The sequence below is a fragment of the Maribacter algarum (ex Zhang et al. 2020) genome (genome assembly GCF_005885635.1).
Lineage (GTDB): Bacteria > Bacteroidota > Bacteroidia > Flavobacteriales > Flavobacteriaceae > Maribacter_C > Maribacter_C algarum.
Genome location: NZ_VATY01000004.1, coordinates 1 through 57,671 on the forward strand (window position 1 = coordinate 1; position 57,671 = coordinate 57,671).

A 57,671-nucleotide genomic window follows, 5' to 3' on the forward strand; every position below is an offset into this window, starting at 1 on the left:
CCCCAGACCCCCCTCTTGAATCATTATCAACATATGTCTTTAACTTTTGCGACCAAGGGCCTTTAATCTAAAGGACCTTCGGGAGAAAAAGCAAGATTGTCATGACAATGACACATCTTGAATTGCCAACCGACTTGAAATTAATTGTTAGGCAATACAGGAACTGGAAGTACTTTGATTTTAACTATGGAAGAGATGTTTTTTTGAATAAAATCCAATGATCTGCTTGAATCCTTAGGATTATCTGAAGTAGATTATAACCAATACAAGAAAGGTAAGTAGATGCGCCCTATTTCGATTTTAATTTACGCTTACCTACCTGGACGCTATAAAATCGAAATAGGATCCCGCGCGGTCAAGTTATGGTAAGATTTGGGGATGGGCTTTTAAATTTAAAAGTTGACCACTTTATCTAAAGCTTCGTCCTGTTCATCATTCATAAAATTAGCCTGATAAGAAATCGTAGTGGTTATCGAGGAATGACGATACAACTTATGTAGCATTTGAATCGGGATTTTATCTCCCGAGATATTACCAAAGGTGTGCCTCGCAATATGCATACTTAAATTTTTATCTATTCCAACATTTTTGGCAATGCGTTTAAGATGTCGGTTAAAATTTCTAGTTGTAGTCTTAATTCTAGTACGCACCTGTTTCGCATTATTAAAATCAGTGTTTCGAAGCTCCTTAAAAACAAACTCTTCCGAATCATTTGATGACTCTCTATAGATATTCAAAATCAACTTAGCTTTAATCGGTATTCTTAAAGAAACACGTTTATCATTCTTGCTCATACGGTAATGCAACCGGTAATCACTGAAATCACTCCATCTTAACTGAATTATATCTGTTATTCGAATTCCAGCAAAATAAAAGCTTAAGAGCCAGACGTTCAATGCGTGCTGCTGGGCTTCGGTCAGGCCAACTGCATTTTCCAAAAGTTGAACCTCCTCAACGTTTAATCCAACCTTTTCTGAGTCTGGAAATTTAATCTGATACTTTCCACGACCGAATGGATAATTATTCCTATCGGCAATAGATTCAGCAATGGCCAAATTATAAATGGTTCTAATAGGAATTATATAGTTCATTACAGTCCGAAATGCCAATCCTTTTTTGTGAAGAAGATGTGTTTCAAACCTACGAAGTAAATTAACCGTTATACTATTGAAAGGTAATTCTTGATGTTTGGTGAATTCCAAAAATCGTTCAATTCTACTTTTCTCATTGTCATACCGGTGGAATTGTTTTCTATTTCGAAGGTTTGCGAGATATAATTCTGCCACGGAATAAAAATCATGCCTGTTCTTATTCTGAATATTATCCTTTATAGTTTGAACGGATTTATACTCCTTAGAAATTTCTGATTCTAGAAGTTTACTATTTACTTCAGATACCCGTGTTAATATCAATTGATTTAAATGGGCAGAATTGGGATGTGAACGTTTTACTTTGCACTTGACTTTATCCCACAATTTTTTCTCGATATACTGACCTGTATAAATGAAAGATGACCTACGATTTTTAGTTATCCGAATGGCAATTGGATATTTATCGTGTGAATTTTTCTTATTTCTGAGGACAGCTTGTACCGTTGCCATAACTTATCTTTATTTTAAAGGTACAAAATCCTGGGTACAACATAGGTACAACATTTATTGCTTTTAGGCCCTATTATTTGATATCAAACAAAATTAAAATATTCATAACTAATTGTATATCAGTATATTTACATTATTTTGATAACATGTGTCGTCTTTTTCATAACCCGGAGGCCGTGAGTTCAAGTCTCACTCTCGCTACTAGTAATAAAGGGACTTCAATTTTTGGAGTCCCTTTTTCTTTTAGTAATAATGGAAACAACGTTTTTGGGATTTTTGGTTAAAAGAAAATTTTGTCATCAATTATACTAACAAGGAATTCTATTTACATCATAAAAATGCCGGATAGAAGAATCAAGAGTTGAAAAAAAGAAGGAGGGAAAAATAATAGTAACAAATCCATAAGAGAATTTTGGATTTGCTTCTAAGTCGCTTGCATCTAGGGAAATACCATTGACTCACCTAGAATAAAAAAAGTAATGAATAACAATGAATTAAATGCCAAGACAGGAAAGACTATACTTGAACCGTCTTAGTGTTTAATTTAGTATTTTGTATCGAAAGTCGTGAGTTAATTTTATTCGCTTATGCTATTGTGCAAACCCCTGGCATAAGTTCAAAACAAGTAAAAGAATGATTACACCGAAAGAAACTTGGATACAAAAAGGTTATGAAATATATGCTTTAAACGGATTGGAATCTCTTAAAGTCGAACAACTAGCCAAAGCCGTCGAAGTTAGTAAATCTTCTTTTTACCACTATTTTGCCGACCTTGAATGCTTTTTAGAAAATTTGTTTGACCATCATTTCAAAAGGTTTTCGGTTCTTTCTAAAAAAGAGGCAAACTGTAAATCAATACACCCAGAATTATTAGACGTTCTAATCGAGCATAAAATAGACTTGCTATTTCATCGTCAATTAAGAATAAACAGAAACGATAAAGGGACCGAGGCCGCATTATTAAGGTCAAGTCAAATATTAGGCAACTATGGAGTAATGTTATGGGCAAAGGATATAAACTTAAAGTTGACAACGAATCAACTAAAAGGTTTGTTTGAAATAGCTACGGAAGATTTTTATATGCAGATACACAAAGATAATTTTCATCGCAAATTTCTTTCAGAATACTTTGAAAATTTAACTCGAATTTCAAACAGATTTGTTTGAATTGTACGCTACCGGCTAAAATAACAACACAATCATTGACATCTTTGTCTGACCAATTTAAAATGAATTATCATGTCGGGCAAAACTCACAAAATCTGGTTAAAGATTTCTTCCATTTTATCGATGTTGTATGCCGCTTTGTTTTTCTTAGGGTCAATACCTAAGACGAAAGGAGCAATAGAGTTTGTTCTTGATATTTCAAGTTGGCCTTTTGATAATGTCCAGAACTACGATGCTAACACTACTGAATTTTTATCTGCTATTTCAGGAGGAATTTTATTTGGATGGGCAATTTTAATATGGCTCTTGTCATCAAAAATTTATGATCTAGCGCCTGAACAAGTGCGAAAAATCGTATTGATTAGCTTACTATCTTGGTTTGTCGTTGATAGTTCTGGTTCAATATTCTCAGGTAATTCCAATAATGCAGTAACAAATATATTCTTGCTAATTATACTAGTTGGACCACTATGGGTTCCTGCAAAAAACATAAAATATGCCACTTAAAAAAACTATAGAACGTTTTATAGAAGCAGTTGAAAATGACCCTCATGACCAGGTAATTGAAAGGTTTTATACCATTGATGCCTCAATTCAAGAAAATCAGAATCCTCCAAGAATTGGGTTAGAAAATTTGGTTGCCTATGAAAGAAACATACTAAATAAAGCTTCTTTTGTTAGTTCGAAATACCAAAAGCCTTTCTTTCAAATAGAAGATAAAGTTGTCATACTATGGAATTTCAAATTTGAATGGAAAGATGGCACAATCTCTGAAATCAATGAAATAGCTTATCAAAAATGGAAGGGAGAAAAAATTTACCAGGAGCAGTTTTATTATGACCCAAAGCAGTTTATGCCAAGCAAGAAAAACTAGCTAAAACTTAAAGAAACGTAAAAAGCATCATCCCATTTATGATAATTTGATTGAATGGTCTTTACCGAATATTATACCAAAAAAAAGCAACGTAAATACTTACCAATAAAAATTAAGGAAATGGACATTCAGTACGCATACACAATTCTCTACGTAAAAGATGTACCAAGAACAATGGAATTCTACAACAAAGCATTTGGATTTAAACAGAAATTGTTAACACCTGAAAATGATTATGGTGAAATCGAATCAGGGTCGACAACAATCGCATTTGCAAACTTTGAACTGGGTAATTCAAACTTTAGAAAAGGTTTTATAAAGAGCAACTTGAATGAAAAGCCGTTTGGAATTGAATTGGCCTTAACAACTTCAGATGTGGAAAAAGTAATGCGAGATGCAATTAAAAATGGTGCCGAGCTTTTGGAAGAAAGCGTAACAAAACCATGGGGTCAACAAGTTGGTTATTTAAGAGATTTAAACGGATTCATTATTGAAGTTTGTACGCCAATACAAAATCAGGGATAGAAAAATCAACATCTTAGAGATATATGATATTAATGTGCTGTTGATTTAGTTAGTAGCTTGACCTGTTTTGTGTTTGAACGAAGTGTATAAGGCTCCAAAAGTAATTGTCATATAGTTGTAACGGCTCATTCATAAACCGTTATGAAGCATTTGTGCTAAACTCTAGATTAATCAATGAAAATAGCTGAGATAGACGGAAATCAAATTGAGTACGAAGATTTTGGAAAAGGGAATCATATGTTATTTATTCATGGGGCTTTCGCAAGCGGAAAAACCTGGAGGAAAGTAATACCTGAACTATCTAAACATTTTCATTGTATAGTTCCCGAATGGCCTTTTGGTGGACATAAAATACCCATATCTAGCAGGCTAGACTTCTCACCTGTTGGAATTGCAGACCTAATTTCCAAATTTTTGAGAACACTTGATTTGCGCAATGTTATTATTGTTGCCAACGATACGGGAGGAGCATATGCGCAAGTCTTTACCGCAAAATATGGTGAGAGAGTTACTCATTTGATTTTGAGCAATTGTGAGGGATTTGAAGTTTTTCCCCCTAAAAAATTCAAGTCGTTAAAAAGCTTGGTAAAAATACCGGGTTACTTGTGGGTTCTTTCCAAGGTTTTCAGCTACAAGCCATCTTTAAAATGGGACATGACATTCGGTTTGTTAAGTCATACTTTGAAAAAGGAAGAAATTTTCGATTTATATGTAAAATACTTTGTTGCCAGTAAACGGATAAGAAGAGATTTCAAAAAATTGGCAATAGAATGGCATCCAAAATATACTGCAAAAGCCAGTAAAGAACTGACCGAATTCGATAAACCAACGCTAATTTTATGGGGTATGGACGACTTAGAACTTTTTCCAATTGAATTAGGCAAAAGATTACATTCCATTTTTTCAAATTCCACTTTTGTGGAAATTAGTAACTCCAAAACGTATGTCCAAGAGGATAATCCACAGATATTTATAGCAAGTATCAAAGAATTCGTGAAAGACTTACCTAATGGCAAAATACCCTATGAAAAGCCTTAGTCGAGTAAATTAATGTCATTCTACATTTATTTTTGCCTTAAACTACCTTTTTTGTTTCTTCAATGTCCAATCAAATAAAAAGAGATTCGGATACCCTTAAGATTTGCTATCTTTCCTTACTCTTTAAACCAACATTGAAAATGAAAAAGATACTACTACTTTCCATATATCTATTTTTTTCCACCCTATCTGCAAAAGCTCAGAATGAGTCTAATAACAAGTATTTAAATTTGGTAAGACTTTTTAAGGAATGGCGTTCTTTCGAAACACCTCCGTTAAGAGATGGAGCCCCAGATTATACCGTTAAAACTTTTGAAAATCGCTGGCCAAAATTTAAAGCATTACAGAAACAGTTAATAGCGATTGATACGACGAATTGGTCAATTGAGAATCAGGTCGATTGGATGCTAGTTTGGGCTGAGATGAATGGCTACGATTTTAACCATCGTGTTCTAAAGCCCTGGGTACGCGACCCTGCTTATTACAAAAGTGTTTGGATTAGTAAAAGTGATGTTCCAGCTCATGAAGGACCTACACATCACGCAACAACTGAACTATGGACGTATTCGTTTCCATTGTCAAAAGATGAAAAGAAAAGACTATTGGCTGACTTGGCCGTCATTCCTTCTTTAAATGCGCAGGCAAAGATAAACTTGACCGGAAATGCCAAGGAATTATGGATAGCAGGAATCCGGGATATCGAAAGACAAAGCGCTGTGCTCAGGAATTTCAAGGAAAAAGAAGAAATCAAAAATGAAAAAAAAATTGTCACGGCGGTCAATACAGCAATAGAAGCGACCGATGATTTGGTTTCATGGTTAAAGACAGAAGGGAAAAATAAGACAGGTCCTTCCGGAATCGGCAAAGAAAACTATACCTGGTATTTGCAAAATGTACATTTGGTGCCTTTAACTTGGGATGATGAAGTATTGCTTCTAAAAAGAGAGCTATCCCGTGCTTGGACTGCTCTAAAGTTAGAGGAACATCGAAATCGTAAACTCCCTGAACTGGTAGACGCCAATTCACCTGAAGCCTACGATAAGATGGCTGATAATGCTGCAAAAAGTCTCTTGGATTTCTTAGACCAGCAGGAAATCGTGACTGTAAAACCTTATTTTGAACCTGCGCTACGAGAACATCTTGGAGAGTACATTCCCAGAGAAAAGCGTAACTTTTTTTATATAGGAGAACATTATGACCCTAGACCTCTATACTCACATTTTTATCATTGGTTTGAATTAGCGCGTATGGATCTTGAACCTCATAAAAGTGAGGTAAGACGAGGTCCTCTACTCTACAATATTTTTGATTCACGAAATGAAGGTACGGCAACGGCTGTTGAAGAAATGTTTTTGCAAGCCGGTTTATATGATGACAGTCCTAGGAGCAAAGAAATCGTTTATATTATGATAGCGCAGCGGGCGGCAAGAGGTTTAGGTTCATTATATGCCCATGCTAATGAAATGACCATGGAGGAAGCAGGAAGTATCCACTCAGAGTACACCCCCCGCGGCTGGATGAAAACCGAAAAAGAACTCTTAATTTTTGAGCAACATTTATACTTGCGCCAACCTGGTTACGGCACCAGCTATATTACTGGTAAGTACCTTTTGGAAAATGCCATGGCGGAATACGCCAAAATGAAAGAGTCTCAAGATAAAGATTTTGTTACGCGCGAGTTCTTTGACACCTTAAATAGCATAGGGAATATCCCAATTTCGTTAGGGCACTGGCAAATGACAGGCAGTAATGTTAATCTTGAGTATCTGAAAAACTAAGTGTTTGAAATAATGGAAGATACAAACTTAAAATAATGCTAACAATTACTCTGGATTTAAAAATAGATGTAGATATTATGTACTTTTAAACTAAGATTAATGTGATGAAAAAAGCCTTTACCATAGTTTTACTTATTTCTAGTGCAATAGCATTCGCACAGCAATCACCAAAAACATTCAGCGGTGGTGTATTTAACTACAATTCGAATACACCAGGTATTACGAAACCTAGTTTAAATATGACCCCCTTTAAATTGGAGGATTTTATGGGAAAAACCAATTCCCTGACTGAGCGCCTTAGAAAATCAAATAGGCAGCGAGAAAAACCGGTTGACAATATGCCTATTTTTGCACCAGAAGGAAAGTTCTTTTTAAAAATATATAAGGTAGATGAGGATATCGATCATAAACTCAAAATTTTTGAGTTTGAGCAATCAAAGTATAACTCGAGAAATCTTGGTTAGACCCTAAACCATCTCTAAAAAATCATCTTCAGAAATAATCTGCACTCCTAAAGTCTCTGCCTTAGTCCGTTTGCTTGGCCCCATTTTATCGCCAGCAACCAAATAAGATGTCTTAGAAGATACCGACGAACCTACCTTACCTCCATTATCTTCAATAAGTTTTTTAAGTTCATTACGGCTCACTTTTTCAAACACCCCTGAAACCACAAAAATCAGCCCTTTCAATTTTTCAGTCTGATTCTCCAGTTTCTCTGCGGATAACTCAAACTGTACTCCGTAGCTTTTTAATCGAGCTACTATCTCTCTATTAGCATCATTCTGGAAGAACTCAACCACACTTTTAGCTATACGCTCGCCAATTTCATCAACTGCAACAAGTTCTTCCTCAGATGCATCCATAAGAGCATCAATATTCTTGTAGGCTTTTGCCAATTTTTTAGCCACTGTTTCCCCGACAAAGCGAATTCCCAAAGCAAACATCACACGTTCAAAGGGAATCTTTACAGATTCCACAACACCATTCACCAAGTTTTCTGCGGACTTCTCAGCCATCCTTTCCAAAGGCGTAACCTGTTCTTTTGTAAGAGTGTAGAGGTCAGCATAGTTTGTTATCAATCCTTCTTGGAAAAGTAAGGTCACTGTTTCGCTACCCATTCCTTCGATATCCATTGCTTTACGCGAAATATAATGCTGAATTCGTCCCGTGATTTGAACTGGGCAACCGTAAAAGTTCGTGCAATAGTGTTTGGCATCTCCCTCCGTTCGAACTAATTCGGTATGGCATTCGGGACAATGATTTATATACTTTGTTGGTTTGGAATTCTGCGGACGTTTACTAAAATCTACTCCGATAATCTTGGGAATAATCTCTCCTCCTTTTTCCACAAAAACGGTATCTCCTTCCCGAATATCGAATTTGGCGATTTGGTCGGCATTATGCAATGAAGCTCTCTTCACTGTTGTACCGGCTAACAAAACAGGTTCCAAATTGGCAACTGGAGTAATAGCACCTGTCCGACCTACTTGATATGTAATCTCATTCAAAACTGTGCAAACTTGCTCGGCTTTAAATTTATAGGCCATTGCCCAGCGAGGTGATTTTGAAGTATGCCCTAATTCATCTTGTTGTTGTAAACTATTCACTTTGATAACCACACCATCTGTTTCATACGGTAGGTCATGTCGGTGCACATCCCAGTATTCAACAAATTCCATTACTTCATCTGTTGTTTTACATAGTTTGGCAACCGTCGGTACTTTGAAGCCCCAATCCCGGGCTTTGTCTAGCATTTGCCATTGTGTTGTGATTCCTGTATTCTCGCCGACGATTCCGTATAACAAGCAATCCAAGGGTCGTTTGGCGACAGCAGCACTATCTTGTAATTTCAGACTTCCCGAAGCCGTATTTCTAGGATTCATATAGGGTTCTTCTCCGTTTGCAACTCGCTCTGCATTCATTTTCGCAAAACCTTCGAAAGGCAAAACAATCTCTCCCCGGATATCAAATTTTGGAGGGTAATCCCCTTTTAATTGCAATGGAACCGAGTTAATCGTTTTGATATTAGTTGTTACATTATCTCCCTGAAACCCATCTCCTCTTGTGACCGCTCTGATTAACTGGCCTTCTTCATAGCTAAGGCTAATAGAAGCACCATCGTATTTTAACTCGCAAGTAAATTCAACTTCAACATCTCCCAAAACTCTTTGAATTCGTTTTTCCCAATCTTCTAAATCCTCTTTGGAATACGAATTGTCTAAGGAATACATTCGTTGGTCATGTGAAACCGTCTCGAAATTTTTGGTCACCATGCCCCCTACCCGCAAAGTCGGAGAATTCGGATCATGAAACTCAGGATGTTTGGATTCCAAATCTTGTAACTCCTTTAATTTCATATCAAAATCATAATCTGATATGGTAGGTTTGTCCAAAACATAATAGTTGTGATTATGCTCGCGGAGTTCTTTTCTTAGGGATTCTATTTGTTGTTTTATTTCCATTTAATACCGTTATTCTTTATAAAATAAGGGGTTTTTACAATGACCATTGTGCAAAACCCACCCCGCCTTCGGCACCCCTCCCCGGAGAGGATACTATACCTGTTCTTTATTAATCCATTTTGGTACTGGTGGTGGGTCGTAATTTTTCATTTGGTTCAACAAACCCTCAATAGTTTCGTCTACCAATATCATCTTGTAATTCTCTTTTTTGACGAAGCCCTGTTCAACCATTTTGGCTAACATGTTCAAGAGTTCAGTGTAAAAACCATTGGTGTTTAGAATACCAATGGGATATTGATGCAAACCCAATTGTGCCCAAGTCAACATTTCAAAAAACTCTTCTAGAGTACCGTAGCCGCCGGGAAGCATGATGATACCTTCGGAAAGTTCATGCATTTTGAGTTTTCGTTCGTGCATATCTTGGGTTACGATTAGCTCGGTTAATCCCGTATGAAAGACTTCACGGATTTTTAAAAAATCCGGAATCACTCCAATTACTTTTCCATCCGATTCCAAAGCCCCTTTTGCAACGGCGCCCATCACACCGATTTTTGCTCCTCCATACACTAGGGTAATTTCTTCTTGGGCCAAGGATTTCCCTAAATCTAACCCATGCTGAACATAGTCTGCGCTTCTACCCTCACTGCTTCCACAGAATACCACGATGCTTTTCATTTTATATTTTTAATCAAGGTTCCTTTCAACATGCGTTCATTGCCAAACATATCTTTTCGAAGTTCAATTTCAGAAAAATTATGGTCTCTTAAAAGCTGTTTAGTTTCTTTTCCTAAATATTGGTTGATTTCAAAAAAAAGCTGTCCATTTTCTTTTAAATTCTTTGAAGCAAACTCGGTGATTACTTTATAAAAAACCAAAGGGTTGTCATCTGAAACGAATAAGGCCAAGTCAGGTTCATGCTCCAAAACATTTTTCAGTATTTTCTTTTTCTCCAGCTCCCTTACATAAGGAGGATTTGAAACAATGATATCGAATTTCACCTCCAACTGACCTAAATCCAAAATATCTTCTTTTAGAAATGTGATATCAACTTCATTTAACTTTGCGTTTTCTTCAGCTACTTTTAGTGCTTCCTCTGAAATATCTATTGCATATACTTCTGTATTCAAATGCTTCGTCAAAGAAATAGCAATACAGCCACTTCCTGTGCCGATATCAAGTATTCTTAGCGTATTTCCACTCCGTACTTCGAACTTTGTACTTTGCACTACTTCAATAATCCACCGAACCAACTCTTCCGTTTCTGGCCTAGGGATTAGAACATCTTTGTTGACCTTGAATTCCATATTCATAAAATGGGTTTTCCCAATAATATGTTGAATGGGCTCTTGCAACTTTAATCCGCTAAGCGCATCAAACAAAGGTGTTTCTTCTTCCTTAGAAATTATCAAATTTGGCTCCATTGCCAATATAAAACGTTCCAGCTTTAGTTGGTCTTCAATCAACATATAGAAGAAACTATCTACTTCTTCTTTAGGATAAAGTGAATCAAGTTCAGTGTGGAATATGTTTTTTATTTCCCGTAGAAGCATTCTAAAATAGTTTTCAGTTGGCAGCAGCAATTCGCAGAAAAAAGTCGATTTTTGCGTGGTGAAGATACACCAAAAATACATGTTGCGCTGTATTGAAATCGCCCAAAACGGACTCGGTATTGCAGCCCCAAATCCCATGGTTGGTGCAGTTATTGTTTACAATGATGAAATCATAGGAGAGGGTTTTACAAGTGCATATGGCAAATCTCATGCTGAAGTGAATGCTATTCAATCGGTTAGAGACAAAACTCTTTTAAAAAAGGCTACTCTTTATGTCACTTTGGAGCCTTGCTGTCATTATGGAAAAACACCTCCTTGTGCTGATTTAATTATTGACCATCAAATTCCTCATGTTGTTGTTGGTGTTTTAGACCCAAATGAAAAGGTGGCTGGAAAAGGAATTGAAAAATTAAAGAAATTCGGTTGCGATGTCACCTGCGGAATACTGGAAAAGGAATGTCGAGAGCATCACAAACGCTTCTTGACCTTTTATGAAAAAAAGCGTCCGTATATTATTTTAAAATGGGCAGAGACCTTAGATGGGTTTATAGCCCCGGAAAAAGGGAAGCGTGGTTCAAACCCCGAACCCTATTGGATTACAAATGCCCGCTCACGCCAAATGGTTCATCAATGGCGTACTGAGGAGCTAGGTATTTTAGTCGGAACAAATACTGTTTTGGAAGACAACCCAAAATTGGATGCGCGACACTGGAAAGGTAAAAATCCGTTTCGCATAATATTGGATAAAGATTTAAAAATACCCGAAGATTACCATGTGCTTGATGAAAGTATACCCACAATGCTATTAACAGAAGTTGAAGAGGTAAAGAAGGATACTAAAGGAGAGATACACTATCAATATTTGGACTTTTCTATGGACCTTGCAAAACAGATTTGTGAAATTCTCCCTGGATACAATCTAACAAGTATCTTAATCGAAGGCGGTTCAAAAACACTACAAACCTTTATTGATGCAGGTTTATGGGACGAAGCAAGAGTTTTTACGGGAAATACATCTTTAACAAAAGGAATTAAAGCCCCAGAGTTCTCTGGAAAACTTATCAACTCCCAGAATATAGAAAGTGACCATTTAAAAATCTATCGCAATGATTAAGAACATCATTTTTGACTTTGGAGATATTTTCATAAATCTTGATAAAGAGATTATATTTCGCGAGATTGAGCGCTATGGAGGTAACCCAGTTTTGAGTCCGGAAGTCCTGGCTATTAATATGGATTATGAAGTGGGCAAAATTTCTTCTGAAGATTTTGTGTCGCAATTAACGACTGTCTATCCGTCCGCTTCCTCCGAAGAAATTAAAGGGATATGGAATGGGATGTTGCTAGATTTTCCGGATGAGCGTTTGGAGTTTATTGAAGGAATCGCACAGGAAAACAACTATTGTTTGTTTCTTTTGAGTAATACGAATGCCCTGCATATCGAAGAAGTAGAAGAGAAAATGGGAAACCAAAAGTTTAATCGGTTTCGAAGTTCCTTTGAAAAATTCTATTTATCCCATGAAATACATCTAAGAAAGCCCAATGCCGACATCTACAATTTCGTACTACAAGAAAATGGATTAAAGGCAGAAGAAACTTTCTTCATTGATGACACCAAAGAAAATACGGATGCGGCTGAAAAGCTCGGGATCAAATGCTGGAATCTTCAAGTTGGTAAAGAAGATATCACACAGTTAAAATCCAAATTGTAGTATGCTCGACCTTGCTTTAAGTGTTCTTTTTTCGAGTTTAATCTTTGTGATTTTTAAGCTTTTCTCGATTTACAAAATAGATACACTTTACGCAATTATCACAAATTACGTGGTGGCTTGTACCGTTGGCCTGCTCTTTTATGAAGGAGCAACTGCAATAGTCGAAATTCCAGAAAAACCATGGTTCTGGGGAACCTTTGCGCTTGGTTTCCTTTTCATTATTGTTTTTAACTTAATGGCAGCGACTTCACAGCGCTTAGGAGTTTCTGTGGCTTCGGTAGCAACAAAAATGTCTTTAGTGATTCCTGTTTTGGTTGGTGTGTTTCTTTATAAAGAAGAACTAGGCCCTATAAAAATACTAGGGATTCTTCTGGCTTTAGCAGCCGTTTACTATGCATCGGTAAAAGAGAAGTCCGTCGCTTTTAAAACTGCTTCCCTCCTATTGCCATTTTTAACTTTTATGGGCTCAGGACTGATTGATGCATCGCTTGGTTATTTTCAAAAGGAATTTATAGCTCCCGCAGAATTATCACTATTTTCAGCTACTGTTTTTGCCTGTGCTGCTTTTATCGGAATCCTATTCATCATATTCAAATCCTTTAAAAAACCTTTGAAAATCAATCTTAGAAATGTTCTTGGAGGAATTTGTCTGGGTATTCCTAATTACTTTTCCATTTTCTTCCTGCTGCGTGCACTTCAGAATGATGCTTTGAACAGTGCATCCATATTTACCATAAACAATGTCGCCATAGTGATGTTTTCTACTCTGCTCGGTATTTTATTATTCAAAGAAAAAATTAGTGTAAAGAATTGGGGTGGGATTGCTTTGGCCATTCTAAGTATCATTTTAGTCGCTTTATTTTAATGGACAAGCTTTCCGATACATATCGCACACTTTCAAAACCTTCGGGAGAAATCTTGTTTAAGGAGAAGAAAAGTAAATTCTTCGGATATGCCTTTCCGATTCAAAACGAGGATGAGGTAAAACCGATTATTGAATCCTTAAGGAAAAAACATCATACCGCAGGGCATGTATGTTATGCTTGGCAGCTAGGAACAGAGCAGATACGCTATCGTGCAAATGACGATGGGGAACCGAACAATTCAGCCGGACAACCGATATATGGACAACTACAAGCATTTGATGTAACCAATGTTTTAGTCGCTGTTGCCAGAATATTTGGTGGAACAAAATTAGGTGTGGGTGGACTAATAGCTGCTTACCGAACCGGAGCGCAACTAGCTTTGGAAAATGCTGACATTGTAGAAAAAAAACTTGAAAGGCAATTTGAACTCTCCTTTGGGTATGATGACATGGACAAAGTTATGCGCATCATCAAACAAAAAAGATTTACAATCTCATCTCAACAATTAGAAATGGATTGTACACTAATCGTTTTAGCACGAAAAAGTGAAGCCGAAAATTTTTCAAGTTTCTTTGAAGGACTGCACAAAGTGAAAATTAAAAAAATCGATTAAGACTGATTTTTAGCAATTGTGTCTAGCAAGTATTGCGGACATCTTACCGGCCGATTTCTCTGCATATCCATAAAAGCCAGAACTACCGTTGCTTCTGCCAAAATTTCACGCGCTTCATTGTAAATTTCAAAGTCAAATTCAATTTTGACAGAGGGTATTTTTTTAAGAATGGTTTTGACGGTAATCAGGTCATCGTAGACCGCAGGTTTCTTATAATTTACATGCAATGAAATAACTGGCAACATTATGCCGTTTTCTTCCATATTTTTGTAGGAAATTCCCATTTCGCGTAGCCACTCCACTCTACCCATCTCCATATATTGCGCATAATTACCGTGATAGACCACACCCATCTGGTCGGTTTCACCATATCTGACGCGAAAAGAAATTTCGTTAAAATTCATGCTTTATCTGATAAAAAATGATACATTTAAAGAGGTCGTGAAATGGGCTCGTGAACATGAGAAAAAAAAAGCGAAAATTCAATACCATTTCATTTTTTTTTTAGCTTTTTTGTTCACATATTTGCTCAACCAGAAAATGAGGTTCGCTCCAACCAACTTTTCAACCTACTAGACGAATCACTAACCATCAAATAAGAGAAGTTTTAGAATGAGTGTAACTGCTAATTCCGTTTGGAACAATTGTTTGGCGTTTATCAAAGATAACATCCAACCGCAGGCATTCAAAACATGGTTTGAACCTATCAAGCCGATTAAACTCTCAGAGAATGCATTGAGCATTCAAGTACCTAGCAAATTTTTTTACGAGTGGCTTGAAGAGCATTATGTCAAATTGCTCAAAGTTGCCCTTACGAAAGAACTAGGTGAAACGGCTAAGTTGGTATACATCATTCGTATGGAGAACACCTATGGCAATAAAGAACCTTTTACTGAAAAGATTCCAAGTTCCAATAGAGGCAATTTGTTTCCACAAGAGATGGATGTTCCGATAAAATCTAAGAATCCTGAATTGCGAAATCCTTTTGTGATTCCCGGTATTCGAAATATTAAAATAGAATCTCAATTAAATCCGAATTATAATTTTGATAATTTCCTTGAAGGAGATTCCAATCGTTTGGCACGTTCAGCTGGAATGGCTGTTGCGAACAAACCTGGAGGCACTTCTTTCAACCCCTTACTAGTTTTTGGTGGCGTTGGATTGGGAAAAACACATTTAGCACATGCTATCGGTGTTGAGATAAAAGATAAATATCCTGAAAGAACCGTTCTTTACATTTCTGCGGAAAAGTTTACACAACAGTATATTGAATCAGTAAAGAAAAACACACGTAATGATTTCATTCATTTCTACCAGCTTATTGATGTTTTGATTATTGATGATGTTCAATTCCTTTCTGGAAAATCAGGAACGCAAGATGTATTCTTCCATATTTTCAATCATTTGCACCAAAACGGAAAGCAAGTTATTTTGACTTCCGACAAGGCGCCGGTTGATATGCAAGATATTGAGCAACGCCTTTTATCTCGTTTCAAATGGGGGTTATCAGCAGAATTGCAAAACCCGGATTACGAAACAAGAATTTCCATCTTAAAGAATAAATTGTATCGCGATGGTGTCGAGATGCCTGAAGACATTATTGAGTATGTTGCCAAACATATTAAAACAAATATTCGCGAATTAGAAGGTGCAATTATTTCCTTAATTGCGCAATCCTCTTTTAATAAGAAGGAAGTTACTTTGGAATTAGCGCAACAGGTAGTTGAGAAATTTGTCAAAAATACCAAACGTGAAGTTTCTATCGATTATATTCAAAAAGTAGTTTCGGACTATTTCGAAATGGATGTAGCTACACTTCAATCAAAGACTAGAAAAAGACATATTGTGCAAGCTCGTCAATTGGCGATGTTCTTCGCGAAGAAATTTACAAAAGCATCTTTGGCGAGTATTGGCTCTCAAATTGGAAAAAGAGATCACGCTACGGTATTACACGCTTGTAAGACGGTTGATAATCTTGCGGAAACTGATAAGCAGTTCCGGAAGTACATTGAAGATCTTACCAAAAAATTCTCCTAATCACCTATGATTACTAAGGTTTTAATGGTTTGCCTCGGAAATATCTGTAGGTCACCATTAGCCGAGGGCATTTTACAAAGTAAAATCGACCCTGAAAAAGTTTTTGTAGATTCCGCCGGAACAGCAGGATATCATATTGGAAATCAACCTGATAAAAGAAGTATTGCAGTAGCCCAAAAATACGGTCTTGATATTTCTAAACAAAAATGCAGAAAATTCAGTGTTCAAGATTTTATGGACTTTGATAGGATTTATGTCATGGACCAAAGTAATTATGAAAATGTAATTGCATTATCTAAAAACGAAGAAGAAAAAAACAAAGTAAAACTCTTGTTAAGTGCAGGTGACTCTACACTAATTGAAGTACCAGACCCGTATTACGGCGGAGAAGATGGATTCGAAGCTGTTTTTCAAATGATTGACCATGCTTGCGAGGCAATTGCAACGGAACTAATTTCAAAATAGATTTATGGCAAAGGAAGCAAATCAAAAAGGCAAATTGTATTTAATCCCTACTACTTTGGGTGACACGGCTCCTTTAGAAGTACTGCCCATTTCCATAAAAAGGGCTATCGAAAATATTGATTACTACATCGTAGAAAACGAAAAGACAGCTCGAAAGTCCATTAAAAAAATCAGTTCCGGTAAATCGCAGCCGGGTCTTCATATTGAAATACTAAACAAATATACCGAACCACAATCCATTCCTGATTTTCTTCAACCTTGTTTAGAAGGTTATGATATCGGTATTCTTTCCGAAGCCGGGTGCCCCGGTATTGCCGACCCTGGGGCTGATGTGGTTAAAATTGCCCACGAAAAAGGTATTCAAGTAGTTCCTTTGGTTGGCCCCTCCTCTATTTTTCTAGCCTTAATGGCAAGTGGAATGAATGGCCAAAATTTTGCTTTTAAAGGCTACTTGCCTATTGATTCGACAGACCGGAAGAAAGCCATCAAACAAATGGAGAAAATTTCCATAGATCAAAAACAGTCTCAAATCTCTATTGAAACTCCCTATAGAAATGATAAGCTATTAGCCGAAATGCTAAAAACACTTTCAAATCAAACTTTGCTTTGTGTAGCTTGCGATATTACGCTTCCCACGGAGTATATTGCTACCAAGACCGTAGCTGATTGGAAAAAGACTCCAGTAGATTTACATAAAAGACCGGCGATATTTATTATTCAAGGATAAATCAGTTGACAGTTGACAATTTGTAATACAAGTACTATTCTATACTCAAAAAATAAGCCTCCACGTTTCCGCTGAGGCCCACCATCTTCATATATACACAGTATTTTTAAATCTTTGAAACTTTAGGATTTCGCTTCGGCAAAACTTCAGAAACATCATAACCTGAGAACTTCTTTATATATTTTGCAATACTTGTTCCATAGGCATCTTTGACGTCATATCTTCCATAAGAGCGTAAATACTTCTTCACATTTCCTGCTCCGGCTAAATGCGCTGCCGCAAGCATACCGGACTCCGTAACTTGAGTACCTTTTATTTTTTTGCCTTCAAATCGTTTGATATCTCTTCTAAGAATCCATTTGTTGCGGGCGATATTCGTTTGAAAAACTTCTTCCTGCAATGCAGGGTCATTTAAAAAATTGGTAGCATCATGAACTCCCATCAATTGAAGGGTACCGATTCCAAATTGATATTTTCCCAAATAACCTAAGGTATTTATCGAAAAATAATCTCCACTTGATTCTTTAAAAGCCAAAGCTTCCTTAAAACCAATATATGAGCTTCCTATAAAAGGAGGCGCAACAATAGCAGTACTAAAAACAGTTCTGTTTTTGGGAAACAAAACTTCAGTAGGTTTTGTTACTTTAAGAGCTTCAGGCACTTTCACCTCCTTAGGCCTAAATGCGAAACTCAGTAATATACAGGTAACAATTAGGGGACTCGCAAAACGCATCCACTTCTTCATCACATAGGTTTTCTTAAGGCTTACAGCAGAATTGGGGCTTGCTTAAATTTCTCTATACAAAGATATTGAGCCTGCGAGCTATCTCGTGACAAGGCTTTGTTAAAAAGTCCTAAATTTAGTTAAGAGGTTTTAAAATATGGATGAGTTGCTTATCTATTGATATTTTGCTCATTTATCCACCGGATGTATTGCACCTTATTTTGGTTATGTTGAGCTCCTGTTTTTGCGAATTTGTGATATCCGAAGTTTTCTACATTGGCAACCATATAGATATAATCATGCTTTTCGGCGTTCAATACGGCATCTACTGCTGAAATATCCGGCATTGTTATCGGTCCTGGAGGAACGCCCCTATATTTATAGGTATTGTATGGAGAATCCAACTCCAAATCAGCATATAATACTCTTTTGATGACTAGATTAAAATTGTTCTGGTGCTTTTTCATGGCGTAAATTACCGTAGGGTCGGCCTGAAGTAGCATTCCTTTTCTTATTCTATTTAAATAAAGCCCCGCTACACGAGGTCGTTCGTCAATTTTAGCTGTTTCTTTGTGAACAATGGCCGCCAGCGAAACAACTTCAGCAGGATCAAGCTTTAAAGCCTTCGCCTTGGCCATGCGATCATCGTTCCAAAATCGCCGGTATTCCTTTAGCATACGGTCTCTGAACTTCGTTGCAGAAGTATTCCAAAAAAACTCGTAACTATTGGGGATATACATTGCCATCTGCGTATCCGCATCGAATCCATTCTCCTTTAAAAATTCTTCATCTTGAAAGGCATTTAGTAAGGTTAAACTATCCGGTTCAATTTGAGAAGCGATTCTTCCAGCAAGGTTTGCTAGCCTTTCTTGATTGTTAAAAGCAACTTTTACAGGAATGTTTTGACTACGCAGTGAATTCACAATGTCATTATTGTTCATACCTTTTTGAATTACATATTTTCCTGCTTTAACATTGCCAGAGTATCCTTTTTTACTGGCAATCTGAGTAAAGGTCTCTATATCTTTCAATAAAGGTTCTAGATAACTTTTGACATCTTCAAAGGTGTCTTCTGAACCGATATATAAGGTAGCTTCATCATTGTTAAATGCGGTATTAGCATTGAAAATAGCACCGTATACATTATATGCGAAAATGCCTCCTATTACAAGTCCAGCTAAAACGATAATTAGTAAAATTCTTTTGATATACATTACTCCTTTATTTTTTGAAATAAGATTTCGTTTTTATAACCTCCATTTACTAAAATCCAGTCTTTCTTAACACCAACTTTATGGAACCCTAATTTTTCAAAAAGATGAATGCTAGCTTCATTATCTTCAGCAACATTAGCGAATATTTGATGAAGATTCAAAATGGAAAATCCGTAATCAACTAAAATTCTAATTGACTCATTACCAATTCCTTGATTTCTACTATTTGAATCTTTAATTACAATTCCAAGGCCTGCTCTATTGTTTTTTGGGTCAAAGTCGAAAAGGTCAATAAGGCCAACTACTTTTCGTTCCAAATTACAAATACATAAACGCAATTGTTTTACATCATAAATATCTCGATGCGCGTTATCTAAATACAACTGCAAAACGTGTTTTGAATACGGAGTTGCTGTTCCGCTTACCTCCCAAATAGCTGTATCGTTCTCAAGTTCGTATAGAAACTTTAAATCATCTGGCTCAATAGCTCTCAAATATATATGTTCGCCTTTTAGCTTTAACATTCTAATTCTCCTTTAAAAACTTGCCTAGCAGGACCTACTAAAAAAACATTCTTGTAACCATTTACAGATTCAAAATGAACCGCTAAGTAGCCACCTTCAGTCTCTATATCGATTTTAGTATGGTTTGTTTTGCCAGCCTCGTACATTGCTATAGCAACAGCTGTCACGCCCGTTCCGCAAGACAAAGTTTCATTTTCAACCCCCCGTTCATAAGTTCTTACAGCAAATGAATCATCCGCCTTTTGTTCTACAAAATTAATATTACTACCAGATTCTCCATATATCCCATATCGAAGTTTTGCACCTTCTATCGGTACATTGAAATCTTTTAAGTTTTCAACCAATTGCACGTGGTGGGGAGATCCTGTATCCAGATAAAAAGAATTCGGTTTTGTTGTCACTTCTGAGACATCCTTCATTTGTAGGCTTACAATTCCGTTATCAATGGTGGCCGTGTGTTTTCCATCAATGGCGTTGAAAACACATTCTTTATCAATAACTCCCAAGAATTGAGCAAAGGCAACTAGACATCGACCTCCGTTTCCACACATGGTACTGGTATTTCCATCAGAATTATAATAGACCATATTAAAGTCTAAATCAGGATCGTTCTCCAGCAAAATCAATCCATCAGCGCCAACTCCAAACTTTCGATCACATAGGGTAGCTACGAGTTCGGAATTCTCCTTCGGGAAATACAAATTCCTATTATCAATTATAACAAAGTCATTACCGGTGCCCTGATATTTAAAAAATGTAATCCTCATATGCTTTAAATCGATGGTAAAGATATCATTTTATTAAGGTTTTTTTGGCAGTTAAAAAGTCGTTAAAGGAACAAAGCGGAAAACCTCTTTTTTATATTTTTGATTCATAACCATAAATTAGTACAAGTCAAATATGAAAAAAATCGGAAATTTGTTATTGGTCTCCATTTTTGCTGGCGCCATAACCTTGGGAGCATATAAGTTCTTTTTTGAAAACTCAAAATACGCGATCATCGATTCGCAAAACAACGGAACTGTTTTCAATACCAGTACTACCCCAACCTCTGCGAAGGGCTCAGGAATTAACGAAATTGATTTTACCACAGCAGCTGAAAACACCGTAAATGCAGTGGTTCACGTCAAGAATGTAACTAAGGGTCGTAGTACAAGCAGTCCATGGGATTTTTTTTATGGGTCAGGTGAATCAAGACAAAGAGCACAGGTAGGTTCAGGTTCAGGAGTGATTATTTCTTCGGATGGATATATAGTTACCAACAATCATGTTGTTACGAAGGCGGACAAGCTTCAGGTTACTCTAAACAACAATAAAACCTATGATGCTGAGCTAGTTGGCGCGGATCCAAATACAGATATTGCTTTACTTAAGATTGAAACTGAAGGCAAACTGCCTTACTTGGCTTTCGGAGATTCTGACAATACCAAAATTGGGGAGTGGGTTCTCGCAGTTGGAAATCCTTTTAATTTAACTTCTACAGTAACAGCAGGAATTGTTAGTGCCAAAGCACGTGATTTAGGTAGAAACCAATCATTTATTCAAACAGATGCTGCAGTAAACCCCGGAAACAGTGGCGGTGCACTAGTAAATACCAATGGGGATTTAGTAGGCATAAATACTGCCATTAGTTCGCAAACAGGATCCTATGTGGGATATTCCTTTGCGGTACCGAGTAATATTGCAAGAAAGATTGTTGAGGACATTATGGAGTATGGCTCTATTCAAAAAGGAATTCTGGGTATTAATGCTGTTAACGTAAATACACCTTATGCTGTTGAGAAAGGTCTAAATGAGATACAGGGTGTTTATGTATCGGGTGTGGAAGAAGGTTCTGGAGCTGAAGATGCTGAACTACAAGAAGGAGATATAATCAAAATGGTTGATGAAATTAAGGTGAAAAAGTTTCCCGATCTTACCGGGTATCTTTCTACCAAACGGCCAAATGATACCGTTGATGTGACCATTGAAAGAGATGGTGAACAATTTGTGGTTCCGGTAACTTTGAAAGAGCGACAGACCCTTGTTGTACCTGTAATGGGTCTTGAAGTTCGAAATCTTTCCAAAGAAGACAAGAAAAAATTTGATACAAAAAAAGGCGTCAAAATTGTAGGCGTACCGGAAACCTACAGAGGATATGGATTAGAAGGCAAGGTTTTGCTTTCGGTTGATGATGAAGAAATAGAAAATATTCAAGATGCGAAAAACCTTTTCGGTCAGATTTCTCGTTATGGTAAAACTAGCATTACCATGATTGATAAAAACGGAGAACGAGAAAGACTTATTTTTCAATAGTCTAATGTAGCATTCTTAAAAAACACCCCGATTGGGGTGTTTTTTTTGCGAATAATTGAAGTATTCGTATTTGGAATATATATTTTTGCAAAATTAAACAACAACACCCTTCATGCCTAATTCAAAATCGTACGAAAAAGAGCTGGCTTTTCAAGCCGATAGAAGAAAAGCAACAACCGAATTTATCAAGATTACCAGTGATCTTTGGTATGATAAGTCAATCGAGGTTGTTCTTTTTAAAAATCAGATTATCGATAAAAATGTAAGTGACATTATTCATTTGCATGAATATGCCGGAGAGTTTGTTCAGAAGCCCATTTCGATATTTGATTCTGTAGAGATTTTAAGGGCGATAAATGATATTCCTTTGCCTCCGTCTAAATTGGATATCGGAAAGTTGACTTACGAGTATCATACGGACGAGAATAATTTCAATGATGCTAAGGCCTTTGTATTGACAAAACTTAAGAACGCCAGCGAGTCTGAGGAGATAGTGCCTAGAGATGTAGTTTTATATGGTTTTGGGAGAATTGGAAGATTACTTGCAAGGGAGCTTATGGCAAAAACCGGAAAAGGCAATCAGTTGCGATTGAGAGCCATCGTAACTCGTGGGGAAAGCAATGCTAATATCCTTGAAAAAAGAGCAAACTTATTGAGAACAGATTCAGTTCATGGTAAGTTTATGGGTACCGTTGGTATAGATGCTAAAAAGAGTGCCCTAATTATTAATGGTACAACGGTACACATTATCAATGCGGCGAAACCAGAAGATATTGACTACACAAAATACGGTATTTCGAATGCCCTGGTTATTGATAATTCAGGTGCATTTAGAGATAAAAAGGAGTTAAGCAGACATTTGAAATCCAAAGGCTCTTCGCATGTCTTATTGACCGCGCCAGGAAAAGAAGTACCAAATATCGTACACGGAGTAAATCATACAGAACACGACCCCGATACTACGAAAATATTTTCTGCAGCTTCCTGCACAACAAACGCCATCACTCCCATTTTAAAGGTTGTAGAAGACTCATTAGGAATTAAAAAAGGGCACTTAGAAACAATACATGCCTACACTAATGACCAAAATTTGGTTGATAATATGCATGGAAAATACCGTCGCGGCAGAGCAGCAGCTCTTAATATGGTAATTACGGAAACTGGGGCCGGTCAAGCAGTTGCAAAGGCACTACCAGCTTTAAAAGGAAAACTTACCTCGAATGCCATACGAGTTCCTGTACCCAATGGATCGCTCGCCATTTTAAATTTAGAGATTGAGAGCAAAACATCTCTTGATGGTATAAATACTATTTTGAAGAAATATGCGCTTGAGGGAGATTTAGTAGAGCAGATAAAATATTCGTTAAGCAAAGAGATGGTTTCTTCTGACATTGTCGGCACATCTGCCCCATCAATTTATGACAGCAAGGCAACCATTGTAGAAAAAAACGGGAAAAACATTATTCTTTATATCTGGTATGACAATGAATATGGCTATTCGCATCAAGTAATTCGCTTGGCAAAGTACATCGCCAAAGTAAGGAGGTTTACCTATTATTAGAGCCTATTTTATAAAGAAAAATTATTCTTGATAGTCCCTCCGTACGGGTTCTATCGTATATGTTTTAACAATTTTTTTTCTTAATTAATAATATTGAATTACTTTTGATTTCCCCTTTAACAATTTTAACCTCAAGACTTACATACATGAAAAGTTTTAGAATACTAATCATTATCATATTTACTTTTACGATAGGATCAATGGCGGCCCAGGAAACGGCGACGCAACCTGAGCTATCGCTGGATAAAGGACCTATAACGAACCAGTTCGAATTTATTTACAAAAAGTCTGGAAACTACCGTTCTGAGGGGAAAAAGTATGAGGTGGTCCGCACCATTTCTTTAGATAAACTGCGCCAAAATGTGTTGGACAGTATAAAAGGTTTTAATCAAAGAATTGCTGGACTAAATGCAACGATATCTGAACATGAATCTACGATTTCATCTCTTAATGGAAAACTTGAGGAAACAACTAATAATCTTGTTGGGGTTACTGAAGAAAAAGACAGTATGTCTTTCTTAGGTATTTTAGTTTCGAAAGCAACATACAATACAATTCTCTGGTCTGTGATTTTCGGGCTATTAGGATTGATGTTGTTCTTCATGTATAAATTTAGAAGGAGTAACATCCTCACGCAAGAAGCGAAAACTTCACTCTCTGAAGTTGAAGAAGAATATGAAGATCATAGGCGTAGGGCGCTAGAAAGAGAGCAAAAAATAAGTCGACAGCTGCAAGACGAGATAAACAAATACAAAAAATCAAAATAATTTAAAAAGCTCCTTTTAGGAGCTTTTTTTAGCTTTCAAAATTTATGACAAGCATAGTAGAAATCAATGAAAGTCATATTGAGGACATCACTCCCTTATTTGACCAGTATAGAATCTTTTACAAACAAGAATCTGACGAACGGGCCGCTAGAGACTTTCTTCTAAAACGAATTCAGAATAAAGAATCAATCATTTTACTATGTTATTTCAACAATGAGCCGGTAGGTTTTACGCAATTGTATACCACATTTTCATCAGTGTCACTGCAATCGGTTTTTATCTTGAATGACCTTTATGTTTCTCAAACCCACAGAGGAAAAGGAATTGGAGAAGCTTTATTGGACAACGCAAAACAACTTTGCCGAGAAAAGAAATACAAAGGATTGGCGTTAGAAACAGGAGTTGACAACCCGGCACAGCAACTCTACGAAAAATTGGACTGGAAAAAAGATACGGACTGTTTTCACTACTTTTGGACATCCGAATAATCTTTTAACAAATTCCTTCATGCGAATTGACATTATTACCGTTCTACCGGAATTATTGAGGAGTCCATTTGAAGCATCTATCTTGAAAAGAGCTATTGAAAAAGACTTGGTAGAAGTTCATTTTCATAATATCAGAGATTATACCGATAAAAGTTACAACCAAGTAGATGATTATCAATTTGGCGGTGGCGCCGGTATGGTGTTAATGATTGAACCCATTGACAAATGCATCTCCAAATTGAAAGAGGAACGAGATTATGATGATATTATATATATGACTCCCGATGGGGAAACTTTGAATCAGAAAATAGCCAATGGTATTTCCCTTCAAAAGAACCTAATCATACTATGCGGTCATTACAAGGGTGTAGACCAAAGAGTGCGAGATTTATTTATTACCCGGGAAATTTCGGTAGGAGATTATGTGCTATCAGGTGGTGAGTTAGGCGCGGCAATTTTATGTGATGCTATTATTCGGTTGATTCCAGGGGTTTTGAATAATGAAACATCCGCATTAACAGATACATTTCAAGATAACCTTTTGGCACCACCAGTATATACAAGACCTGCAGAATATAAAGGTATGAAAGTCCCAGAGGTTCTTTTGAGTGGAAATTTTCCAAAAATTGAAGAATGGCGCGAAAATGAGGCTCAAAAAAGGACAGAAAAACTTCGTCCGGATTTATTGGAATAAATTTCAATACTCCAATCCTATTAAAAAATCATCAAAAATCCCTTGTACATTATAATTTATAACTTATTTTTGCACTCGATTTGCTCAACCTCTGACGAGAATCGTGAATGTTGATTGAACTTTATTTAGATACATCAAAACCATGGAATCATTAATCCAGTTTGTAGAAAGCGAATTTGTTGCTAAAAAGGAATTTCCAAAATTCTCGGCGGGAGACACTATAACGGTTTACTACGAAATTAAAGAAGGTGAAAAAACACGTACTCAGTTTTTTAAAGGAGTAGTAATTCAAAGAAGAGGCTCCGGTGCAACCGAGACCTTTACTATCCGTAAAATGTCAGGTACTGTTGGTGTTGAGCGTATTTTTCCTATAAATATGCCTGCACTTCAAAAAATTGAAATAAACAAAAAAGGTAAAGTACGTAGATCACGTATTTACTACTTCAGAGGTCTAACTGGTAAGAAAGCAAGAATCAAAGAAGTCCGTAAGTAATAAACGACTTATTAGATTATAAAAAACCCATCCGCCAGCCGGCAGATGGGTTTTTTCTTTGTCCACAATTGTTCATAACCTATGTTTATACTGTGTTGATTATTAGAATGTTAAAATTTTAGAGACACCAGAAATATTTCTTATATTTATATATGATTAGAGATTGATGTCAGGATTGACATTAAAGGAAAATCATTATAGAGTTTACGTTCTTTATATTGTGATTTAGTAACCGATAAAATACAGTTGTAACTTATGTTACTTTTGAGATTTTAAAAGAAACGAGTATAAAAGCAAAAGGCTGTCGCTTTTTGAATTTTATATGGATGCACTTATTTTCAATAACAAAACTTCGGTGGGGTTGTTGAGAAAGAAAACATTAAAATTGCAAGAAGAAATGAGATGTTATTACTTGGTTTTATAATTGAGAATAGCCCCCATTTCAAAACGTTGAAAAGGCGACGCAGATGCAATCAATGGTTGCCGTTTTGTCTTGCGACAAAACAACACGTTTGTAAGCTTTTTCTAAAAACCCATGTCAATGTACTTGTACAATGATATGGGTTTTGTCATTTCTATTCCTTCTTCCTCTCATTCAAAAAAGATTCGTCGCTTACCTCTTTCTGTAGCCTACAGAAATTGTATCTTTGCCACGCTTAAAATTAAACTAAGAATTCAAATGCCTAAAATTTTATATACAAAGACCGATGAAGCTCCGGCTTTGGCAACAGAGTCTTTCTTACCTATCGTAAAAGCTTTTACAAAGACTTCAGGAATAACTATTGAAACAAAGGATATCTCTTTAGCAACAAGAATTATTTCTACCTTTCCTGATTTTCTAAAGGAAGACCAAAGAGCTACCAATGATTTGATGGAATTGGGCGAAATGGCCAAAAATCCGGATGCTAATATTATCAAACTTCCAAATATAAGTGCTTCAATCCCTCAGTTAAAAGAAGCTATTGAAGAATTACAGGACAAAGGATATGACTTACCTAATTATCCGGATGAACCATCAAACGACACGGAGAAAGAAATTAAGTCCCGCTACGATAAAATTAAAGGTAGTGCTGTAAATCCAGTACTAAGAGAAGGAAACTCTGATAGAAGAGCTCCAAGGGCGATTAAAAACTATGCTAAAAAGAACCCGCATTCGATGGGAGCATGGAGTTCTGATTCCAAAACCCATGTCGCCACAATGGGGTCGGGTGATTTTCGGTCTAATGAAAAATCAATAACACTTGCCAATGGGACTGATGTTCGAATTGAACTAGTTCAAGCTAATGGTGAAACAAGTATATTAAAAGAAAAGGTTTCTCTACTAGAAGGAGAAATTATAGATGCAACTGTCTTGAGTAAAAAAGCTCTTATAGCCTTTTTGAAAGAGCAGGTAGCTGATGCTAGAAATAGTGGCGTCCTTTTTTCATTGCACATGAAGGCTACAATGATGAAGGTTTCCGATCCGATTATTTTTGGTCATGCTATGGAGGCCTATTTTGAAGATGTTTTCGCAAAGCACGGAGCTACTTTGGCCGCAGCAGGAATTAATCCAAATAACGGACTTGAAAATTTACTTGATAAATTGAATGAGCTTCCTGCAGATAAAAAATCTGAAATCGAAGCCGATATTAAAAATGCAATCGCTAATGGTCCTGACTTGGCTATGGTGAATTCCGATAAAGGAATCACCAACTTACACGTTCCAAGTGATATTATCATTGACGCCTCTATGCCAGCAATGATTCGTAATTCTGGCCAAATGTGGAATGCAGAAGGAAAACCCCAAGATACGAAAGCAGTTATTCCAGATAGTAGTTACGCTGGGATTTATACCGCCACTATTGACTTCTGCAAAAAGCATGGGGCTTTTGACCCAACAACTATGGGGACTGTTCCCAATGTAGGTTTGATGGCTCAAAAAGCCGAGGAATATGGGTCTCACGATAAAACCTTTGAAATCGCTTCTAACGGAACAGTAAGAGTTGTCGATGCTTCTGGCAATACACTTATTGAACATTCAGTTGAACAAGGAGATATTTGGAGAATGTGCCAGGTAAAAGATGCTCCTATCAAAGATTGGGTGAAATTAGCTGTTTCAAGAGCGAGAGCATCTCAAACTCCGGCCGTGTTCTGGTTGGCTGAAGATAGAGCGCATGACTCAGAATTAATCAAAAAAGTGAACGCATATTTACCAGAGCATGATACTGCAGGATTGGATATTCGGATCCTATCCCCTATCAAGGCAACTGAATTTACCTTAGAACGTATTAAGGAAGGAAAAGATACCATCTCTGTTTCTGGAAATGTTTTACGTGATTACCTAACGGATTTATTTCCAATTCTAGAAGTAGGTACAAGCGCAAAAATGTTATCGATAGTTCCTTTGATGAATGGTGGTGGATTGTTTGAAACAGGAGCTGGTGGTTCTGCCCCAAAACACGTTGAACAATTTACAGAAGAGGGGCATTTGCGATGGGATTCTTTGGGAGAATTTTTAGCGCTTGGTGTTTCTTTGGAGTTTTTCGGGGAAAAATACAATAATCTAAAGGCAAAAGTTTTAGGAGACGCACTAGATGATGCTACAGAGAAATTCTTACTGAATGATAAATCGCCCTCAAGAAAAGTTAAGGAACTAGACACACGAGGGAGCCATTTTTATTTGGCGCTGTATTGGGCTGAGTCCCTGGCATCACAAGATATTGACTTAGAGCTAAAAGCAGTTTTTGGTAAAATTTCCGAAGAAATGAAACTTAAGGAAAGTGAAATTGCTGCAGAGTTGATAGAAGCTCAAGGACAATCTCAAGAATTAGGAGGTTATTATAAACCTGATGCTGAGAAGGCTGCCAAAGCCATGCGTCCTAGCAAAACTTTAAACGCTGTTCTTAATAGCTTATAAACAGTACATATAGATTATATCAAAGCCCTTTGTGTAAAATACAAAGGGCTTTCTTGTTAAAATAATTGTTAATGCTTTCCTAGCGGGGTGTTTTCTGTTTATTTTTATAAAAAATTGCCTGAATGACCAAGCACATTGGAATCCTCTTGTTTTTACTGTTTTTTAGTTTTTCCAACTTCTGTTTTGCACAACAAAAATATACACTAAGCGGAACTATTTCCGAAGCGGCTAGTAATGAGACTTTAATTGGTGTGACCATTGCAGTGCCTGAATTGCAGACTGGAGTTACCACTAATGAATATGGGTTTTATTCAATCACTCTACCTGAAGGAGAATATCAAATCTTGGTTAACTACCTAGGTTTTAAAGATGTAGTCCAAACCATTTCACTCACTCAAAACCAAAAAATTAATTTCCAACTTGTTGAGGCCGCAGAACAATTGGATGAGGTAATAGTTACCGAAGATGTGGAGAAAATGGATATTCGCACGCCTCAAATGAGCGTGAATACAATGTCCGTCGAGACTATCAAGAAAATACCTGTTATTCTTGGAGAAGCCGACGTTATTAAATCCATTCTACTACTTCCCGGAGTTACCAATGCTGGAGAAGGCGCTTCAGGGTTTAATGTTCGTGGAGGTGCGGTAGATCAAAACCTTATTCTATTGGATGAGGCTATTATTTTTAACTCTTCCCATTTATTTGGCTTCTTCTCGGTTTTCAATCCTGATGCGATTAAGGACATTAAATTATACAAAGGTGGAATTCCCGCTCGCTATGGTGGAAGAGTCTCATCAGTGCTCGATATTTTCCAAAAGGAAGGGAATAGCAAGGAATTAAAGGTGAACGGAGGAATTGGCGCAGTAGCCAGTAGATTATTAGTTGAAGGCCCTATTGTAAAAGACAAAGCAGCATTTTTGGTTGGAGGAAGAGGTTCATATGCGCATCTATTTCTTCCATTATTTAATCAAGATAATACGGCATATTTCTACGATTTAAATACAAAACTGAATTACAACATTAACGACAAAAACAGCATTTACCTTTCGGGATATTTCGGCAGGGATGTCTTCGGAATTAATGACAGTTTCGTCAATACCTATGGGAATTCCGTAGGTAACTTTCGTTGGAATCATTTATTCTCCGATAAACTATTTTCAAACCTCTCTTTAATTTATTCCGATTACTACTACGGACTGAAGTTAGATTTTGTTGGTTTTGATTGGAATTCAGGCATTCAGAATTTCAATGTAAAATATGACCTGAAACATTATCTAAATGATAAACTGCAAGTGAATTATGGTTTGAACAATATTTATTATGCATTTAATCCTGGGAAAATTGCTCCAAGTAATGCCGAATCTGGCATTGTTGAAGACCAACTCACGAAAAAGTATGCAAATGAATTTGCTGCATATATTGATGTTGAACATGATATCACCAAAAATCTTAGTCTGGGATATGGCGTCAGGTTCAGCAACTTCATTCGTTTAGGGCAAGATGAACTAAACGTCTATGAAAATGATAACCCTGTACTTTTCGACCCTTTTCTTTTGGTGTATCAAGAGGCAGAGCCAATAGAAACTGTCAATACAAGAGGGGGCGGGAATTTGGCAACATTTAACAATTTTGAACCAAGAGTATCACTTTCCTATACTTTAAATAACAACAGCTCTGTAAAAGCAAGTTATACAAGACTCGCGCAGTATCTGCATCTACTTTCCAATACCAGCTCCCCCACTCCTTTGGATGTATGGACGCCTAGCGGCCCTTTCACCAAGCCGCAACTTTTAGACCAGTACGCGCTTGGGTTCTTTAAGAATATAAAAGATGGTGACTATTCTTTGGAAACCGAGGTGTTTTACAAAGACATCCAAAACAGAATCGATTATATTGACGGTGCCAATTTAATAGCGAATGATGCTATTGAGACCGTTATTCTAAATGGAGAAGCTAGGGCTTATGGATTGGAGTTTCTTTTAAGAAAGAACGAAGGTAAATTTCAGGGATGGCTTGCCTATACCCTTTCAAAATCGGAACAGCGCACACCGGGAAGAGTATCAAGTATAGACAATGGAAGATCTAATCTAGAAACGGGAATCAACTTTGGTAATTGGTACAGCACCCCGTATGACAAGACCCATGATATTTCACTTTTTGCAAGTTATGACCTAAATGAAAAATGGAACTTCAATTCAAATTTTGTTTATCAAACGGGGCAACCGACCAACTATCCCGTAGGTCAGTTTGAGTTTCAAGGCTTAACTGTTCCTTATTATGGGTTAAGAAATACAGAACGACTTCCCGATTATCATCGAATTGACATATCTGCGACACTCACACCACGAAAAAATAAGAATCGTAAGTTGCAGGCAGAATGGGTATTTAGTGTTTACAATTTATACTCGCGTAGAAATGCGGCTTCCATCAACTTTAGAAGAAATGTAGATACGGGAGTTAACGAAGCAGTTCGAACTTCTATTTTCGGAATTGTACCAGCGGTCACATATAACTTTAAATTTTAGTAAGATGAAGAAAGTTTTTAGCTTGGTGTTCGTGATACTATTCTTTACTGGGTGTGAAGATGTTATAGAAGTGGATGTACCACAAACTCCCCCGCGCCTTGCTATTGATGCCTTGATTCGGCTTGATGCAAGTAAGGCAATAACAACAGTAGAGATAAAAGCAAATCTAACAAGTTCATTTTTTGGGGATATAACTCCTGCTGAACTCACCAATATTTCAATCATAAATCCAGATTATGTGCCTACATCTCCTCTTGACAGCCAGGCACTTCCGCTAAATGAATTAATCCCTGGAGTTTACCAAGCATCAAAAAGCACTATTTTCTTTACCGAAGGAGAATTGCAACTGGCCATTCAACACGATGGCCAACGTTATTTGGCTTTGACAAGATTTGTACCTTCCTCACCGATAATTAGCTTAGAACAAGGTGATGGAACTTTATTTGCCGGTAATGAAACGGAAGTGGAGGTAGCCTTTACAGATAATCCGGATCGAGAAGATTTTTATCTGGTTGACTTAGATTTTGGTGACTATTTGGTAACAGAAGATGAATTCTACAACGGTCAAACTTTTAGATTTTCTTATTTTTACGATGAAGGTGTTGAACCTGGCAGAGAAATAAATATAAGTCTTTTAGGGGTTGATGAACCTTTTTATAACTATATGAATCAACTTATAGTCCAGTCAGGCGGAGATCAAGGTCCTTTTCAGACTCCTTCCGCGACAGTACGCGGAAATATTATTAATATCACAAACATTGATAATGTAAACTCATTTGACAATGTTGAAGATTCAGATAATTTTGCTTTGGGATACTTTGCAGTTTGTCAAACGTTTACAGACACTATTATTATAGAGTAAGGTCTATTTCTTCAAAAATGATTGGATAACTTTTTCAATAAGAAGCCCTGCATTTTCCATATTATAATTTAAAGGCTTTGAAGTATCCTGGATTTCCAAGACAGTAAGATTTTCAAATTTCAGAACCTCTTTTTTATCTAAATCCAATTGACCACATAAAGCGACTACAGGTACATCAAAACGATTTCCTAATTCAACAACGCCTTTTATGAGTTTACCATACAGCGTTTGGCTATCGATTTTCCCTTCTCCCGTAATGATATAATCGAATTCATTTTGCCTTAATATCTCTTCCACTTTTGATATCCCTAAAACAAAATCAATTCCTGAAATAAATTCAGCATCACAAAATATTTTGAGTCCATACGCTGTTCCTCCCGCTGCTCCTGAACCTGAGAGCATCGCATCATCTTTTTTCGTCTGTAGCTGAACTAAATTAGCGAAGTCTTGCATACCAAAGTCAAGTTGTTCAATTTCTTCAGGACTTCCTCCTTTTTGTTTTCCATAGATATGCGCTGCCCCTTCAGGTCCGTATAAAGGATTATCTACATCATTAATGGCAAAAAATGACACCCCTTTTAAGGATATACTATTGCTGCTTTTATGAATAGAATTTATTTTTGAAAGATTAGCTCCGTTTGGAGCTAACTGATTTCCATTGTTATCTAAAAAGTAGTACCCTAAGGCTTCAGCTATACCTAAACCGACATCGTTTGTTGCGCTACCTCCTATTCCTAAATAAATTGAAGTACTTCCTTTTAGAATAGCATCTTTGATTAACAATCCTGTTCCGAATGTGGAAGTTTTCATTACATTTCTTTCTCCTTCATTCAGTAGTGCTAAGCCTGATGTTTTTGCAAGTTCAATGTATGCTGAATTGTTTTTAGGGTTGTATAAGTATTCCGTTTTAATATCACGTCCAAGGGAATCAACCGTATCAACTTCAATCGCATCACAATTGACATTTGCCAAAATCGTATCTAAAAACCCATCACCTCCATCGGAAGCTCGAACAGAATGCACAATAGCATCAGGAAAAACTGAATTTATTCCCCTACGCATTGATTCTATAACTTCACGGGCTGTTAAAGAGCCTTTGAACTTATCTGGAATCAATAGTATTTTCATATGATTTGTTTGCTGCTATTTCTTAGTTTTAAATATACGGTTAAATGCCTACTTTTAAGCACAACATAGAATCTAAATGAAAACGGATAAGAATTTACTAATCAAGGGGTTAAAGTTCATTGCCTATACCATCGCCTTGATGTTCGCTGCCCCAATAGTACTTTACCAAGCTTTTAAAAATGAAGGGCACCCATTCTTTTGGCCCGTTCTTATTGTTGGATTTATTCTTGCCATTTTAGCTATAGGAATGGGTTTTTATAGTATAAAAGTAATTATGGATTCGCTTTTCAAAAAGAGTAGCAAATAACCTCGGGACGGGCCCGCAAGGCATTAAAAGTAAAATTAAGATTGATTTCGACGCAAGCGTCGGAACATTTTAAATCTCGATTATCAAGTAAACAGAAGTAACTATTTCTGTTTTTTCTTACCAGCGTTACCCCACTTATCATTTAAGGTAGCATAGTCATAATCTAGAACCGATTTCTGCCGCACTAGTCGTTCGGCTGTAAAAGCACGTTGCAGAATATCTTCAATCAAATAATCTTCATGAACTTCTTTGGGGTTGAATTCTTCTTTAAGACTTATTTTAAACAACTTAGCAGTTGTGCTATACCAAAAAGCTCGCCAACCGCTTCTTAGCTCTTTTACCAAATCAAAAGCAGTCGTACCGGTTTGTCGGTGAATCAGCTTTACCAAGATTTGTCCTTCTGTCCGCGTCAATTTTTTCAGTTCTTCTGAAAATTCGTCCTCAATATATTTCTGGATTTTCTTGGTATACTTTTTCCGTTTGGACTTTCTTTTGATTTTTACAATACTATCATTAAGTTCCACCAAACGCTCAGCAGCCAGCTTGGCATACGGATATACTTTTAAGGTCTTCCTACGCAAAATATAGTACCGTAACTTGGTTTTATAATCCGGAAACTTCAATTTTCCAAAAAGATATACTTCATCAAGGTCAATAGAGCTTCTAAAAATAGAATCCCCCTCAACAATAATCATCTTCTCGGCAATAGAGTCTAAAGGCTTCTCCTCTACTTGACTCCATCCGAAGAAAACGAATGATACGCATATACCAAAAAGTATCTTTTTTTTCATGTACCCTATTATGAGCAAAAGCCCTGCCAAAATTAACGATAAATACAAAGGCTTATTATTAAATAAGTGTGAATATTGTTAACTTCGTCTACTAAACCTTTATAAATGGCAAGCAAAAAGATTCTTACCAAAAAGTCACTTGATTTTTTTGAAAAATACCTTAATAATGCAGCCCCAACAGGCTATGAATGGGAAGGACAGAAATTATGGATGGACTACCTTAAACCATATGTAGATACTTTTATCACAGATACCTATGGTTCTGCAGTGGGAGTAATAAATCCAGATGCGAAATATAAAGTCGTTATCGAAGGACACTCTGATGAAATTTCGTGGTACGTAAATTACATTACTGACAATGGGCTACTTTATGTAATTCGAAATGGAGGTAGTGACCATCAAATTGCGCCTTCAAAATGGGTAAATATTCACACAAAGAAAGGTTTCGTGAAAGGTGTATTTGGTTGGCCAGCCATCCACACTAGAAAAGGTGCCAGTGAAAAACCGCCTAAACTTGATAATATATTTGTCGACATTGGCGCAAAAGACAAGGAAGAAGTTGAAAAAATGGGAGTCCATGTTGGTTGTGTAATTACATATCCCGATGAGTTTCAAATATTAAACAAAAATAAGTTCGTTTGCCGAGCAATTGATAACAGAGCTGGTGGATTCATGATTGCTGAAGTAGCTCGCCTTTTGCATGAAAATAAAAAGAAATTGCCTTTCGGACTGTACATCACCAATGCTGTTCAAGAAGAAATCGGACTTCGTGGCGCTGAGATGATTACGCAAACCATTAAACCCGATGTAGCCATCGTAACTGATGTATGTCACGATACTACGACACCAATGATTGAAAAGAAAACTCAAGGTCATACTGAAATTGGTGCAGGACCAGTTATATCATACGCCCCAGCTGTTCAAAATAAACTTAGAGAGCGAATTATTGAAACTGCTGAGGCGAAGAAAATTCCGTTCCAACGTATGGCCGCCTCTCGTTCTACAGGGACAGATACCGATGCCTTTGCCTATAGCAACGGAGGTGTAGCATCCGCTTTGATTTCATTACCATTGCGTTATATGCACACTACAGTAGAAACTGTACATCGAGATGATGTAGAAAATGTGATTCGATTGATTTATGAAACACTTCTCAATATAAAGGATGGTGAGACATTCAGTTATTTCGACTAAATATTAAGCCTCCTTATTAGGGAGGCTTTTTTGTCTTATGGATGAACTTATTGACATACTTGATTCGGAAGGGAATGCTACAGGAAAAACAGCGATGAAATCAGAAGCTCATCAAATGGGGTGGTTTCACGAAACCGTTCATATTTGGTTCTATACTTCGGATGGAAGGGTACTACTTCAACAAAGAGGAAAAGGAAAAGACACTCATCCTTTACTTTGGGATGTCTCAGTTGCGGGTCATATCAGAGCTGGAGAAACAATGGAACTTTCTGCGCTTCGGGAAGTTGAGGAAGAAATTGGATTATCTATTTCTGAAAAGGAACTTGAAAAAATCGGAGTTTATAAATCTGTACAAAAGCATCGAGAAGATTTAGTGGATTGTGAGTTCCATCATGCTTTTTTATGTGAATTAAAAATTCCTTTAGAGCATCTTAGAAAACAGGAAAGTGAAGTTGAGGCTTTGAAACTGATTTCGCTGCTTCAATTTTCTGAGGAAACTTGGGGTATGGCAAATCTCAAAAAGTATGTTCCGCACGAAGTTTCGTATTACACCGAAATAATCAAAGCGATAAAGGAAAGATTATAATTTGGCTATAAAATCATCAATGGCATCAAAATTGTAAGTCTCTTGTTCTCCATTCGCCATATTCTTCACGACAAAGGTTTTATCCTTTAATTCCTGAGCACCAAGTAAAATTACATGAGGTACATTGCGACTATTAGCAAACTTCATTTGCTTCTGCATTTTGGCGTCTGAGGGGTAAATATCAGCTCTTACTCCGGCAGATCGCAATTGAGTTGTCAAACGCAAAGCCGCCAAAGCTTCTTGCTCTCCAAAATTCACACAAAGAACATCCAATGATTGCTCAATAGCCTTAGGAAACAAACCAAGTTCTTCTAACACCAAATAAATGCGGTCGAGTCCGAATGAAATACCGACTCCACTTACATTTTTCAAACCAAAAATTCCAGTTAGGTCATCATAACGGCCACCGCCACCAATAGAACCCATCTGCACGCCTTCTGGTGCTGATACCTCGAAAATGGCACCTGTATAGTAATTTAAACCCCTTGCAAGAGTAACATCAATGGAAAGATTTGCCGATTGCAGTCCAATATCTTCAATAAATTCAAGGATAAATCGAAGCTCTTCAACCCCTTTGGTTCCTATTTCAGAAGAGGATAACAAATATTGGAGTTTGTCAAGCTGCTCTGTATTACTTCCATTTAAAGAAAACAAGGGACTTGCCTTTTCGATAGCTGTTTCGGAGATTCCTTTTTCAAGCATTTCCTTTTTGACGCCCTCTTCACCTATTTTATCAAGTTTATCAAGTGCGACAGTGAAATTGATTAGGTTGTTTCCTGCTCCAATAACTTCGGCTATTCCGGCCAGTATTTTTCTATTATTAAGTTTGATTTTGACACCTTTCAATTCTAACTCCGTGAAAACGGAATCATATAATTGCACCAGTTCTACTTCTTGTAACAACGAATCCGAACCTACAACATCAGCATCACATTGGTAAAACTCTCTGAAACGTCCTTTTTGTGGACGGTCGGCACGCCAAACCGGTTGAATTTGATAGCGCTTAAAAGGGAAATCAATCTCATTCTGATGTTGAACCACATAACGCGCAAAAGGTACGGTTAAATCGTAGCGTAGTGCTTTTTCAGAAATTTTAGGAGTGAGTGAGCTTGAATTTTTGGAACTATAGGTAAAATCATCAACCTTGCTAATAAAATCACCAGAATTCAATATTTTAAAAATCAAACGGTCTCCTTCATCACCGTATTTGCCCATTAAGGTATCTGAATTCTCAAAAGAAGGCGTCTCAATGGGTTGAAATCCGAAAGTTCGGAAATGCTTCTTGACGATATCAAAAATATAGTTTCGTTTACTAACTTCTGAAGGAGAAAAGTCCCTAGTCCCTTTGGGAATGGATGGTTTTTGTGCCATTTGGTGTTTTAGTTCTTCTACGAATATTCCATCGGCTACGCTTAGGAAACTATTCATGTAATAATAACAAATATAATTGTTTGATTGCGCTTTACAATGTAAGCCTAAAGTAAAGTCGGCTAACCTTATTTCACCTCAATCATGGTTTCAAACCATTTGTATAAATCACCTTTGGTAATTACGGCGCCTTGTTCTATTAATTTGAACTTATCGAAATTCTCTTCGATATAAGCTTTAGAAGCTGTAAGATATTCCACAAAATCAGATTGCCAGTTTTTCTTGAACCAATTGAAACCAACTATAGTGGTTAAATCAATTTCAGGATTCATTACTTTGACCGAAATCAATTTCATTTCCTTTTCAGCGCAATGAAATAGGTGCATGTGTTGTGCGGAAACATTTTCTAAATAATTGACCTTAGTCAATACACCTTCCCAAATTAAATCGCTAAAAACATCTACTTCATCTTCGGCAACCTCAGGTTTATCATCTTTAAGCTTTTTCCATTCTTCACCTGTGATGGACTGAGTTGATAAAAAGTTTACAAACTCAGGTTTAAGCTCTTCTAACTGTTGTTTTGTAAGTCGTCTGTATTTCAAAACTATACTTTATTAATTCTTTTAAATAAAAAAACCGCTCCCTTTGACTAGCTCAGAGAACGGTGATTTCTATATACTATTAAATTTACTTTTTCTCAGCAACTACTTCGAAAGGAAATTCAACTATAACATCTCTATGCAAACGTATTTGCGCATTTGCAGTTCCTGTTCTTTTAACGGTTCCACCATTAATGCTGATAAACTTCTTATCAATCTCATGACCATCTTTTGCCAAAGCTGCAGCCAAGTCAATAGTAGTTACGGATCCAAATAATTTATCTCCAGCTCCAGTTTTGGCTGGAATTTTAATCTCTAAGCTTTTCAAAGCCTCAGCAGTTTTATTAGCTGCATCAACAACTTTTTTCTCCTTATGGGCTTTTTGCTTCAAATTTTCGGCCAAAACCTTCTTTGCAGAAGGAGTTGCCATAGAGGCAAGACCTTGAGGAATTAAAAAATTTCTTCCGTAGCCGTTCTTAACGTTCACCAAATCGTCTTTAAACCCTAGGTTTTCAACGTCCGCTTTTAATATAAGTTCCATGGTTTCGTCTCTTTTATTTTAATAAATCACCTACGTAAGGCATTAATGCAATATGACGTGCACGCTTAACAGCCTGAGCCACTTTTCTTTGGTATTTCAAAGAAGTACCAGTTAGCCTTCTTGGAAGTAATTTACCTTGATCGTTTACCAACATCATTAAGAAGTCCGCATCTTTGTAATCAATATATTTGATACCGTTCTTCTTGAAACGACAATATTTCTTTTTTGTATTGGTTTCGATGTTTAACGGAGTTAAATATCTGATTTCTCCGTCTTTTTTACCTTTTGCTTGTTGTTCTATTGATGCCATAGTACTTACGCTTTAGCTGTTTTTAACCTTGATCTTCTGACTTCTGCCCACGCTACAGCGTGTTTATCTAATTTTACCGTGAGAAAACGCATAACACGTTCATCTCGGCCGAATTCTTGCTCGTAAGGAGTAAGAATTTCGCCTGGTGCAGTAAATTCGAACAAATGGTAAAAACCACTCTTTTTGTGTTGTATGGCATAGGCTAATTTCTTTAGCCCCCAATTCTCTTTGGCTACCATTTTGGCGCCATTCTTAATTAAGAAATCTTCAAATTTCTTAACTGTTTCCGCAATCTGAGTATCAGAAAGCACGGGATTCAAAATGAAAACAGTTTCGTAATGATTCATATTTATATTTGTTTAAAGGAGTGCAAAAATAAGAATATTTACTACATGCCACAAGAAAACGCAAAAATCTTCGTTATAACAAGGTAACAGTAAAATCGAACTTAACCCAAATCTTAACCTATGGTCATTTACAATCTACACAGGAAACCTTGTATTGTGAACAACTTTTGTTGCTCTTCAACTGGTTTTTTTAGTAATTTGTCGATGATTTAACCCCACAAATCAACCCATTTATGAAATTACGAAGTATTATCGTAGACGATTCATCTATGCAGCGGATGGCAGTGGCCAAGTTGGTCAACAACCACCCGAATTTAGCTATGGTGGCCGAATACAGCAACGCGATCGAGGCAAAAAATGGTATTAAAAACAACGAAATCGATTTAATCTTTTTAGATGTTGAGATGCCTATCATCAACGGATTTGACCTACTCGAATCCCTAGAGAATAGCCCTCAGGTAATTTTGATTACCGGAAAACCCGATTATGCACTTAAAGCATTTGATTACGACGTAACAGATTATTTACACAAGCCTATTACAATGGCTCGTTTTGATGCATCTGTTAGACGTGCTGTAGCCAAATACGAACAGGCAAATCGTGTACATGAAGACGAAGAACATATCTTCGTGAAGAGTAACCTAAAGAAAAGAAAGGTTATCTTAAACGATATTAAGTGGATAGAGGCTCTTGGAGACTATATCAAATTAGTTACTGATGAAGCCAATATCGTAATTTTATCAACAATGAAGTCTTTCGAAAAGCAATTGCCGGAAGACAAGTTTTTAAGAATTCACAAATCCTACATTGTGAACCTTGAAAAAGTTGAGAAATTCAATAGTAAAAATGTTGAAGTTAGTGGAAGGTCAATTCCATTAAGTAGAAACAAAAAGACCGAATTGGCAGAAGCGCTAAGTAACGTCTAAGTTTCAACGATACAATTTCATAAAGAAAACCGATGGTCTTAACGATTATCGGTTTCTTTGCTTTTATATATGGTCTACATTGTAGATTACTCTAACACTTCTGTAAAAGGCGATTGCATTAAACGACTTTTCAATACGCTTGATATTCCGTTTTACTTGTGCAACCGATTGCTCTGAATTGATTTTCACCAAAACATGTTTCAGATATTGATTTCTAATACGGGCTACAGGCGGAAACTCCGGACCTAGAACATTCCCACCAAAAGCGTTTCGCAATCCTTTTGAAAACCACTCTGATGCTTCATTAAGTTTATTATAATCCTTGTGCTTGAAAGTTATTTTTATAATGCGATTTGCTGGTGGATATTTATATTGCTCCCGTTCGTACAATTGCTCTTTGAACATTTCATCATAATCATTCGTAGAAACCTGTTTTAAAATCTGATGATACGGATTATAGCTCTGGATGATGACTTTCCCCCGTTTTTTGGTCCTTCCTGCCCTACCGGCTACTTGAGTCAATAATTGAAAACTTCGTTCGTGCGCGCGATAATCTGGAAAGTTTAGTAGCGAATCAGCGTTCATGATTCCTACTAAGTTGACATTTCTAAAATCCAGTCCTTTGGTGAGCATTTGTGTTCCTACTAAAATATCGAGTTCCTGTTGTTCAAATGAAGTAATGATTCGTTCGTAGCCATGCTTCCCTCTCGTTGTGTCTAAATCCATACGCCCTACTTTTGCTTCGGGAAACAACTCGTGTAGCTCTTGCTCTACTTGTTCCGTTCCAAATCCTTTGGTATCTAAAGTACTACTGCCACAAGCTTGACAACTCTCTTGCAAAGCTATATGATGACTACAGTAATGACAGCGCAATTGCTTTTTATACTGATGATAGGTCAAACTGACATCACAATTAGGACATTGCGGTGAATGTCCACAGGTCTTACATTCTACTATGGGGGCATAACCCCTGCGGTTCTGAAATATAATTACTTGTTCACCAACTTCAAGAGTTTCTGTTATTTCTTCAAGTAAACGCTCTGAAAAATGGCCCTTCATTCGTCGCTTTCTTGATTGCTCTTTGATATCGACAATTTCCATTTCGGGCATTAAAACATTCCCATAGCGCCTAGTAATTTTTGTGTACCCGTACTTTCCAGTTTTCGAATTGTTAAAGGTTTCTAAGCTCGGAGTAGCCGAGCCTAATAGGGTATTTGATTTATGAAGCTTTGCCAAAACAATCGCTGCATCTCGTGCATGATATCTTGGCGCAGGGTCAAACTGTTTGAAAGACCCTTCATGCTCTTCATCTACAATGATTAAACCTAAATTCGAAAAAGGTAAAAATAATGAGGAACGCGCTCCAATTACAATCTGAGCTTTTGGTTTTTGCGCCACTATATTATTCCAGACCTCTACACGTTCTTGAACGTTATATTTGGAATGATATACAGAAACTTTTTCTCCAAAGTACTCTTGTAATCTTCCTATGAGTTGTGTAGTAAGTGCAATTTCTGGAAGCAAATACAAGGCCTGCCTACCTGTCTGAATACAATCTTCAATAAGCTTTACGTATACTTCTGTTTTTCCTGAGGATGTTACTCCTTGTAAAAGTGTTGTTTTATTTTCTTTAAAAGCTTCCTGAATATCTGATAACGCTTTTTCTTGATATTCATTTAGGGATTTCAAATCAGCATTATCAACATTTCCATCATATTCAACGCGGTCTCTTCGGATATGATATTCCTCGAGTATCTCTTTATCAATCAAGGTTTTAATCACGGCTCTTGAGCTACTGCTAGCAGCCTCTAATTCCGAAACTTTAATTGGTTTTTTAGAAGTGGCTTGCAACTGAAACAACGACAGAATAATTTGACTCTGCTTCGGCGCTCTTGTCAAAGATTCTAAAAGTTTTTCTAAGTTTTTTTCGGATTGATAACCTATGCCTAGCTTAACATAACGTACTAATTTCGGCTTGTACTGTTCGTAGATTTCTTCCTTTAATAAAATAACATTCTTTTCAATCAATCGATTTAAAATAGGAAGTACATTTTTCCGGTCAACAATGGCAGCCACTTCATGAACCTTTAGGATGGATTGATGTTGCAGTGCTTCAAAAATCAGGAATTCATCATCCTTTAAATTGCCCTCATCAACTTCTGCTTTTTGGTTTTTTAAAATAAGTGTCTCGCTTTCTAAAAGAAAAGCACTTGGCAGAGCACTCCGAAAGACCTCTCCAACCGTACACATGTAATAATCAGCAATCCATTGCCAATGTAATAACTGGATTTCATTTACAATCGGTCCTTCATCCAAAATTTGATGAATTTCCTTTGCTTCATATACCTCGGGAGCCGTTGTGTGCGAGCTATGAACAAGTGCAGTGTAAATTTTTGATTTCCCAAACGGTACCGCAACCCGCATTCCTGGCTTTAAAAAATTCGCTTGTTCTGAAGTTACTTTATAAGTGAATAGCTTCTCTAAGGGAATAGGTAAAATTACATTGATGAAGTTTTGCATAGTTACTCACCTCCTATCCTTCTGCTCTTACCCAAGTTTGGGTTCTATAAATAAAGGCCAAATAACCCCGTACTTTCAATTCATCGGAATTTTCGGGATTCAGCCAAATCTTAAATCGAAAAGTCATTGCCTGCTCTGGGTCAAAGAGATACTTTCCTTTCCACTCGCCATCATCATTTTTTTCACCTTTCTTGATGATATGCATACCTACCACTGGTTTATCTTTCATATCACCATCGCATTTGATACAAAGTACATCTTCTCTGCCTTCCTCAAGAACTTTTAAAATTTTACCGAACATCATACCGTCCTTCTCATAAATTTCAATTAGGCCTTTTGGCTTGCCAGTTCGGTCATCGATGGTTTTCCATGTTCCGAACACACTTTGCGCGTTCATAAAACTAACCGAAAGAAACAGTACTACCAAAGCAATGTTTTGGGACAACTTTTTCATCTATTCTTTATGTTTTTCCTTAATTGATTTAAAGTGGCATTCAGTTCAAATCCGAGCAGCAATATATTCGAATTTAACCAGATGTAAACCATTAATATCAATAATCCCCCCAAAGCTCCATATAATTCGTTGTAGCGGGCAAATTTTTCCACATAAACTCCAAAAAGATAGGACGTCAATAAAAACAATAAGGCGGTCATCAATGCACCTGCGGAGAAAAATTTAGCCTGTTTGCCTTCCCGCGTTCCAAAATAATAGAGTATTGCAGTAGTGAAATAGGATAGAATTAGAAAAAAGAGTGCTTTTCCAATTTGAACTCCCAGTATTTCTCCCTCTTCTAAAACGTAACCTCCAGTGCGTGCTGCAAACTCCGTCAAATAGCCTAAAACATAGAACTGAAAATAGATAAACGCAACAAATCCAACCAATATTAAAATTGACAATATCAGACCCACCATAAGAGCATACGCGTATTGTTTAAAAAAGTTGCGGGTAAGTTTTACATGATAAGAAGTTTCGAACCCACTAAAGATAGAATTGACTCCATTTGCCATTAAAAAAATGGAAAGAATAAAAGATGAAGATAAAAGTCCGCCTCGTTTTTGATTTCGAATCTGTTGGTAAATTTCCTCAAAATAGTCACCTGTCGCCGTAGGTAAAAAGGATTCTAAAAACATGATAAAATCTTGGTCAAAATTTGCATTACCCAAACTGAAATAAGGGATTATCCAAGGCACGAGAGTGAACATAAAAATTAAAAGCGGAAATAAGGCTAAAAAAAGGCTAAATGCAATTGAACTGGCTCTTGTTGAAACGGCGCCCTCAACAATTCCCAAAATATACATCTCAATAAGGTCATAGGCTGAAAGACCTTCAAATGCAGGCAATTTAATCTTCTTTAGCAGAACAGCCAGCCAATTAATGACAGGTATTTTAGCGATGCGTTCCTCAATCTCTGCAGACATCTAAACTGCTTTAAGGCTCAGGTCCATATTATAAACGGAATGGGTCAGTGCTCCTGAAGAAATATAATCAACACCACATTCAGCGTACTTGCGAATGGTTTTCTCGTTAATGCCTCCTGAGGACTCGGTCAAGCATTTACTATCAATCAAAGCAACAGCTGTTCTTGTATCCTCATAGTTGAAGTTATCAATCAGAATCCGGTAAACACCATCGGACTTTAGAATCTCTTTGATTTCTTCTAAACTTCTAGCTTCCACGATAATTTTTAAGTCTCGACCGGTTTCTTTTAAATAAGACTTGGTTTTGTTAATGGCTTTTGTAATTCCACCCGCGAAATCAATATGATTGTCTTTCAGCATAATCATATCGTAAAGTGCAAAGCGATGGTTTTCTCCTCCCCCAATCTTCACGGCCCATTTTTCGAGAGCTCTTAACCCCGGAGTCGTCTTTCTAGTATCTAGAATTTTGGTATTTGTACCTTCCAGCAAATCAACAAAAGATTTTGTCTTAGTTGCTATGGCACTCATACGCTGCATAGCATTTAAAACCAAACGCTCGGATTTTAGAATACTCTGCGAACTTCCGGTCACGTAAAAAGCGATATCACCATATTTAACTGTAGCCCCATCTTCAATTAAAACTTCAACTTTCATCTTCGGGTCTACATAAGCAAATACTTGTTTGGCAAAATCAATTCCGGCAATAATACCATCATCTTTCACCAGCAACTTTGCTTTACCAGAAGCCGTTTCGGGAATACAGGACAACGAACTATGGTCGCCATCACCTACATCTTCGCGAATGGCATTTGCAATAATTAAATCAACTTCTTTTTGGAATTGTTCTGCTGTAATCATGTATTCATCTTGCTTTCGGCTAATTTAAGAAAAACAAAAGCCAATTAAGAAATTCAATTAACTTTGATAAATGACAATTCGACTTCTAGCTATTGGCAAAACGGATAATAAAGAACTTCAGCAATTAATCGCGGCATATCAGAATAGACTGAAGCACTATATCAAGTTTGAATTAGAAATCATTCCCGATATAAAAAATGCGAAGAACATGTCGGAAGCCCAACAAAAAGAGAAGGAGGGTGAACAAATTCTTAAAAAGTTAAACGCAACTGATGTTCTAGTTTTATTAGATGAGAAAGGGATGCAGTACTCCTCGGTAGATTTTTCAAATTACCTACAAAAAAAAATGAATTCTGGAATCAAGCAATTGGTTTTTGTGATTGGTGGTCCATACGGATTCAGTGATTCCATTTATCAAAAATCACAAGGGAAAATCAGTCTATCCAAAATGACTTTTTCACATCAAATGGTACGATTATTCGTTGTAGAGCAGATATACAGGGCTTTCACTATTTTAAAGAATGAACCTTATCATCATAGATGAATTAAAGTTTGAAAGATTCCCGTCTTCACGGGAATGACAATAAAACATTTTTAATAAAGCACTCTAAATTTAATCGTGTTCTCGATTTTCTTTAAAGCCTTGATGACATCTTTATTATATTCCTTATCTAAATCAGTGATTACATATCCCACCTCATTATCCGTAGAAAGATATTGTCCTGAAATATTCATTTCATACTTGGCCAAAACCTCGTTGATTTTCGCCATGATACCCGGAACATTTTTGTGAATATGTAAAAAACGATGGGCTTTATTTTGTTTTGGAAGTCGAATATTTGGAAAGTTCACGGCATCAACTGTGCTTCCTGAATTTACATAATCCATAATTTTGTTAGGTACAAAATCTGCGATATTACGTTGCGCTTCTTCCGTACTACCGCCCACATGCGGGGTTAAAATCACATTATTTAGGCCTTGCAGTTCGGTATAAAATTCTCCATTGCTTCTTGGTTCTTCTGGATATACGTCAATAGCAGCACCAGATAGTTTACCAGATTTCAAAGCAGCAGCCAAAGCGGGAATATCAACAACAAATCCTCGGGCGAGATTAACAAAAATGGCACCATCCCGCATCTGATTGATTTCACGTTCGCCAATATAGTTTTTGTTCGCTTTATTATCATCAATGTGAAGGGTAACCACATCAGAAACATTTAATAAATCTTCTAGGGTATTGCACTTAATAGCATTCCCGAGGGCCAACTTATCATCAATATCATAATAATAGACACGCATTCCTATGGCTTCTGCTAAAACAGATAGCTGTTTGCCGATATTTCCATAGCCAACAATACCTAAGTTTTTCCCACGAACTTCTCGCGAACCTGCTGCAGTTTTTTGCCATTGTCCGTTGTGGATCTCTGTACTTCTCGGAAAGACACTACGCATGAGCATGATAATTTCTCCAATTGCCAATTCCACCACAGAACGTGTATTACTATAGGGTGCGTTGAAAACAGCAACACCTTTTCTTTTGCAGTAATCTAAATCTATTTGAGTAGTACCAATGCAAAAGGCTCCGACAACTAACAATTTATTTGCTGCTTCAAGTACCTTTTTAGTGACTTGTGTTTTGGATCGAATTCCTAAAACATGTACGCCTTTGATTTTTTTTATCAATTCTTCTTCAGAAAGACTATGCTTCACCAGTTCTACAGAAAAACCATCTTCTGAAAGATTATCAAAAGCAGCCGGATGTACATTCTCCAACAACAAAATCTTAATTCTATTTTTTGGATAGGAAATGTTTCTAGGTAAGTCATTCACAAAAAGAAACTCATCCAAATTTGGAGTAACATAATCTGCATTATTTGCAGCCTTATCTCGATGAACATTTTCGGTATAAGCGAAGAACTTATCTGCTATACCTGCTTCGCGCATCACATAATCACTGTACCCGTCACCAATAACCTGCACTTCCCCATCCAAATTCATTTGCTTAAGGCACTCTATTTTGCCGTTGTGCTGCGAAAGAGGGTTTCCCTCATCAAAACCAACAATATTTCCTTCTTCGTCAAACTCAAAAGTATTTGCATATACGCGGTCAGACGGAATATTATACTCTTCTACAATGGGGTCAATAAACTCTTTAAATCCGCAGGAAATTACATAAATATCATCTGAGAATTTTTCAAAGAACTCTTTATTTGATTCGATAGACTTTGAAATTTTCTGACGTAGTTCAGCAACTAAACCATCTAAGTCACTTTTGTTAGCGTTTAACAATTTGATTCGTCTTTCTAAAGATTCTGTGAAAGATATATCCCCATCGATTCCTAAGTTGGTAATGTTTTGAATTTCCTCAATAATTTCTTCACGTTTCGAATTTCCCTGTAAGGTCATTTCAGCCAATACATCAAGTGCCTCTACCCTAGTTAATGTACTATCAAAATCGAAAACATACTTGCGCGCCACGTCTATCATTTTAAAGTATAATCTTTCATTAAAGTTTCCCTTCTTTATCAAAATAAACCTACTATTCGAAAGGCAAATTCAATGCAAATGAGGGAATGAAGTTAAATAAAGCCTTAAAAGTAAAAATTAATTTCGATGGATTTTGGGTAATGTTATTAAAAGTTATCCCCGTAACTAATTGAGCTCGTGGAATTACAGAATCCATTTTTAAAGGACACCTATTTTATCAATTTCGTAATTGAAATGTACCTAGAGAAAGGAAATAACCGCTTTAGAAAACGCTTCGGTTTTATAAGTACCATTATGGTCGCCTTTTATAATTTGTAGTTTACTCTTCGGAATTACTTTTGATAAAGCAGCAGCATCGCCATTGTCCCTGTCCTCATCTCCCACAAGAACCATTACCTTTGCTTTGATGACCTGAAGCTGCCTTTTAGTTGTAACGGATTGATGCTTTTGCTGCAAATACAAACATTTTAAATCAGCTCCAATAGATTTTGCGTATTCCACTGCGCCCTTTGTCTCTTCGGTTATCTTTCCGTCAAAGGCATCTTTAAAAATAATGCGTCGATGCCAATTCGGGTTGGTAAAATCAATCCCCATTCCGCCTAGAACCGCCTTTTTGATTCGACGGGTTTTAGTTAATAGTTTCGCCAAAACAATACTCCCACGGGAATAACCAACAGCGTCATATTTACGAATTCGTAGTTCGGCCATTAAGAAAAGTAGGTCCATAACCTCTGCATCTTTGGAATAGGCGTCTTCATCGTGAGGTTTATCTGAGTCCCCGTTCCCACGTAAATCGGGAACAATTACACGATACCCTTTTGCTAGTAAATCTTTTTTCAAGGCCGTCTTATCCCAAGATTTTCGCGTGTTGATAAAGCCGTGAATCAGCAGTATTGGCTTTCCTTCACCCTCATCGGTATAGGCAATTTTGGTATCATCAAAAGAGTTAAAGTATTTTGTCTGGCCCGACATGGCAATGCTAAATAAAAGTAGGGCAAGTAATAAAATTTGACGCATTCTTATTCTATTTTTCTTGTCATTTTCTTAATGTATGCTACCTCCCCTTCAGAAAAAGGTGTTCCATCAAGTCGTAATATATCATGGTGCCAAAGCTTGGGTTCAGATGTAAAAGTAGAATCCCAGCTCTTCCACGGGTAGATTGTATTTGTTTTTCCAGCTACAAACCCCCAGTTGATAGCAGCAATTTTGTTTTCTTTCAAAATAGACATAACCGTCTCGAAAGTATTTCCTGTGGCGCGTGCTAGGTATTCGGTACATAACAAAGGGCGCTCAAATTTTTTGAGTTCTGCTATTTTTTGTCCTACACGGTTCATATCGCCATCATAGGTATGAAACGAAATAACATCTGAGTTTTCAATCATATAACGGTCCAAGGCAGGCAAACTATCCAAAGTACCCCAATGGTCTATATTTCCTCTCCAAATACCTGTAGTCAAAGGTTGTTTCGGATTTACTTCACGAGACCATCGCATTACTTTTTTGAGCAATTTAAGGGAATAATCATGCTTGTTCTCAACCTCTAATTCCTTTCTTCCTGGTTGACCAGCTACGTTATCGGGTTCGTTGTAGACATCCCACACAAGAACCCTATCATCATTTCCAAAACGAGTTAAGACTCCTTTGATATAGTTCTTTACTTCATCATGACGTGTGGAATCTCCTAATATTTCAGCGCCAGGAGCCTGTACCCAACCAGAATTATGTACGTGGGGAATCGGTTCCGGTTGTTTCCCTAGTTTCGGAATCGGGTGCCATACATCATCCAATAAGACGAACATCGTTTTTATTCCGTGGGAATCTGAAATTTTCAGATATTCTTCCAAGTGATTTAAAAAGCCAAGGGAATCTTGCTCCCAAAGTAAATTATGCAAGTAAACCCGATGTAGATTCATCCCTAAATCAGCCGACCATTTCAGTTCCCTATCGATGGTTTCAGGGTCAAAAGTATCGGCTTGCCAAAACTCTAATTGGTTTATAGATGAACTTGGGTTAAAGTTTGTTCCCACGAGCCAGGGTTGTTTGTCATACCATTCCCAGGCCTTTTCTTTTGACCATCTTTCTGCAAGAACGGTTTTAATTTCTTCAGATTTTATTTCTTTCTTTTTCTCCGCACAAGAAAAAACGATTATTGCTATGGTTAAGAGTAGAATCTTCTTCATGACCTATTCATTTTTGATTATAAATTAATATAAACGATTCCTGTTATTATGGCAATTCCGAAGCTTATCAATGTACCAATTAAAATATATTCGGTCAATTTTCTGCTATTGCTTTCCTTTAAATCATTAAAACGAAAAACCGATTTAGCCGTAATTAGAAGGCCGATTGCACCCCACTGGTCAAGGATAATAAAGGCCAATACAAACAAACGTTCAATAATGCCAATATACTTCCCAGCATTTGGTAAAGATTTATGGTCCATTTCTAATTGTTTGGACATCTGCTCTAAAAGTTTGCTCATTATTATGGCTGCAGGAAAACTCACAAATACTGCTGCTGTAATCAAATTCCAATCCAAAAGTTCAAAGAACTCCAGCGTATGCATCCACAAATTGTCAAAATATGCGCAGCAATATAGTATTAGGATATGTAAAACCTGGTCAATAAAAAATGGTATGCTCTTATTTTTAAATAATGGGTTGACATATAATTTTATCAAGTCAATAAGATAATGTGATACTAGAATGACAATGGCGATTTTCCAATAGCTTAAATCCCATAGCAAAAGCATGGTTGCCGCAAAATGAATCAGTACATGAAAGTATAGGTACTTCGACGACGCTTTATTTTTTTCTTTGTGGAGCACCCATTTGTTGGGTTGCACTAGGAAATCGCCAATTAAGTGTGCTAAAAACAGTTTTGTGAACAAAATCATGGTTTCATTCTTTTTACGGTTTGAGGGTAATATTCTAATAGTTGTAGCACCAAATCCAATCGCGCTCTTTTTTGCCGCTGACTTACGGCAGACTGTTGAATACTGAGCTGTTCAGCTATGTCTTGCTGTGAGGTTTTAGGATGAGCCAATACTATCGCAATAATCTCCGCGGAAACTGATGTCCATTCATCCATGAAATCAAGTGCAAGCTTAATCATTAAATTAAGACTTTGGTCTTCTTTTTTATTTCCCGTAGCAATAGCTAAGTTTAATTTTTCCTCTTTCAAAGTTTCAAAAGTGCGCCCTGAGCGCTGATGCGCCGTTCCATTAGATTCACTAACGCTAGAACCTTTGAAACTCTCAGAACCTACACCAATGGCCATACGAACGTCTAAATCTTTAATCGATTTTACAACGGCCTTTATTTGCAAAGCTGCCCATAGCGCTTTCTTAGGAGCTATCTTAAGCTGAAATTCATCACCCCTATAAATCTCCCAATCACTAGGGGTTTCACCCCATTTCGAGAACTGTTTTTTAAGTACATCAATCCATTCGGAAGCCTTGTGCCCCTCTGAATTAATAATATCCCCTGTAATTATTGCTATCATAAAATATAAGCTAAAACGCTAATATATGAATATATAAGCTAATTCGCTAATAATTAATCAATATAAGCTAATTCGCTAATAATATGTAGTTATAAGTCAATCAGCTAATATTTTAAAACCACCTACGCACCAAAGTGCAATATTGTTTGTATTCTTTATTGAATAGTTTCGACAACATCTCCTCTTCAGGAATTATCTGAAAAGCATTCATATACCCCACAAAACCAGCTGCCATCAATACATTAAAAGCATTTCCTAACCACAAACCCCAAGCGAGAAGCGCTAGTAAAAGTCCTAAATACATCGGATTTCTCGAAAATTGATAGATTCCAGAAGTTACCAATTTTGAAGCCCTTGAAGGTGCGGTAGGGTCCACTGTTGTTTTTGATTTGAAGAATTGAAGAATTGAGATAAAGCCAATGCATCCGGCAATTGCTAATAAGCCATACATCAAATATTTTCTTCCGAAGAAATCAAAATAGCCCACAGGAAGAAAACGAGCTAGTAGGTACATCAAAGCTCCAAAGGCCATAAAAACAAGAACAGGTGGTACTTTCAGTCGCATAGAAAACTTTTAGAGCTCCTAAAATTACTACTTTTGAACTCAGTTTTACACCCTGAACTTCAAATACATGAAATTAGTCTTTGCTACCCATAACCAAAATAAATTCGAAGAGGTCAAAGTATTACTTCCGCCCTATATAGAATTAGTATCATTAACCGATATCGGATGCTATGATGAAATACCAGAAACTTCAGAAACACTCCAAGGAAATGCACAAATAAAAGCTGATTTTGTTACAGATCATTATAATTTACCATGTTTTGCAGACGACACCGGACTCTTAGTTGACGCTTTAAACGGAGCTCCAGGGGTATACTCAGCACGTTACGCAGGTGAGCAGAAAAATGCTGAAGACAACATGAACAAATTGTTATCGGAATTAGAAAATAAAGACTCTCGTTCCGCGCGTTTTGAAACAGTTATTGCCTTGAACTTAAAAGAACAAAATATACATTTCACAGGGGTTGCTAAAGGGCAAATTACCAAAGTTAAAAATGGCCAAAAAGGTTTTGGTTATGACCCCATATTTCAACCCGAAGGCTACGAAAAAACCTTCGCTGAGCTATCATTAGAAATCAAAAACACAATTAGCCACAGAGGCAAAGCTATTCAACAACTAGTTACATTTCTACAAAAGCAGTCATATTAATAAATTAGAAGTATCTTTGCCGCTTCAATTAACGCCGCTGGTATAGCATGTGTTGCGCCGAGTAAATAGGTTATATCGATAATCGCTCTATGCAACATCCGTATTTGCGATTAAAGTATAACTTATCATGACAAAATTTGAAGCACTAGGGCTTGACAAGTCCCTATTAGATGCTATTGCCGATTTGGGATTTGAAAATCCTTCTGAAGTACAAGAAAAAGCAATCCCGATTTTATTAGAAACCGAAACCGATTTGGTCGCGCTCGCCCAAACTGGCACAGGAAAAACTGCAGCTTTTGGTTTTCCATTAATTCAAAAAATAGATAGTAATAGCAGAACTACACAAGGATTGATTCTCTCTCCTACTCGTGAGCTTTGTTTGCAAATTACTAACGAACTCAAGCTCTATTCGAAGTATGAAAAAAACATAAACACTGTTGCCATCTATGGTGGCGCCAGTATTACTGAACAAGCACGTCAAATCAAGCGCGGAGCACAGATTATTGTCGCTACTCCCGGTCGAATGAAGGATATGATCAACCGTCGTTTGGTTGATATATCTAAAATTGATTACTGCGTGTTAGATGAGGCCGATGAAATGCTCAACATGGGCTTTTTTGAAGATATCAAAGACATTCTATCGAACACTCCTGATGAGAAGTCTACGTGGTTGTTTTCGGCTACAATGCCCAAAGAAGTATCGATAATTGCAAAAAAATTCATGTATAGCCCTCAAGAAATCACTGTTGGGACTAAAAATGCCGGTACTTCAACGGTACAACATGAATATTATGTGGTAGGTGGGAGAGATCGCTATCCAGCCTTAAAGCGATTGGCAGATACAAATCCTGATATATTTTCAGTAATCTTTTGTAGAACTAAACGGGATACGCAAAAAGTAGCAGAAAAACTAATCGAAGACGGATATAGCGCAGGTGCGTTACACGGGGACCTGAGTCAAAACCAGCGGGATTTGGTGATGAACTCTTTCCGTAAGAAACAGATTCAAATGCTGGTGGCGACAGATGTCGCTGCACGTGGAATCGATGTAGATGACATTACCCATGTTATAAACTATCAACTTCCTGATGAAATCGAAACCTATACTCACCGTAGTGGACGAACAGGAAGAGCAGGAAAATCTGGAATTTCAATGGTTATAGTTACCCGCAGTGAAATGCGAAAAATTAAATCCATCGAAAATAAGATTCAACAGAAATTCATATCTAAGAAGATTCCGACAGGAATGGAAATCTGTGAAATTCAGCTATATCACCTAGCAAACAAAATCAAGGATACAGAAATCAATGAAGACGTAGAAGGGTATCTACCCGCTATTAATGATGTATTGAAAGATGTCGATCGTGAAGAATTAATTAAGAAAATAGTATCCGTAGAATTTACGCGTTTCTTTAATTATTACAATAAAACTCGTGATTTAAACCAAGATTCCGGAGATCGAGGAGGAGACAGAAGTCGAAGAGGAGGTGAGGCCCCAAGTTCAGGCTCGGTACGTTACTTTATTAATGTGGGAGAAAAGGATGGATACGACTGGATGTCGTTAAAGGATTTCTTGAGAGAAACCGTAGGCCTTGGTAAAGATGATGTCTTTAAGGTTGATGTAAAAGATAGCTTTTCTTTCTTTAATACGGATGCAGAAGTTACTGAGAAGATTTTAGCCACCTTTACGGACCTTAAAGTAGAAGGAAGGTTCGTTAATGTCGAAGTATCTAAAAACCCTGGAGGGGGTGGTGGTAGAAGAGACCGCAACAGAGGTAAACGAAGTGGTGGTGGCGGAGGCTTTCGAAGAGATCGCGGCAAAAGCGGCGGCGGAAGCGGAAGAGATAGAAGCAAAAAAAGAGACCGAAGCTACGGCAAAAGTGAAAATTCTGGAAACAGAAGAAGCAAACGCAAAAAAAACGATTTCTTTTAGTTAATTCTATATTAAAAAATACGCTTCGGCGTATTTTTTTATTTTGTTTAGTATCTTTAAAATTGGATTTTAATTGAATGCAGAAAAACCTACTCCTTCTTTTTATATTTTTTAATTTCTTCGGATTCTCCCAAGAGGATGAGAAAAGTAAGGAAAATCGTGAGTTTAAAGCTGTGGTCGTCAATGCGCAAACTGATGACACCATGGAAAGCGTTCACGTGGTAAACCTTAATCAAGTTATTGGCACGATTACCAATAAAAAAGGTGAGTTTGCTATTACTGCCGCCGTAAACGACACACTATATTTTTCTTTTTTAGGATATAAATCACAAAAGATTCGAGTAACTAATGACATGTTTAAGTTTGAGGACACCAAAATATCGCTTACAGAGCTCGCTTATGCACTTGAAGAAGTAATTGTAAGGCCATACCAATTAACGGGTTACTTGGAGATTGATGTCAAAAACCTTCCGATTAATAATGCGTATCAGTATAGTATTTCGGGACTTTCAGTAGGTTATGAAGCCGGAAACAAAAACCCTAGTGCAGTGACCAAGGTACTTGGTGCAATTCTTAATCCCGCCGATTTATTACGGAACCTCTTTGGAAAGAAACCGGCGCAAATGCGAAAATTAAGACAGGTAAAAGAAGATGATGAAATTCGAAATTTACTTGCTTCTAAATTCGACCGAGAGACCTTAGTCGAACTTCTGCAACTGGAAAAAATGGATATAGAAGATATTCTGAACAACTGCAGTTATTCAAAATCGTTCATTAAGACTGCAAATGACCTTCAAATTCTTGATGCCATAAGTGGGTGTTATGAGGATTATAAGGTTTTAAATAGAGATAAAAGGGGCAAGTAACCTTTTGGCTATTTAATGAAATCATATTCTTTTCTAAATCTATTGAATTCAACTCTCCTGATTATCAGCACTTCATACCCTATTAACACTGATAGAAATAAATTTTCGAATGACAGCTTCATTTTATAGCTTTAGGAAAAATAATTTCAAATGAACAAAAGGCTAGCAGCAATCATAATTTTATCCATTCTCATCTCCTGTAAAGAACAACAAAAAGCCCCCGAAAAACAGGAAATGGTGAAAAAAGAAATTATTGAAGAACCTCAGAAGCAAGTCCCTTTTGTATGGCAAGGCGCCAATATCTATTTTTTGCTTACCGATAGATTTCACAATGGAAATGTCAAAAACGACACCACTTTAAACCGAAGAAAAGAAACTGGAGTTTTGCGCGGATTCATGGGTGGGGATATTGCAGGAATTACAGAAAAAATTAACGAAGGCTATTTTACCGAACTAGGAGTAAACGCCATTTGGTTTACTCCGGTAGTTGAGCAAATTCATGGAAGTACGGATGAGAGCACTGGAAATACATATGGTTATCATGGATACTGGGCAAAGGATTGGACGGCCCTAGACCCAAATTTTGGCACAAGAGAGGAGCTTGAAACCATGGTTAAAACCGCACACTCAAAGGGAATTCGCGTCTTGATGGATGCTGTCGTAAATCATACGGGCCCTGTAACTGATGAGGATCCTGTATGGCCTAAAGAATGGGTTCGAACCGACCCGACTTGTCAATTCACAACTTATGAGAATACTACTAGATGTACTCTTGTAGATAACTTACCAGATATTTTGACTGAATCTGATGAAGCTGTGGAGCTTCCAGATGCCTTGTTGGCCAAATGGAAGTCAGAAGGTCGGCTGAGCAATGAATTAGATGAATTGGCAGTCTTTTTTGAACGCACAGGATACGCCAGAAGTCCTAGAGCATATATAATTAAATGGTTGACGGATTATGTAAAGGACTTCGGAATTGACGGTTATCGCGTAGACACCGTAAAACATGCTGATGAAAAGGCTTGGGCGGAATTATACAAAGAAGCCTCCTACGCTTTCGAGGCCTGGAAAAAGAAAAACTCTAAAGAAGTATTAGATGAAACACCGTTCTATATGGTTGGAGAGGTATACAACTATGGAGTTTCTGGCGGAAGAGAGTTTGATTTTGGAGATAAAAAAGTAGACTATTTTAACTACAGTTTCGACGGACTTATTAATTTCGATCTGAAGAATGATGCAAAAAATGACTATGAAAGTATTTTCAAAAAGTACAGTTCTCTTTTGAATACAAAATTTAAAGGGAAAGGTTTCGTCAATTACCTAACCTCTCATGATGATGGGCAACCTTTTGATAAGGAGAGAACCCAATCCTTTAAGACAGCAAATGTGCTTCTTTTGACTCCTGGAACTTCACAAATTTATTATGGAGATGAGAGTGCCCGTGACTTGACCATAGAAGGTACAGAAGGTGATGCAACCTTGCGTTCCTACATGAATTGGGATGATGTTGCAAATACCGATAGTACTAAAACTATTCTAGCACACTGGAGAAAGTTGGGTAAATTTAGAAATAATCACCCCGCCATAGGTGCAGGAAAGCATAAGCGATTAGGCAAAAAGCCATATGTATTTAGCAGAACTTATGTTAAAGATGACTTTAAAGATAAAGTTGTGGTGGGATTGGATTTACCAAAAGGAAAAAAATCGCTTTGGGTTAAAGGCTTTTTCGGAGATGGAACCAAACTCTACGACACCTATTCTGAAACGGAATTGATAGTTGAAAACGGGAAAGTCACTCTTGAAAACGATTATGACATTGCCCTTCTAGAGCTGGTTGAATAAATTATGCTTGTGAGTGTAATGCAATGCGATTCCCTTCGGTATCTTTTATCAAAGCCATAAAGCCATGTCCTTCTCCTATTTGCGTTTTGGGTTGTACTATTTCCCCATTAGCACCTTCTACCCTACTCAATTCAGTAGAAACATCTTTACATGAAAAATAGATTAAAGGTCCATCCGTCGCGCTTGGCTTGTACATTTCATGCTGTACCAATGAACCTGTAGCACCTGATTTTTCTGGGTCATGAGGAAACCATCCCATGAGTAAAACACCAAATTCATGAACACTTATGGAAATATCAAAGACGGACTCATAAAATCCTTTGGCACGATTCATATCAGTCACCGGAATTTCAAACCATCCTACCATAGGTATATTAATTTTCTAAAACTTCTTTAAGACTGGCCATACCCTGTTCAAAATCCGGTCCAACCATGCTATCCATACTTTTGAAAAGAGAGAATATTGTCATCGG

60 protein-coding genes (1 of these 60 running past the window's edge) are annotated in these 57,671 nt (G+C 37.0%); 32 read left to right on the forward strand and 28 right to left on the reverse strand.

The features are described 5' to 3' along the window. Positions 1-392 precede the first annotated feature (392 nt). Positions 393-1,601, reverse strand: coding sequence for a site-specific integrase (locus tag FEE95_RS17050; protein WP_138659232.1), 1,209 nt, complete (start codon positions 1,599-1,601; stop codon positions 393-395). 633 nt (positions 1,602-2,234) lie between these two features. Here FEE95_RS17050 and FEE95_RS17055 point away from each other — a divergent pair. From FEE95_RS17055 to FEE95_RS17085, 7 genes are all read left to right on the forward strand, one after another. Further along, complete coding sequence (locus FEE95_RS17055; protein ID WP_138659233.1) at positions 2,235-2,768, forward strand: TetR/AcrR family transcriptional regulator; 534 nt, start codon at positions 2,235-2,237, stop codon at positions 2,766-2,768. 72 nt (positions 2,769-2,840) lie between these two features. After that, positions 2,841-3,275 carry a hypothetical protein gene (locus FEE95_RS17060; protein ID WP_138659234.1) on the forward strand — a complete coding sequence of 145 codons (435 nt, stop codon included), beginning with the start codon at positions 2,841-2,843 and terminating at the stop codon, positions 3,273-3,275. Beyond that, the gene (locus FEE95_RS17065; RefSeq protein WP_138659235.1) at positions 3,265-3,642 is read left to right on the forward strand and encodes a nuclear transport factor 2 family protein; all 378 of its coding nucleotides are present in this window, start codon (positions 3,265-3,267) and stop codon (positions 3,640-3,642) included. The genes FEE95_RS17060 and FEE95_RS17065 overlap by 11 nt, the downstream gene beginning before the upstream one ends. 120 nt (positions 3,643-3,762) lie before the next feature. Next, positions 3,763-4,167, forward strand: a complete 405-nt coding sequence (locus FEE95_RS17070) for a VOC family protein (protein WP_138659236.1) — start codon at positions 3,763-3,765, stop codon at positions 4,165-4,167. A 174-nt stretch (positions 4,168-4,341) separates the two neighbouring features. Beyond that, positions 4,342-5,205, forward strand: a complete 864-nt coding sequence (locus tag FEE95_RS17075; protein ID WP_138659237.1) for an alpha/beta fold hydrolase — start codon at positions 4,342-4,344, stop codon at positions 5,203-5,205. A gap of 140 nt (positions 5,206-5,345) precedes the next feature. Next, a complete protein-coding gene (locus tag FEE95_RS17080) occupies positions 5,346-6,983 on the forward strand; it encodes a hypothetical protein (protein WP_238474611.1) in 1,638 nt (545 codons plus the stop codon). 104 nt (positions 6,984-7,087) lie between these two features. After that, positions 7,088-7,447, forward strand: coding sequence for a hypothetical protein (locus tag FEE95_RS17085; protein ID WP_138659239.1), 360 nt, complete (start codon positions 7,088-7,090; stop codon positions 7,445-7,447). Positions 7,448-7,450: 3 nt separating this feature from the next. Here the strand turns inward: FEE95_RS17085 and ligA are convergent, their stop codons facing one another. The 3 genes from ligA to prmC form a co-directional block, all read right to left on the reverse strand. After that, positions 7,451-9,445: an NAD-dependent DNA ligase LigA gene (ligA, locus tag FEE95_RS17090; RefSeq protein WP_138659240.1), complete on the reverse strand. Its 1,995-nt coding sequence runs from the start codon at positions 9,443-9,445 to the stop codon at positions 7,451-7,453. Between the two features lie 93 nt (positions 9,446-9,538). Next, a complete protein-coding gene (locus tag FEE95_RS17095; RefSeq protein ID WP_138659241.1) occupies positions 9,539-10,120 on the reverse strand; it encodes an LOG family protein in 582 nt (193 codons plus the stop codon). Further along, a complete protein-coding gene (gene prmC / locus FEE95_RS17100; protein WP_138659242.1) occupies positions 10,117-10,995 on the reverse strand; it encodes a peptide chain release factor N(5)-glutamine methyltransferase in 879 nt (292 codons plus the stop codon). The genes FEE95_RS17095 and prmC overlap by 4 nt, the downstream gene beginning before the upstream one ends. 58 nt (positions 10,996-11,053) lie before the next feature. Here prmC and ribD point away from each other — a divergent pair, with 58 nt between their 5' ends. Genes ribD through FEE95_RS17120 form a run of 4 tightly spaced genes read left to right on the forward strand, consistent with a single transcriptional unit; the run spans position 11,054 to position 14,186 of the window. Continuing rightward, on the forward strand, positions 11,054-12,109 hold the full coding sequence (ribD, locus tag FEE95_RS17105) for a bifunctional diaminohydroxyphosphoribosylaminopyrimidine deaminase/5-amino-6-(5-phosphoribosylamino)uracil reductase RibD (protein ID WP_138659243.1): 1,056 nt from the start codon (positions 11,054-11,056) through the stop codon (positions 12,107-12,109). Beyond that, a complete protein-coding gene (locus FEE95_RS17110; protein WP_138659244.1) occupies positions 12,102-12,707 on the forward strand; it encodes an HAD family hydrolase in 606 nt (201 codons plus the stop codon). Before ribD ends, FEE95_RS17110 begins: the two co-directional genes overlap by 8 nt. Before the next feature lies 1 nt (position 12,708). Further along, entirely contained in the window at positions 12,709-13,572 is an 864-nt protein-coding gene (locus tag FEE95_RS17115) for an EamA family transporter (protein ID WP_138659245.1), read from the forward strand. After that, positions 13,572-14,186 (forward strand): IMPACT family protein, encoded by a 615-nt coding sequence (locus FEE95_RS17120; RefSeq protein ID WP_138659246.1) that lies wholly within the window; start codon positions 13,572-13,574, stop codon positions 14,184-14,186. Before FEE95_RS17115 ends, FEE95_RS17120 begins: the two co-directional genes overlap by 1 nt. Here the strand turns inward: FEE95_RS17120 and FEE95_RS17125 are convergent. Then, entirely contained in the window at positions 14,183-14,590 is a 408-nt protein-coding gene (locus tag FEE95_RS17125; RefSeq protein ID WP_138659247.1) for an acyl-CoA thioesterase, read from the reverse strand. The two genes, FEE95_RS17120 and FEE95_RS17125, sit on opposite strands and share 4 nt — an antisense overlap. 208 nt (positions 14,591-14,798) lie before the next feature. On the opposite strand from FEE95_RS17125, the gene dnaA reads away from it, so the two are divergent. Genes dnaA through FEE95_RS17140 form a run of 3 tightly spaced genes read left to right on the forward strand, consistent with a single transcriptional unit; the run spans position 14,799 to position 17,415 of the window. Continuing rightward, positions 14,799-16,223: a chromosomal replication initiator protein DnaA gene (gene dnaA, locus FEE95_RS17130; RefSeq protein WP_138659248.1), complete on the forward strand. Its 1,425-nt coding sequence runs from the start codon at positions 14,799-14,801 to the stop codon at positions 16,221-16,223. A 6-nt stretch (positions 16,224-16,229) separates the two neighbouring features. Next, positions 16,230-16,688 carry a low molecular weight protein-tyrosine-phosphatase gene (locus FEE95_RS17135; RefSeq protein ID WP_171037078.1) on the forward strand — a complete coding sequence of 153 codons (459 nt, stop codon included), beginning with the start codon at positions 16,230-16,232 and terminating at the stop codon, positions 16,686-16,688. Between the two features lie 4 nt (positions 16,689-16,692). Continuing rightward, a complete protein-coding gene (locus FEE95_RS17140) occupies positions 16,693-17,415 on the forward strand; it encodes an SAM-dependent methyltransferase (RefSeq protein WP_138659249.1) in 723 nt (240 codons plus the stop codon). A 106-nt stretch (positions 17,416-17,521) separates the two neighbouring features. On the opposite strand, the gene FEE95_RS17145 is transcribed toward FEE95_RS17140, so the two are convergent. The 4 genes from FEE95_RS17145 to dapF form a co-directional block, all read right to left on the reverse strand. After that, positions 17,522-18,160 (reverse strand): lysozyme family protein, encoded by a 639-nt coding sequence (locus tag FEE95_RS17145; RefSeq protein ID WP_138659250.1) that lies wholly within the window; start codon positions 18,158-18,160, stop codon positions 17,522-17,524. 149 nt (positions 18,161-18,309) lie between these two features. Beyond that, positions 18,310-19,353, reverse strand: coding sequence for an endolytic transglycosylase MltG (gene mltG / locus FEE95_RS17150; protein ID WP_138659251.1), 1,044 nt, complete (start codon positions 19,351-19,353; stop codon positions 18,310-18,312). Next, entirely contained in the window at positions 19,353-19,877 is a 525-nt protein-coding gene (locus FEE95_RS17155) for a GNAT family N-acetyltransferase (RefSeq protein WP_138659252.1), read from the reverse strand. Before FEE95_RS17155 ends, mltG begins: the two co-directional genes overlap by 1 nt. Next, positions 19,871-20,644, reverse strand: a complete 774-nt coding sequence (gene dapF / locus FEE95_RS17160; RefSeq protein WP_138659253.1) for a diaminopimelate epimerase — start codon at positions 20,642-20,644, stop codon at positions 19,871-19,873. The genes FEE95_RS17155 and dapF overlap by 7 nt, the downstream gene beginning before the upstream one ends. A gap of 133 nt (positions 20,645-20,777) precedes the next feature. Between dapF and FEE95_RS17165 the strand changes: the two genes are divergently transcribed. The 9 genes from FEE95_RS17165 (at position 20,778) to FEE95_RS17205 (ending at position 32,458) form a co-directional block, all read left to right on the forward strand. Then, a complete protein-coding gene (locus FEE95_RS17165) occupies positions 20,778-22,172 on the forward strand; it encodes a trypsin-like peptidase domain-containing protein (RefSeq protein WP_138659254.1) in 1,395 nt (464 codons plus the stop codon). Between the two features lie 112 nt (positions 22,173-22,284). Continuing rightward, the gene (locus tag FEE95_RS17170) at positions 22,285-23,733 is read left to right on the forward strand and encodes a glyceraldehyde-3-phosphate dehydrogenase (RefSeq protein ID WP_138659255.1); all 1,449 of its coding nucleotides are present in this window, start codon (positions 22,285-22,287) and stop codon (positions 23,731-23,733) included. Positions 23,734-23,879: 146 nt separating this feature from the next. After that, entirely contained in the window at positions 23,880-24,500 is a 621-nt protein-coding gene (locus FEE95_RS17175) for a tRNA (guanine-N1)-methyltransferase (protein ID WP_138659256.1), read from the forward strand. Positions 24,501-24,544: 44 nt separating this feature from the next. Continuing rightward, a complete protein-coding gene (locus FEE95_RS17180) occupies positions 24,545-24,988 on the forward strand; it encodes a GNAT family N-acetyltransferase (RefSeq protein WP_138659257.1) in 444 nt (147 codons plus the stop codon). 19 nt (positions 24,989-25,007) lie between these two features. Next, entirely contained in the window at positions 25,008-25,682 is a 675-nt protein-coding gene (gene trmD, locus FEE95_RS17185) for a tRNA (guanosine(37)-N1)-methyltransferase TrmD (RefSeq protein WP_138659258.1), read from the forward strand. Positions 25,683-25,824: 142 nt separating this feature from the next. Then, on the forward strand, positions 25,825-26,175 hold the full coding sequence (gene rplS / locus FEE95_RS17190; RefSeq protein WP_138659259.1) for a 50S ribosomal protein L19: 351 nt from the start codon (positions 25,825-25,827) through the stop codon (positions 26,173-26,175). Between the two features lie 679 nt (positions 26,176-26,854). Continuing rightward, the gene (locus tag FEE95_RS17195) at positions 26,855-29,071 is read left to right on the forward strand and encodes an NADP-dependent isocitrate dehydrogenase (protein WP_138659260.1); all 2,217 of its coding nucleotides are present in this window, start codon (positions 26,855-26,857) and stop codon (positions 29,069-29,071) included. Between the two features lie 122 nt (positions 29,072-29,193). Further along, on the forward strand, positions 29,194-31,596 hold the full coding sequence (locus tag FEE95_RS17200; protein ID WP_138659261.1) for a TonB-dependent receptor: 2,403 nt from the start codon (positions 29,194-29,196) through the stop codon (positions 31,594-31,596). 4 nt (positions 31,597-31,600) lie between these two features. Next, a complete protein-coding gene (locus FEE95_RS17205) occupies positions 31,601-32,458 on the forward strand; it encodes a DUF4249 family protein (RefSeq protein WP_138659262.1) in 858 nt (285 codons plus the stop codon). 3 nt (positions 32,459-32,461) lie between these two features. Here FEE95_RS17205 and FEE95_RS17210 read toward each other — a convergent pair whose 3' ends face one another. Then, entirely contained in the window at positions 32,462-33,586 is a 1,125-nt protein-coding gene (locus FEE95_RS17210) for a glycerate kinase (protein ID WP_138659263.1), read from the reverse strand. 76 nt (positions 33,587-33,662) lie between these two features. Between FEE95_RS17210 and FEE95_RS17215 the strand changes: the two genes are divergently transcribed. Beyond that, positions 33,663-33,893 carry a DUF6095 family protein gene (locus tag FEE95_RS17215; protein ID WP_138659264.1) on the forward strand — a complete coding sequence of 77 codons (231 nt, stop codon included), beginning with the start codon at positions 33,663-33,665 and terminating at the stop codon, positions 33,891-33,893. Between the two features lie 101 nt (positions 33,894-33,994). On the opposite strand, the gene FEE95_RS17220 is transcribed toward FEE95_RS17215, so the two are convergent. Then, positions 33,995-34,684, reverse strand: a complete 690-nt coding sequence (locus FEE95_RS17220; protein ID WP_138659265.1) for a DUF4294 domain-containing protein — start codon at positions 34,682-34,684, stop codon at positions 33,995-33,997. 105 nt (positions 34,685-34,789) lie between these two features. On the opposite strand from FEE95_RS17220, the gene FEE95_RS17225 reads away from it, so the two are divergent. Together FEE95_RS17225 and FEE95_RS17230 are read left to right on the forward strand one after the other, a co-directional pair. Continuing rightward, positions 34,790-35,878: a M42 family metallopeptidase gene (locus FEE95_RS17225; RefSeq protein ID WP_138659266.1), complete on the forward strand. Its 1,089-nt coding sequence runs from the start codon at positions 34,790-34,792 to the stop codon at positions 35,876-35,878. Between the two features lie 37 nt (positions 35,879-35,915). Continuing rightward, a complete protein-coding gene (locus tag FEE95_RS17230; protein ID WP_138659267.1) occupies positions 35,916-36,464 on the forward strand; it encodes an NUDIX hydrolase in 549 nt (182 codons plus the stop codon). On the opposite strand, the gene hisS is transcribed toward FEE95_RS17230, so the two are convergent. From hisS to rpsF, 5 genes are all read right to left on the reverse strand, one after another. Continuing rightward, the gene (hisS, locus tag FEE95_RS17235; RefSeq protein WP_138659568.1) at positions 36,459-37,835 is read right to left on the reverse strand and encodes a histidine--tRNA ligase; all 1,377 of its coding nucleotides are present in this window, start codon (positions 37,833-37,835) and stop codon (positions 36,459-36,461) included. The two genes, FEE95_RS17230 and hisS, sit on opposite strands and share 6 nt — an antisense overlap. Before the next feature lie 125 nt (positions 37,836-37,960). Then, entirely contained in the window at positions 37,961-38,434 is a 474-nt protein-coding gene (locus FEE95_RS17240; RefSeq protein ID WP_138659268.1) for a DUF6495 family protein, read from the reverse strand. A gap of 85 nt (positions 38,435-38,519) precedes the next feature. Then, positions 38,520-38,972 (reverse strand): 50S ribosomal protein L9, encoded by a 453-nt coding sequence (gene rplI, locus FEE95_RS17245; RefSeq protein ID WP_138659269.1) that lies wholly within the window; start codon positions 38,970-38,972, stop codon positions 38,520-38,522. 13 nt (positions 38,973-38,985) lie between these two features. Next, positions 38,986-39,282 carry a 30S ribosomal protein S18 gene (rpsR, locus tag FEE95_RS17250; RefSeq protein ID WP_138659270.1) on the reverse strand — a complete coding sequence of 99 codons (297 nt, stop codon included), beginning with the start codon at positions 39,280-39,282 and terminating at the stop codon, positions 38,986-38,988. A 5-nt stretch (positions 39,283-39,287) separates the two neighbouring features. Continuing rightward, entirely contained in the window at positions 39,288-39,629 is a 342-nt protein-coding gene (gene rpsF, locus FEE95_RS17255) for a 30S ribosomal protein S6 (protein WP_138659271.1), read from the reverse strand. Between the two features lie 233 nt (positions 39,630-39,862). Here rpsF and FEE95_RS17260 point away from each other — a divergent pair, with 233 nt between their 5' ends. Then, positions 39,863-40,555: a LytR/AlgR family response regulator transcription factor gene (locus FEE95_RS17260; protein WP_138659272.1), complete on the forward strand. Its 693-nt coding sequence runs from the start codon at positions 39,863-39,865 to the stop codon at positions 40,553-40,555. A gap of 63 nt (positions 40,556-40,618) precedes the next feature. Here the strand turns inward: FEE95_RS17260 and priA are convergent, their stop codons facing one another. Genes priA through nadC form a run of 4 tightly spaced genes read right to left on the reverse strand, consistent with a single transcriptional unit; the run spans position 40,619 to position 45,352 of the window. Beyond that, a complete protein-coding gene (gene priA, locus FEE95_RS17265; RefSeq protein WP_138659273.1) occupies positions 40,619-43,075 on the reverse strand; it encodes a replication restart helicase PriA in 2,457 nt (818 codons plus the stop codon). 13 nt (positions 43,076-43,088) lie between these two features. After that, complete coding sequence (locus FEE95_RS17270; protein ID WP_138659274.1) at positions 43,089-43,529, reverse strand: DUF2147 domain-containing protein; 441 nt, start codon at positions 43,527-43,529, stop codon at positions 43,089-43,091. After that, positions 43,526-44,494 carry a YihY/virulence factor BrkB family protein gene (locus FEE95_RS17275; RefSeq protein WP_138659275.1) on the reverse strand — a complete coding sequence of 323 codons (969 nt, stop codon included), beginning with the start codon at positions 44,492-44,494 and terminating at the stop codon, positions 43,526-43,528. The genes FEE95_RS17270 and FEE95_RS17275 overlap by 4 nt, the downstream gene beginning before the upstream one ends. After that, positions 44,495-45,352 (reverse strand): carboxylating nicotinate-nucleotide diphosphorylase, encoded by an 858-nt coding sequence (nadC, locus tag FEE95_RS17280; RefSeq protein ID WP_138659276.1) that lies wholly within the window; start codon positions 45,350-45,352, stop codon positions 44,495-44,497. 70 nt (positions 45,353-45,422) lie between these two features. On the opposite strand from nadC, the gene rlmH reads away from it, so the two are divergent. Then, positions 45,423-45,896 carry a 23S rRNA (pseudouridine(1915)-N(3))-methyltransferase RlmH gene (rlmH, locus tag FEE95_RS17285; protein WP_138659277.1) on the forward strand — a complete coding sequence of 158 codons (474 nt, stop codon included), beginning with the start codon at positions 45,423-45,425 and terminating at the stop codon, positions 45,894-45,896. A gap of 50 nt (positions 45,897-45,946) precedes the next feature. Here rlmH and serA read toward each other — a convergent pair whose 3' ends face one another. The 6 genes from serA to FEE95_RS17315 form a co-directional block, all read right to left on the reverse strand. Then, a complete protein-coding gene (gene serA / locus FEE95_RS17290; RefSeq protein WP_138659278.1) occupies positions 45,947-47,839 on the reverse strand; it encodes a phosphoglycerate dehydrogenase in 1,893 nt (630 codons plus the stop codon). A 240-nt stretch (positions 47,840-48,079) separates the two neighbouring features. After that, entirely contained in the window at positions 48,080-48,856 is a 777-nt protein-coding gene (locus FEE95_RS17295; RefSeq protein WP_138659279.1) for an alpha/beta fold hydrolase, read from the reverse strand. A 2-nt stretch (positions 48,857-48,858) separates the two neighbouring features. After that, entirely contained in the window at positions 48,859-50,019 is a 1,161-nt protein-coding gene (locus tag FEE95_RS17300; RefSeq protein WP_138659280.1) for a cellulase family glycosylhydrolase, read from the reverse strand. Between the two features lie 17 nt (positions 50,020-50,036). Continuing rightward, positions 50,037-50,735, reverse strand: a complete 699-nt coding sequence (locus tag FEE95_RS17305; protein ID WP_138659281.1) for a DUF3307 domain-containing protein — start codon at positions 50,733-50,735, stop codon at positions 50,037-50,039. After that, entirely contained in the window at positions 50,732-51,343 is a 612-nt protein-coding gene (locus FEE95_RS17310) for a SatD family protein (RefSeq protein WP_138659282.1), read from the reverse strand. Before FEE95_RS17310 ends, FEE95_RS17305 begins: the two co-directional genes overlap by 4 nt. Positions 51,344-51,455: 112 nt before the next feature. Then, complete coding sequence (locus FEE95_RS17315) at positions 51,456-51,908, reverse strand: methyltransferase family protein (protein ID WP_138659283.1); 453 nt, start codon at positions 51,906-51,908, stop codon at positions 51,456-51,458. A gap of 67 nt (positions 51,909-51,975) precedes the next feature. Here FEE95_RS17315 and FEE95_RS17320 point away from each other — a divergent pair, with 67 nt between their 5' ends. The 4 genes from FEE95_RS17320 (at position 51,976) to FEE95_RS17335 (ending at position 57,198) form a co-directional block, all read left to right on the forward strand. Continuing rightward, the gene (locus FEE95_RS17320) at positions 51,976-52,557 is read left to right on the forward strand and encodes a non-canonical purine NTP diphosphatase (RefSeq protein WP_138659284.1); all 582 of its coding nucleotides are present in this window, start codon (positions 51,976-51,978) and stop codon (positions 52,555-52,557) included. A gap of 127 nt (positions 52,558-52,684) precedes the next feature. Then, positions 52,685-54,490: a DEAD/DEAH box helicase gene (locus tag FEE95_RS17325; RefSeq protein ID WP_138659285.1), complete on the forward strand. Its 1,806-nt coding sequence runs from the start codon at positions 52,685-52,687 to the stop codon at positions 54,488-54,490. A 77-nt stretch (positions 54,491-54,567) separates the two neighbouring features. Then, a complete protein-coding gene (locus FEE95_RS17330; RefSeq protein WP_138659286.1) occupies positions 54,568-55,356 on the forward strand; it encodes a carboxypeptidase-like regulatory domain-containing protein in 789 nt (262 codons plus the stop codon). Positions 55,357-55,506: 150 nt separating this feature from the next. Next, a complete protein-coding gene (locus FEE95_RS17335) occupies positions 55,507-57,198 on the forward strand; it encodes an alpha-amylase family glycosyl hydrolase (protein WP_138659287.1) in 1,692 nt (563 codons plus the stop codon). Position 57,199: 1 nt separating this feature from the next. Here FEE95_RS17335 and FEE95_RS17340 read toward each other — a convergent pair whose 3' ends face one another. Both FEE95_RS17340 and FEE95_RS17345 read right to left on the reverse strand, forming a co-directional pair. Beyond that, entirely contained in the window at positions 57,200-57,565 is a 366-nt protein-coding gene (locus FEE95_RS17340; RefSeq protein ID WP_171037079.1) for a VOC family protein, read from the reverse strand. Between the two features lie 7 nt (positions 57,566-57,572). Further along, a protein-coding gene (locus tag FEE95_RS17345; RefSeq protein ID WP_138659289.1) for an SRPBCC family protein crosses the window boundary here: on the reverse strand, positions 57,573-57,671 show its 3' end. It continues 429 nt past the right edge of the window; the window shows 99 of its 528 coding nt (coding positions 430-528); the start codon falls outside the window, past its right edge — the gene reads right to left on this strand; it ends in the stop codon at positions 57,573-57,575.

Bases quoted from the DNA above. Each gene is read 5' to 3' on its own strand.
- FEE95_RS17230 (WP_138659267.1), top strand. From the start codon at position 35,916: ATGGATGAACTTATTGACATACTTGATTCGGAAGGGAATGCTACAGGA.
- trmD (WP_138659258.1), top strand. From the start codon at position 25,008: ATGCGAATTGACATTATTACCGTTCTACCGGAATTATTGAGGAGTCCA.
- FEE95_RS17065 (WP_138659235.1), top strand. From the start codon at position 3,265: ATGCCACTTAAAAAAACTATAGAACGTTTTATAGAAGCAGTTGAAAAT.
- FEE95_RS17165 (WP_138659254.1), top strand. From the start codon at position 20,778: ATGAAAAAAATCGGAAATTTGTTATTGGTCTCCATTTTTGCTGGCGCC.
- FEE95_RS17210 (WP_138659263.1), bottom strand. From the start codon at position 33,586: ATGAAAATACTATTGATTCCAGATAAGTTCAAAGGCTCTTTAACAGCC.
- rplI (WP_138659269.1), bottom strand. From the start codon at position 38,972: ATGGAACTTATATTAAAAGCGGACGTTGAAAACCTAGGGTTTAAAGAC.
- FEE95_RS17180 (WP_138659257.1), top strand. From the start codon at position 24,545: ATGACAAGCATAGTAGAAATCAATGAAAGTCATATTGAGGACATCACT.
- ligA (WP_138659240.1), bottom strand. From the start codon at position 9,445: ATGGAAATAAAACAACAAATAGAATCCCTAAGAAAAGAACTCCGCGAG.
- FEE95_RS17260 (WP_138659272.1), top strand. From the start codon at position 39,863: ATGAAATTACGAAGTATTATCGTAGACGATTCATCTATGCAGCGGATG.
- FEE95_RS17330 (WP_138659286.1), top strand. From the start codon at position 54,568: ATGCAGAAAAACCTACTCCTTCTTTTTATATTTTTTAATTTCTTCGGA.
- rpsR (WP_138659270.1), bottom strand. From the start codon at position 39,282: ATGGCATCAATAGAACAACAAGCAAAAGGTAAAAAAGACGGAGAAATC.
- FEE95_RS17170 (WP_138659255.1), top strand. From the start codon at position 22,285: ATGCCTAATTCAAAATCGTACGAAAAAGAGCTGGCTTTTCAAGCCGAT.
- FEE95_RS17115 (WP_138659245.1), top strand. From the start codon at position 12,709: ATGCTCGACCTTGCTTTAAGTGTTCTTTTTTCGAGTTTAATCTTTGTG.
- FEE95_RS17060 (WP_138659234.1), top strand. From the start codon at position 2,841: ATGTCGGGCAAAACTCACAAAATCTGGTTAAAGATTTCTTCCATTTTA.
- FEE95_RS17120 (WP_138659246.1), top strand. From the start codon at position 13,572: ATGGACAAGCTTTCCGATACATATCGCACACTTTCAAAACCTTCGGGA.
- FEE95_RS17140 (WP_138659249.1), top strand. From the start codon at position 16,693: ATGGCAAAGGAAGCAAATCAAAAAGGCAAATTGTATTTAATCCCTACT.
- FEE95_RS17315 (WP_138659283.1), bottom strand. From the start codon at position 51,908: ATGCGACTGAAAGTACCACCTGTTCTTGTTTTTATGGCCTTTGGAGCT.
- FEE95_RS17195 (WP_138659260.1), top strand. From the start codon at position 26,855: ATGCCTAAAATTTTATATACAAAGACCGATGAAGCTCCGGCTTTGGCA.
- FEE95_RS17135 (WP_171037078.1), top strand. From the start codon at position 16,230: ATGATTACTAAGGTTTTAATGGTTTGCCTCGGAAATATCTGTAGGTCA.
- FEE95_RS17225 (WP_138659266.1), top strand. From the start codon at position 34,790: ATGGCAAGCAAAAAGATTCTTACCAAAAAGTCACTTGATTTTTTTGAA.
- FEE95_RS17175 (WP_138659256.1), top strand. From the start codon at position 23,880: ATGAAAAGTTTTAGAATACTAATCATTATCATATTTACTTTTACGATA.
- FEE95_RS17070 (WP_138659236.1), top strand. From the start codon at position 3,763: ATGGACATTCAGTACGCATACACAATTCTCTACGTAAAAGATGTACCA.
- FEE95_RS17145 (WP_138659250.1), bottom strand. From the start codon at position 18,160: ATGAAGAAGTGGATGCGTTTTGCGAGTCCCCTAATTGTTACCTGTATA.
- rplS (WP_138659259.1), top strand. From the start codon at position 25,825: ATGGAATCATTAATCCAGTTTGTAGAAAGCGAATTTGTTGCTAAAAAG.
- FEE95_RS17205 (WP_138659262.1), top strand. From the start codon at position 31,601: ATGAAGAAAGTTTTTAGCTTGGTGTTCGTGATACTATTCTTTACTGGG.
- FEE95_RS17270 (WP_138659274.1), bottom strand. From the start codon at position 43,529: ATGAAAAAGTTGTCCCAAAACATTGCTTTGGTAGTACTGTTTCTTTCG.
- FEE95_RS17220 (WP_138659265.1), bottom strand. From the start codon at position 34,684: ATGAAAAAAAAGATACTTTTTGGTATATGCGTATCATTCGTTTTCTTC.
- FEE95_RS17155 (WP_138659252.1), bottom strand. From the start codon at position 19,877: ATGTTAAAGCTAAAAGGCGAACATATATATTTGAGAGCTATTGAGCCA.
- FEE95_RS17215 (WP_138659264.1), top strand. From the start codon at position 33,663: ATGAAAACGGATAAGAATTTACTAATCAAGGGGTTAAAGTTCATTGCC.
- dapF (WP_138659253.1), bottom strand. From the start codon at position 20,644: ATGAGGATTACATTTTTTAAATATCAGGGCACCGGTAATGACTTTGTT.
- FEE95_RS17275 (WP_138659275.1), bottom strand. From the start codon at position 44,494: ATGTCTGCAGAGATTGAGGAACGCATCGCTAAAATACCTGTCATTAAT.
- dnaA (WP_138659248.1), top strand. From the start codon at position 14,799: ATGAGTGTAACTGCTAATTCCGTTTGGAACAATTGTTTGGCGTTTATC.
- rlmH (WP_138659277.1), top strand. From the start codon at position 45,423: ATGACAATTCGACTTCTAGCTATTGGCAAAACGGATAATAAAGAACTT.
- rpsF (WP_138659271.1), bottom strand. From the start codon at position 39,629: ATGAATCATTACGAAACTGTTTTCATTTTGAATCCCGTGCTTTCTGAT.
- FEE95_RS17335 (WP_138659287.1), top strand. From the start codon at position 55,507: ATGAACAAAAGGCTAGCAGCAATCATAATTTTATCCATTCTCATCTCC.
- FEE95_RS17320 (WP_138659284.1), top strand. From the start codon at position 51,976: ATGAAATTAGTCTTTGCTACCCATAACCAAAATAAATTCGAAGAGGTC.
- FEE95_RS17305 (WP_138659281.1), bottom strand. From the start codon at position 50,735: ATGATTTTGTTCACAAAACTGTTTTTAGCACACTTAATTGGCGATTTC.
- nadC (WP_138659276.1), bottom strand. From the start codon at position 45,352: ATGATTACAGCAGAACAATTCCAAAAAGAAGTTGATTTAATTATTGCA.
- prmC (WP_138659242.1), bottom strand. From the start codon at position 10,995: ATGCTTCTACGGGAAATAAAAAACATATTCCACACTGAACTTGATTCA.
- FEE95_RS17110 (WP_138659244.1), top strand. From the start codon at position 12,102: ATGATTAAGAACATCATTTTTGACTTTGGAGATATTTTCATAAATCTT.
- FEE95_RS17125 (WP_138659247.1), bottom strand. From the start codon at position 14,590: ATGAATTTTAACGAAATTTCTTTTCGCGTCAGATATGGTGAAACCGAC.
- FEE95_RS17310 (WP_138659282.1), bottom strand. From the start codon at position 51,343: ATGATAGCAATAATTACAGGGGATATTATTAATTCAGAGGGGCACAAG.
- hisS (WP_138659568.1), bottom strand. From the start codon at position 37,835: ATGGCACAAAAACCATCCATTCCCAAAGGGACTAGGGACTTTTCTCCT.
- FEE95_RS17085 (WP_138659239.1), top strand. From the start codon at position 7,088: ATGAAAAAAGCCTTTACCATAGTTTTACTTATTTCTAGTGCAATAGCA.
- mltG (WP_138659251.1), bottom strand. From the start codon at position 19,353: ATGTATATCAAAAGAATTTTACTAATTATCGTTTTAGCTGGACTTGTA.
- FEE95_RS17095 (WP_138659241.1), bottom strand. From the start codon at position 10,120: ATGAAAAGCATCGTGGTATTCTGTGGAAGCAGTGAGGGTAGAAGCGCA.
- FEE95_RS17300 (WP_138659280.1), bottom strand. From the start codon at position 50,019: ATGAAGAAGATTCTACTCTTAACCATAGCAATAATCGTTTTTTCTTGT.
- priA (WP_138659273.1), bottom strand. From the start codon at position 43,075: ATGCAAAACTTCATCAATGTAATTTTACCTATTCCCTTAGAGAAGCTA.
- FEE95_RS17340 (WP_171037079.1), bottom strand. From the start codon at position 57,565: ATGGTAGGATGGTTTGAAATTCCGGTGACTGATATGAATCGTGCCAAA.
- FEE95_RS17050 (WP_138659232.1), bottom strand. From the start codon at position 1,601: ATGGCAACGGTACAAGCTGTCCTCAGAAATAAGAAAAATTCACACGAT.
- FEE95_RS17200 (WP_138659261.1), top strand. From the start codon at position 29,194: ATGACCAAGCACATTGGAATCCTCTTGTTTTTACTGTTTTTTAGTTTT.
- FEE95_RS17080 (WP_238474611.1), top strand. From the start codon at position 5,346: ATGAAAAAGATACTACTACTTTCCATATATCTATTTTTTTCCACCCTA.
- serA (WP_138659278.1), bottom strand. From the start codon at position 47,839: ATGATAGACGTGGCGCGCAAGTATGTTTTCGATTTTGATAGTACATTA.
- FEE95_RS17055 (WP_138659233.1), top strand. From the start codon at position 2,235: ATGATTACACCGAAAGAAACTTGGATACAAAAAGGTTATGAAATATAT.
- FEE95_RS17075 (WP_138659237.1), top strand. From the start codon at position 4,342: ATGAAAATAGCTGAGATAGACGGAAATCAAATTGAGTACGAAGATTTT.
- FEE95_RS17295 (WP_138659279.1), bottom strand. From the start codon at position 48,856: ATGCGTCAAATTTTATTACTTGCCCTACTTTTATTTAGCATTGCCATG.
- FEE95_RS17325 (WP_138659285.1), top strand. From the start codon at position 52,685: ATGACAAAATTTGAAGCACTAGGGCTTGACAAGTCCCTATTAGATGCT.